The organism is Microbacterium oxydans, from assembly GCF_006540085.1.
Lineage (GTDB): Bacteria > Actinomycetota > Actinomycetes > Actinomycetales > Microbacteriaceae > Microbacterium > Microbacterium oxydans.
Map to the genome: position 1 here is coordinate 57,168 of NZ_BJOG01000008.1, position 55,679 is coordinate 112,846.

Sequence of the window (55,679 nt, forward strand, 5' to 3'; positions counted from 1 at the left end):
GGCTGGTTCATCACGCTGCTTCTCGGCGTCGTCGGCGCGCTGCTCGGCGGCTGGCTCGGCAGCCTGATCCTCAACCGTCCGCTGACCGAGTTCTGGGACCTGGGCACGTGGCTCCTCGCCATCGGCGGCTCGATCATCGTCCTGCTGATCTACGGCCTGATCGCCGGCCGTGGCCAGAAGGTCAACGACTGACGATCCCCCGCATCCAGACGCCCGCCCCCTTCGGCAGCATCACGCTACCGAAGGGGGCGAGTCATTTCTGTGCGCCCTGCGCCTTGCGCTCCAGCAGTGCGCGCTCCCGATCGTTGCCGGCGAGCGCCGCCGCGGTGGCGAACTCGCTGCGGGCCTCCTCCTCGCGACCGAGTCGACGCAGCAGCTCTCCCCGAGTGGCCGGCAGCAGATGGTAGCCGCGCAGCGCCCCGGAACTCGCCAGCTCGTCGATGATGCGCAGCGCGGACGCAGGGCCGGTTGCCATCGCGACGGCCGCCGCTCGATTGAGCTCCACCACCGGTGACGGGGAGATGCGGCCCAGCGCCTCGTACAGCAGGACGATCCGGTCCCAGTCCGTCTCGTCGACCGACGCCGCCACGGCATGACACTCCGCGATCGCCGCCTGCAGGCAATACGTCCCCCGGCCGCGGCCGAGCGCATCGGCGGTGGCGAGAGAAGCCCGACCCCGCGCGATACGACCCCGGTCCCAGCGCCTGCGATCCTGATCGGCCAGCAGCACGGGGTCTCCATGTCTGTCCACCCGCGCGGCGAACCGGGCCGCCGTGAGCTCCATCAGGGACAGCAGACCGTGCGCCTCGGGTTCCTGCGGCATGAGAGCGGCGAGCACCCGGCCGAGGCGGATGGCCTCGTCGCTCAGCTCAGGACGCATCCATTCAGGCCCACTGCTCGCGGCGTGCGCCTCGTTGAAGATCAGATACAGCACCCCGAGGATCGCACCGATGCGCTGAGCCCGCTCCTCACGGGGCGGCACTTCGAACGGAGCGTTCGCGGCGGCGAGCGTCTTCTTCGCGCGGACGATGCGCTGCTGCACGGTCGCCGTCGGTACCAGGAACGCACGGGCGATCTCCTCACTCGACAGCCCGCCGACGACACGGAGCGTCAGAGCGACCTGAGCCTCCTTGGCGAGCACCGGGTGGCAGGAAATGAAGATCAGTCGCAGCACGTCGTCATCCACGGCATCCGGATCCCACAGCAGGTCGCCGCCCTCCGCCTGTTCCCGCTCCAGGTCATGCGCGAGCAGGGCCACCCTGTCGTCGAGTCGTTCCTGGCGGCGCCACCGGTCGATGGCCTTGCGCTTCGCGACCGCCGTCAGCCACGCCCCGGCGTTACGCGGAACACCCTCGACCGGCCACTGCTGCAACGCATCGATCAACGCTTCCTGGGCCAGGTCCTCCGCGAGCCCGAAGTCACCCACCATCCGGGTGAGCGCGCCGACGATACGCGCCGACTCGATGCGCCACACCGCGGCGACGGCGCGCTCCGCCGACCCGGGATCGGGTGCCGAGCGCGCCGTCTCGCTGTGCACGGGAGGCGTCATCGCTGCTCGTCCGTCACTGCTGCGCGCGCTGCTCTGCGTCCTCGCGCCAGCCCGCTTCCTTCTGGATCCACTCGTTGTCGGCGGGGAAGTCCTCGACGCCGGTCACGCGACGCACCTCGAGGTACGACCCTCGTCCGAGAGGAGCACGGCTCGCCCACTCCGCTGCCTCTTCGCGCGTGGGGACCTCGATGATCCAGAAGCCGTTGAAGAGCTCTTTGGTCTCGCCGTAGGGGCCGTCGGTGATCAGCGGCTTCTCGGCGCTGAAGTCGACGACGAAGCCCTCGGCTGCGTCGGTCAGTCCCTCACCGGCCACGAGCACACCGGCCTTGATCATGGATTCGTTGTACGTGCCCATGGCCTCGATGACCTGGTCGAAGGGCATCTCCTTGTACGCCTCCACAGCCTCGTCGGTCGCGCGCATGATGAGCATGAACTTCATGGTGTTCTCCTTGTTCGATGGGCCGTCTCTCGACCCTCTCATCTAGGACGTCGAACGGGAACGCCGCGGATCGACATCGTTCCGGAATTCTCTCCGAGAAATTCTGTCCGAGCGACGGAGAAGCTCTGGTCTCGGGAAGTCAGGCGCGACGGGACGGGCGCGCGGCGGCTTCGGCGATCACTGCCGTGAGGGCGTCGAGCGAGCGCTGCGGGCTCCACGCGGCCGCGACCGACGGGGCTTCGGCGCTCAGAGCCGCAAGTCGATCGGGGTCTGTGAGCAGTGCGCGGATCGCCCGTCCCAGCGCCTCGACGTCACCGCTCGGGACCAGAACGCCACCGCCCTGTTCCAGGACATCGCGGATACCGTACCGGGCGTCGTAGGACACCACCGGGGCACCGTGCAGGAGCGCCTCGACGATCGACAGCGGCTGTCCCTCGAAGGCGGTCGCGGTGACGATCATCGCGGCTCGATCGAGAACGGTTCCCGGTGAATCCGTGTAGCCGGCGAGGAGGACACGATCTCCCGCATCGAGCTCCGCGATCAACGCGCGCAGCCGTTCCTCCTCCGGGCCGCCGCCCCAGATCTCCATGCGGGTGCCAGGCACGTCGGCCGCGAGGAAGGCGCGGATCGCCTGATCGACGCGCTTTCCGGGGGCGAGGCGCCCCAGCACGACCACGAGGCCCTCCTCGCGCAGGTCGTCGCTACGGTCGACCGGAGCGATGGGGTTCGGCACCAGGACGTGCCGTGCCGATGCACCGAAGCGCGACACGACGTCATCGCGCTGCGTGGCGGTCGGCCAGATCACGGCGTCGAACCGGTCGGCCAGCCGGAACCACCGTGTCCAGAGCGTGTTCATCGGGGCATCAGGCGTGTACGGCGCCTCCACGTGCATGGTGTGGATCGTGTGCAGGATGCGCACGCGCGGGTCGGACCAGTCCGCGATGAGCTCGCCGAGCTGCCTGGACTCGCAGATCACGATGATCCGACGGTCGCCGAAGGCCGCGGTCACGTGGTCGAGCCAGGCTCGATAGAGGCCGCGGAAGCCGTGCAGCGCTCCCGTCACCTGGCCCGCGGCGTCGTAGACGAGCACGGGCTCCTCGCTCAGATGCCAGTCCGGGTTGCCCGGGATCACCGGCAGCGCCGCGAACGGTCGCCCCTCGGCATCCGTGAGCACCCGGTACTCCACATCGGGATCGGCGCTCACCGCGGGATCGGCGGCTGTCCGCAGCCAATCGGCCGCTCCCCCGCCGGAAGCCGTGGCCTCGTCGAACAGGTTGCGCATCCGCGAGGAGTCGACGAGCGCACCCTGCTCCACGAACGTGTGCCGGTGCGCGGCATGGTCGGCCGCGGTTCCCGGGTCGAACGTGAGCAGCTGCGGGCCCGATCCGTCGGCCACACCGGCGCTCGCGAGCTGGCGGGCACGGGCCAGCGTCGCGATCGTGTATCCGCCGTCCATGCCGGGGATGAGCCGACTGGACAGCACCAGATACTCGGCGTCGGGAAGTGCCGGCGCCGCGTCGGGGAGCATCGTGCTCCCTACTCCCACTCGATCGTCCCCGGCGGCTTCGACGTGACGTCGAGAACGACGCGGTTGACGTCGCGGACGCCGTTCGTGATGCGGTTGGAGATCTTCGACAGCACGTCGTACGGCAGGCGCGTCCAGTCGGCCGTCATGGCGTCTTCACTCGACACCGGGCGCAGCACGATCGGGTGACCGTAGGTGCGACCGTCACCCTGCACGCCCACCGAGCGCACGTCGGCCAGGAGCACGACCGGGCACTGCCAGATCTCTTGGTCGAGGCCGGCCTTGGTCAGCTCCTCGCGGGCGATGGCGTCGGCCTCACGCAGAATCTCGAGACGGTCAGCGGTGACCTCACCGATGATCCGGATGCCGAGACCGGGCCCCGGAAACGGCTGGCGTCCGACGATCGCCTCGGGGATGCCCAGCTCGCGGCCGATCGCACGCACCTCGTCCTTGAACAGGGCGCGCAGCGGCTCGATGAGCTCGAAGTCGAGGTCGTCCGGGAGACCGCCCACGTTGTGGTGCGACTTGATGTTCGCGGTGCCAGCGCCGCCGCCCGACTCGACGACGTCGGGGTAGAGCGTGCCCTGCACGAGGAACTTCACCGGAGCGCCACCCGAGGCCTTGGCTTCGGCCACCAGGTCGAGCTGCACCTTCTCGAACGCGCGGATGAACTCGCGGCCGATGATCTTGCGCTTCTCCTCGGGGTCGGTCACACCCTGGAGGTGACCGAGGAACGTGTCGGCTGCATCGACCGTGATGAGGCGCACACCGGTGGATTCGACGTAGTCCTTCTCGACCTGCTCGCGCTCGCCCTTGCGGAGAAGCCCGTGGTCGACGAAGACGGCCGTGAGCTGGTCGCCGATGGCCTTGTGCACGAGAGCGGTCGAGACCGCGGAATCGACGCCACCGGAGAGCGCGGAGATGACGCGGGCGTCACCCACCTGCTCCCGGATGCGCTCGATCTGCTCGGCGATCACGTTGCCGCTGTTCCAGTCCGAGGCGAGTCCGGCACCCTTGTGGAGGAAGTTCTCCAGCACACGCTGGCCATGGTCGGAGTGCTTGACCTCGGGGTGCCACTGCACACCGTAGAAACCGCGCTCGGGGTTCGCGAATGCGGCGACCTTGGTCGCTTCCGTCGTCGCGAGCACCTCGAAGCCGTCGGGGGCCTTGGCCACCTGGTCGCCGTGGCTCATCCAGACGTTCTGCTGCACCGGCTGGCCGCCGAGCAGCGTGCCGCCGTCGCCCGTGATGACGGCGTCCGTCGCGCCGTACTCGCGCAGACCGGTGTTCGCGACCTCGCCGCCCAGTGTCTGGGCCATGTACTGGAAGCCGTAGCAGATGCCGAGAGTCGGGACACCGAGATCGAAGACCGCGGGGTCGAGCTTGGGGGCTCCCTCCTCGTACACCGACGACGGTCCGCCGGAGAGGATGATCGCGACCGGGTTTTTCGCGGCGATCTCCTCTGCCGTGGCGGTGTGCGGCACGATCTCGCTGTACACACCCGCCTCACGGACGCGACGGGCGATCAGCTGCGCGTACTGCGCGCCGAAGTCGACGACGAGCGCAGGACGCTGCTGGGTCTCGGACTGTTCGGTCAACGGACACCTTCCGGGGCGGGGGCGGAGGCCTCGGCGGCCTCCCTGGTGGCGAGATAGGTCTTGACTTCACGGGCGACGACCGCCTCCATGAAGAACGACAGCAGCGGCACGACGCCGCCGAGCGCGAGGAGGATGAAGCGCGGGAAGCGCCAGCGCATCAGGCTCCACATGCGGAAGCACGCGAAGAGGTACACGACATAGAACCAGCCGTGCGCCACGAGGATGAACAGCGACAGGTTGAAGCCGTCGCCCAGAGACGTCATCTCGCAGGAGTTCGTCATGGGGGCGAACAGCGACCACCACTGGCAGTCGGGACCGGCGAGCACGCCGGCGAACCAGAGGGGACCTCCGGAGCCGCCCATGAAGAGCTCGAGGTGGATCGGCGTGTACTTCAGCACCATCTCGGTCAACAGCAGGAGCAGCATGACACCTGTGATGATCGACGCGATCTGGTAGAACTTCAGCGCACCGCGGATCGCCGGAAAGCTGGCGACTTTCGGTTCGGGCATGCGCCCAGTCTAGCCGCCGGGAAATCGTGACGAATCCGGCAGCGGCGTCCGGGAGAGGGCGATGCATCGGTCAGGAATCGAGAAGCGGCCGGAAGGTCACGGTCGTAGCGTCGTCGACATGAACACGACCATCGATTCCCTCACCCTCGATGTCCCGGATGTGGACGCCGCCCGCTCCTTCTACTCGCAGGCGTTCGACCTCGACGACCGCCTGCGGTTCCGCGCCGCGGATGCCCCCTCCTCCGGCTTCCGCGGCTACACGCTGTCGCTCGTCGTCTCGCAGCCCGCGAACGTGCACGTGCTCGTCGATGCGGCCGTCGCCGCGGGGGCCACCGTGATCAAGCTCGTATCGAAGTCGCTCTGGGGCCTCGGCGGCACGATTCAGGCACCCGATGGTGCCATCTGGAAGGTCGCCACCTCGGCGAAGAAGGACACCGCTCACCCGAGTCGCACGGTGGACGAGATCGTGCTGCTGCTCGGCGCGAAGGACGTGGTGGCCTCGAAGACCTTCTACGCAGATCGCGGCATCCCGGTCGGCAAGAGCTTCGGGCGCAGCTACGTGCAGTTCGACACCGGCGGGAGTCCCATCGGACTCGGTCTGTACCGGCACGCGTCACTCGCCAAGGATGCGGGCGTTCCGGCAGAAGGCACCGGCTCGCACCGACTCACGGTCAACGGCGTGCTCGGCGCGGCCGTCGACCCCGACGGCTTCGTGTGGGCACCCGTCGCGGTGAGCGCCTAGGCGACGCGTTCACCACCCGTGATGGCGAGCGCGCTCCTCGACGGCCTCTACGAGCCGATCGGCGTAGTCCAGTCCGTCGTCGTCCGCTAGGAGGTCGGCGCGCGCGGCCACGAAGGCGGCGGAGACCCCGCCGCGGATTCGCTCGACGGCATCCCGTGCCGCCTGCGCCTCGACTCCGAGCGTTTTGGCCGCTTTCAACCAGTGCGTCATCCCAATGCGTGCCATCACGCGCTCGCCTCCGATGGACACCGCAGAGGGCATCGGCTGATCCCCTCGGTAGAGCGCGTTGCTTCCGAGGTCGTAGAGAGGCGCCAACCTCATCTGCGTCCCCGAATGGATGACGGAGTAATTCTTGGCATGTGCATCGGTGTTCGCCGCGGCGCAGGTGAAGACGAGCGCTTCGAACAGCTCGTTCGCCGCGCGCCGCTGCTCGGACGGGGCGAACGCCCGCACCACCCGAGCGAACTTCTCCAGCCCGGGGCCACCGTCGGATTGGTACTTGAGCGCGGGGTCGACGCTGAGTGCCTGCGCGAAATCCTCCTGATGGAGCCGGTGGAGCCGATCACCGGCTTGGACACGGTCATAGCGCTTCGCGACGAAGACGAAGTCGCCGCGGTCCGTGACCATGAGCCCGTGGTCGGCGACCCGCAACCCCAGACGACGCCCAGCTCTCATGGTCAGAAACTCGTTGACGTCGTGACGGCCACCACGCGCTGCGGGCTTCAGGATGTGGGTGGTCGGCGTCGAATCCCGCGGAACACCCCATTGGCCGTCGTCTGAACGGTACAGCGCAAGCTTCGGCTGCGCACCGGCGAGGCTCCAACGGAACTCGTCGTACCTCTCGGACCAATTCCCTGCGGAATCGACCACGGAGGCGACGAGTTCGCCGAGGTCGTCGATGTAATGCACGTCACCCGTGCGCGCCGCAGCGTCGTCGGACGCTTCGCCCGGAGGCAACAGCTGGAGCGCACCGGCCGTATCACGTCCGACATGGCGGAGGAGACCCATCGGGTTCCGGGGACTCGTGTGATGCGCAGCAGCGATGGCCTCCAGAGTTGCGGGGTTGTCGCTCAGCAACCCCTGCAGGAACGGTCGTGCCACCCGGTTGCCGTACTCCGCACCGGCCACGAGTGGCATCGAGATCGAGAGTGGCGTCGCCACGGGCGACAGATCGTCGTCATACGCGAAGCTGATCGCGCCATGCGCATTCTGAGTGAACAGGCCGGTGCGCTGACCATCGACGAACGCGACCAGATCGCCCTGCGCAGAGGATGCGGCGTTCATCTCCCGCCCTCCTCCTCGCTCCACAAGGCACTGAGATCGAACGAGGAATCGCCTTTTGCGTGCTCCTGGACGTTCAGCTGCAGTCCGAGAGACTCCACCACATGCAGAACCCGGCGAAGCGTCGGGTTGTCGAGGCGCCCAGTCTCCAGCTTCACCAACCAAGGCCTATCGACGTCCGCCCGCTCAGCAAGCTCCGTCTGACTCCAGCCTCGACGCAGACGCGCGCTTCTCAGAACGGCCCCGAGCTGTCGCGCTGAGTGGAATGGTTGACTCTCCATGACACCTCCATGCTGTGTGTTTAAAAACACTATCGCCTATGTGTCGTAAAAGTAACACTTGGCTTAGTGCGTTTGAACACACTTCTCGGCCTGTGGTCTGGAACACACAATCGGGCGAGGAGACGACGAAGGCCGCCGGGATCACTCCCGACGGCCTTCGCCTGTGTCATCCGGTCAGAACCACCGGGTCAGCAGCTCCCAGAGCCAGTCGAGGATCGCACCGATGATCCCGCCTGCCCGGTTGACGGTGACCGTCGCGGTCGCCGCGTCCCCGTCCGCCTGCGATGCGGCGACGGTGTACTTGCCGGACGGAGCGCTCTTCGGCACGGTGACCGACGTGCTGAAGGTGCCGTCTGCGCCGACCTGGACGGTGCCGACCTGCACCGGCTTGCCCTTCTTCGGACGCAGTTCGATGCTCACGGTCTCGCCGGGCACGTAGCCCTCACCGGTGACCTTGAGGTTCTTGCCCGCGGTCACCTTGGACGAGCCGAGGGCGATCGTGCCGGCGAACGCCTCTTCGCCCGCGATCGTGAACGGCACCTGCACCGTGGTTCCGGTACCGGCGACGGCCACCGTGAGCACCTGCTCACCGAAGACACCGGACGGGACCGTGAAGATCAGGCTGGCGCGCCCACCCTCGTCGGTGGTGTCGACGACCGCGGGGTCGACCGCACCGGCTGCGAGCTGCGTGCCACCGAGCGACAGCGTCACCTCGCCCGGAGCCGGCTCACCGGCGCTGAACGCCAGCGAGGAGAGCGACACGGTCACCTGGTCGCCGGCGCTGTAGCCGTCGGCATCCGCCGGGCTGACCGCCACGCCGACCGCGCGCTGGGCGTAGTCGGGGCTCGCGGTCTTGTTCGCGTCGAACCAGTCGACCATGGACTGCAGGTCGACCTTGCCGGTGTCGCGCTTACCCGTGCCCTCCTTGAAGGTGAAGAAGTTGTCTCCACCCGCCGCGAGGAACGAGTTGGCTGCGACCGTGTAGTTCGCAGCCGGGTCGAGCGCCGCACCGTTGAGCGTGATCGAGGTGATCCGCGAACCCTGCGCCGCGGCGGGGTCGTAGGTGTAGACCAGCCCCTTCGAGACGCCGAGCTTCAGGAACGGACGAGCCGAACCGGCCGGCTGCCACTGCTCCTCGAGAACACCCTTCAGCTGCGCACCCGTGAGCGTCAGCGTCACCAGCGTGTTGGCGAACGGCTGGACCGTCGCCGCCTCGCGGTAGGTGACGTTGCCCGCCGGATCGTTCGCGCCCGCCGAGGCGTACGTGAGGTTGGCACGGATGCCACCCGGGTTCATGATTGCCACATCGGCGCCCGTGGACCACTTCTGCACGTCGGCGACGAAGTTGCCGATGGTGGACTCGCCACCGCGGTTCTCCGACCCGTTCGTCTGACGTGCGCGGTTGAAGTCGGCGGTGATGTCTCCGACCTTGATCGCACCCAGCACATCGGCCTCGGCCTTCGCCTGGTCGACGATCGCCTGCACCTCGGGCACGGCCGGGTACAGCGGCTTACCCGCAGCGGTGAGGGGCTTGATCTCGTTGGTGATCGAGATCAGGTCCTTCGTCTTCGGGTCGACCTTGATGTTCATCAGGCCCAGGTTCTCGCCGTACTGCCCCGCGGAGACGACCGGACGGCCGTCGATCACGTGGTTGTAGGCCAGGTGGGTGTGCGCCGACACGATCGCGTCCACATCGTCATCGACCCCGTAGACGATCTCGCCGAGAGGCGAGTCCGGGGTGATGCTGGACACGGCGGTGCTGGATGCGCCCTCGTGCACGAGCAGGATGACGACATCCGCCTCACCGTTGGACTCGTCGCCGTCGCGCAGGTCGTCGGCCACCGCGTTCACGGAGTCGACGATGCTGCGCACCTCGAGGTCCTTGATCCCCTCGGGCGAGACGAGCGAATCGAGGTCTTCGGTGACCGCTCCGACGAAACCGACCCGCACCCCGTCGAGCTCCTTCACCCATGCCGGTGCGAGCGCGGGCTCGCCGGTCTCGGTGACGAACACGTTCGAGGAGATGTACTCCCAGTCCGCGCGGTCCTGCACGCGGTCGCGGAGGTCCGCCCAACCCTGATCGAACTCGTGGTTGCCCGCCGCGCTGACGTCGAGGCCGGCTGCGTTGAGCGCGTCGATCGTGGGGTTGTCGTCGTTGATGAACGAGGTGAACGTGGATGCGCCGATCAGGTCGCCGGCACCGGCGAAGATCGTGTTCGGATTCGCCTCACGGAACTGCTTGACCGCACCGGCCAGCACCGCTGCACCCGCTGCGGCACCGTCGGCCTCGATGCGACCGTGGAAGTCGTTCACCGTGACGACGTCGATGCTCACCGGCGGGATCTCCGAGGAGACGCCGACGATGATCGGGTCGTGGTCGCTGGAACGGTAGGGCGTGCCCTGCTCGGTCGCGCCGAAGGCATAGCCACGGTCGCTCCACTCGGGCGAGTTGATGCCCCACACGCCGGCGCCGGTGATCGACGAGGCGAGCGACGGAGACGCGATCACGTGGTCGAGCGATCCGAGCTCGCCGTCGAACGAATACGTGTACTGACCAGATGCCTTGTCGGCGACGAGGTCGCTCCACCCGTTCGAGGTGAACACGTCGATCGGGTCTTCCTTGCCGTAGGCGTTGAAGTCGCCGATCAGCAGCATGTCGCCGCTGCCTGTCGTCTCTTCCAGCTGTGCGGTGAAGGCGAGGATCGCGTTCGCCTGCTTCACCCGGTCGGCGTTGAAGAAGCCCTGACCGTCGGCCGGCTCCGCACCTGCCCCCTCGGGCGGCGACTTCGACTTCAGGTGGTTCGCCACCACCGTGACCACGCGTCCGTCGATGTCGAACGCCTGAGCGATCGGTTCGCGGGCGTTGCCCCACACGGACTCATCGGTGACGGTGACGCTGTCGCCGACCCGCTTGACGGCGTCCTTCTTGTAGATGATCGCGTTGGTGATGAAGTCGGTCGTCGCCGCATCGTTCAGGGCCGCGGGCGTGGGCACGTAGCCCCACACGTCACTCCCGGCGTCGGCGTTGAGTCCGGCGACCAGATCCTTCAGGGCCGTGTCGATCGGCTTGCCCAGCTTCACCGAGTTCTCGATCTCCATCAGCGACACGATGTCCGCGTCCAGTCCGTTGATCGCCGCGACGATCTTGGACTTCTGGATCGCGAACTGCGCCGCGTTCGCGGCCCCGCGGGCGCTGGAGTTCTCGCTCTTCAGCGTCGTGAAGTAGTTGTAGACGTTGAACGACGCGACCTGCACGTCGCCGCCGACCTCCGGAGCCTGTGCGGGGCGCGGGTTCGTCGCCGTGAATCCGACCTTGAGGTCGGCGGACGAGGAGTCGTCGATCGGGACGACCGGCTGCAGGCGCCAGTCGTTGAAGCCCCACTGCAGCACGTAGCCGTTGTCGCCGAAGTCGACGGTGTCGCCGTTGCGGACCACCGTGTCCTTCGTGAAGTACGGCTGCTGTCCCGGGTGACCGCTGTTGGTGACCTGGATCGACCAGCCGTCATCCAGCAGGATGCGGTTCGCGCGGTTCGCTGCGGCGATCGCGGCGGCCTGATCACCGGGTCGCGTGGTCTCGGTGCTCTTCACCGCGAGCGCGTCGCCGGCGTTGAGCCAGAGCGCTCCAAAGTTGAACAGCTGGTGGCTCGAAGCCAGGCGATAGGTGCCTTCCGGGGCCACGTACATGTTCTCGTACTGCTCACGGTCGGTGCCCTGCACCGTGGCGGGCAGCGGGGTGACGGCGGGAACTCCGACGCCGGCGGTGACGACCGAGACGTCGGCGGCTGCCGCCGGGTTGATCTGCGTCTGGCCGAAGTACTCGCTCACCGAACCCGTCACCGAGACGAGGTCGCCGATCGCGAGGGTCGGGGTCAGCGCGTTCAAGAAGACGAACACACCGTCGGACGCACCGGGAGTCGCATCGGTCGTGCCGCCGGACCCCTGTGTCTGGATCACGATGCCCTTGTACCCGCCGGTGCGGTAGTCGGCCGTGACGACGCCCTCGACCTGCACGGTCTGGCCGTTCAGCGGCGAGACGTCGGTGGTGCCCTGAACCTCGGCGATCGTCGCCTTCGTCGGATCGGTGCCGGGGCCGGGGCCGGGGTCGACGCCGCCCGAGTTCGTCGGCGTGATGGCGGCGGAGAGCGTGAAGTCGGCACTGTTGACGTCGGTGTCGACACCGCCGGTGCGGTTGAGCGACTTGACGTCGGTGTTGCCGGCGGGTGCGGTCGCCGCCGCACCCTCGAACGTGTTGGACGTGCCGTAGCCGAGCAGGTCGACGACGCCGTCGACGCCCACGACCGAGCCGGGAGTGAGACTCACCGCCGCCGTACCCTCGACGAGCGCGAGCGTGCCGTTGGTGCCGCTCGGGGTCAGAGCGCTGACGGCATCAGGGGTCGGAAGCTCCGCACCGTTCGCGCCGTTGCTGTTGCCCTGCACCAGGTAGTAACCGCCGGCGGGGATCACACCGGTGAGCGGAGCGACGCCGTTGAAGGCGGCCGACCCGGTGGCGGACCGGTACTGCAGCGACATCCCGTCGAGCGTGACCGGAGCCGAGGTGGGGTTGTAGAGCTCGACGAACTTGTTCTTGAAGGCCGCGCCCGCGCTGCCGCCGGAGAGGTAGGCCTCGTTGATCACCACCCCCGTGCCCGTGGTGTCGGCTGTGGCGGGAACCGCAGCCAGCGAGCCGAGGCTCAATGCGGCGACGCAGGTCACGGCGAGAGCGCCGATGCGCCCCCGACTTCTACGGTGCGAGACGGGAGCCACGCGGTTCTCGTCATCTGGAGCGGACATCATCGGTGCTGTCTCCTCGGTCGGGTTCGACACTTCTCAGGGCTGTCACGGCACACAGGGGAAACTCCCAGCGTGCTCACATGGTGCGAGCATACGGAGCGGTCCGGACATCCTCAACGGAGTTTTCCGATTCGTCATCGAGCGCTCACCGGATGGCCGGAAGCACCCCTGACGAAGGTCACTACCGACGCACGCGAGCACGCAATTGCGCACCGCTGGGCGCGCGGATGCGCGTCCGATCAGACGACTGCGCCTTCTCCGGCCCGGTCTTCGAACTCCTCGACCTCGCGCTCCCAGGCATCCTTCGCCAGTCGGTACCAGAGGTAGAACGCGAAACCGGCGAAGATGGCCCACTCGACGGCATAGAACACGTTGAGCCAGTTGACGGGAGAAAGCTCATCGGGCGCGGGGGACGAGATGTCGACCAGCCCGGCCGTCGCGGTCGTCGAGGCGAGGTACGGACGGTAGACGTCGAGCTCCTCGATGTCGTGCCAGCGGCTGAGGAGCGCGGCGGGTGACATGCGGTCCAGTCGCTGCGGGTCGGCGTGCGGAGGCACCCTGGGGCCCTCGTCCGAGATGATGCGCCCGGTGATCTCGACCTCGGAGCCGTCAGCGGCAGCCTCGAGCTCTTCGACAGCCGCCTCGGCCGACTCCGGATCCGGTGCCCAGCCGACCGCGACGGCGATCGAGGTCCGGTCGGCCACCCGCAGCTGGCCGGTGACCCAATACCCCTCGACATCGTCGTTGAAACGGCTCGCCACGACGATGAAGTCGCCGGGAACCCAGGTGCCCGCGGTCTCGACCCGCTGGCCCACGAGCGGTTCCGGCAGATACTCCCCCGGCTGGAGCACATCCTCGAGCTGCTGCACCTGCTCGGTGGCGCCAGGGGCCGGCGGATCGGTCTCGATCGCACGTTCCAGCTGCCACTGACCGAGCCAGGCGAACACCCCGGCCACCAGGAGGCAGAGCAGGAGCATGCCGATCCAGCGTCCCCTGAGCATGACCTCGCGGAGAGTCGGGGGGAAGAGTGCAGGAGTGGTCACGGTGACGCGCAGGACCCTCAGGCCTCGTAGGGCGCCAGCACGACCTCGACCCGCTGGAACTCCTTGAGGTCGGAGTACCCGGTGGTCGCCATCGACTTGCGCAGCGCGCCGATGAGGTTGGCGGTGCCGTCGGCGACGGGCGCCGGTCCGTACAGGATCTCCTCGAGCGTGCCGATGCCACCCACCTCGACGCGGTGCCCGCGCGGGAGCTTCGGGTGATGCGCTTCAGGTCCCCAGTGGAACCCGCGTCCCGGCGCATCGGTCGCACGAGCGAGCGCGACGCCGAGCATGACGGCGTCTGCGCCCATCGCGAGAGCCTTGACGATGTCGCCGGACGTGCCGACGCCACCGTCGGCGATGACGTGCACGTAGCGCCCACCGGACTCGTCGAGGTAGTCGCGGCGCGCAGCGGCGACGTCGGAGACCGCTGTCGCCATCGGGGCGTGGATGCCGAGGGTGGCCCGCGTCGTCGAGGCCGCTCCCCCGCCGAAGCCGACGAGCACGCCCGCAGCCCCCGTGCGCATCAGGTGGAGGGCTGCCGTGTAGGTCGCAGCTCCTCCCACGATGACCGGCACATCGAGGTCGTAGATGAACTTCTTGAGGTTCAGGGGCTCGGCAACGCTCGACACGTGCTCGGCAGAGACCGTGGTCCCCCGGATCACGAACAGGTCGACACCTGCGGCGGCGACGGTGTCGTAGAACTCCTGCGTGCGCTGCGGCGTGAGGGAGCCGGCCACGGTGACGCCCGCCTCGCGGACCTCGGCGAGGCGACGGGTGATGAGCTCGGGCTTGATCGGCTCCGAGTAGAGCTCCTGCATGCGGACCGTCGCCTTGGTGTCGTCGAGACCTGCGATCTCCGCCAGCAGCGGCTCGGGGTTCTCGTAGCGTGTCCAGAGCCCCTCGAGGTCGAGCACTCCGAGGCCGCCGAGCTGGCCGAGCATGATCGCCGTCTGAGGGCTCACGACCGAGTCCATCGGCGCGCCCAGCACCGGGATCTCGAACCCGAAGGCGTCGATCGTCCAGGCGGTCGACACGTCCTCCGGGTTGCGCGTGCGCCGCGAGGGCACCACCGCGATGTCATCGAACGTGTACGCGCGACGTGCACGCTTTCCTCGGCCGAGCTCGATCTCCATGGTCACCCCTCCAGCCTACCCGGCAGGCGGAGCCGCCCGTGCTGGGAGACTGGAGGCGAGACCGGGAGGCACCATGAGGATCGAGCATGTCGACGTGGTCGTGGTGGGCGGCGGGGTCATGGGGTTGGCGACGGCCTGGGCCCTCGTACGTCGAGGACTCAGACCGGTCGTGCTGGAGAGATTCGCCCGCGGTCACCGTGAGGGCGCATCGCACGGTGCGACCCGCAACTTCAACAACGCCTACGACGAGGAGCATTACCTCGACCTGCTCGTGCGCGCCCGTCAAGGGTGGGACGCCCTCGGGTCCGTCGGCGGCGAGTCTCTCCTTCGTCTGCACGGCCTCGTGACCCACGGCGACATCGACATCGCCGCCGTGCGGTCGGGCCTGGAGGGCCGCGGCATCCCGAGTGCCGTCCTCTCGCCCGCCGAGGCGGGTGCCCGGTGGCCGGGAATGCGCTTCGGCGGCGACGTGCTGTGGTCGTCCGACGCCGGGGTCGTGCGCGCCGCCGAGGCACTGCGGGAGCTGGAGCGTCGCGTCGTCATCGGCGGCGGAGAAGTGCGCTGGAGCACCCCGGTCGAGCGCATCGAGGAGGACTCGGACGGCGTGGGGGTCAGCGTCGCCGAGGACATCCACCTGCGTGCCGAGACCGTCGTGGTGACGGCGGGAGCCTGGACGCGGACTCTGCTTCCGCACTTCGGCCTGCCGCGCCTCACCGTGACCGAGGAGACGCCGGCACACTTCCGGCCGCTCACGGACGCGCCGTGGCCCTCGTTCAACCACTACGTGCAGCCGGGGACCTACCCCGCGACCGTGTACGGCATGCCGACGCCAGGAGAGGGCGTGAAAGTCGGGTTCCACCGTGTCGGCGACGAGGTCGATCCCGATGCCCGCCCGCACCTGCCGACGCATCAGCGTGCGCTCTCGGACTACGTGCGGGAGTGGATGCCCGGCCTCGACCCGGCGGCGCCGGAACCGATCAGCTGCACGTACACCTCGACCGGCGACGGCGCCTTCGTGCTCGATCGCCTCGGCCGGATCGTGGTGGGCGCCGGGTTCTCCGGCCACGGCTTCAAGTTCGCTCCCGGCGTCGGCGGGGTCCTCGCCGACCTCGCGATCGACCCCGCCGCGCGCGCTGCCGCACCCTTCCGACTGCCCTGAGCGACCCGACTGTCCTGAGCGACACGGGAGCACGGCCCGTGTCCGCGAACGAACGTCAGCGCGAGCGCGCCACCCGCTTCTCGTCCCACACGGGCTCGTCGGACTCGTAGACCTCGCCGTCCGACCCGAACACCAGGAACCGATCGAACGAACGGGCGAACCAGCGGTCGTGCGTGACCGCCAGTACCGTTCCCTCGAAGCGCGCGAGGGCCTGCTCCAGCGCCTCGGCCGATTCCAGGTCGAGGTTGTCGGTCGGCTCGTCGAGCAGCAGCAGCGTCGCCCCGGAGAGCTCCAGAAGGAGCACCTGGAACCGCGCCTGCTGTCCTCCCGACAGCGAGTCGAAGCTCTGCTGCGCCTGACGCACGAGACCGTAGCGGTCGAGTGCCGAACTCGCGGCGTCGCGTGGCATACCCGCTCGGCGATCGTCCCCCCGATGCAGGATCTCTAGCAGCGTGCGGCCGACGAACTCGGGGTGCGCGTGCGTCTGCGCGAACAGGCCCGGCACCACCCTCGCTCCGAGCACGGCCGAGCCGGTGTGTTCGACAGCACTGAGCTGCTCACCCGTCGACGTCACGTGACCGAGCGTGGCGTCGGGGTCGGATCCACCGCGAGCGAGCAGGCGCAGGAAGTGCGACTTGCCCGACCCGTTCGACCCGAGCACGGCCACCCGGTCGCCGTACCAGACCTCCGCGTCGAAGGGCCGCATGAGACCCGTCAGCTCCAGGCGCTGCGCGACCACCGCCCGTTTGCCCGTGCGCGCGCCGCGCAGGCGCATGTCGAAGTCCTGGGCCGGCGGACGCTCCTCCGGGGGACCCGCTTCCTCGAACTTGCGCAGGCGTGTCTGCGCCGCCTGGTAGCGCGAGGCGAAGCCGTCGTTCGCCGAGGCCTTGACCTTGAGGTTGGCCACCAGGGTCCGCAGCTTCTCGTGCTGCTCGTCCCACCGTCTGCGCAGCTCGTCGAGCCGGTCCATCCGGTCGGTGCGAGCCTGATGGTAGGTGCCGAAGCCGCCGCCGTGCACCCAGGCCGTGGCCCCGGCGCCTCCGGGTTCGAGCGTGATGAGGCGGTCGGCCGCTCGAGCGAGCAGCTCACGGTCGTGCGACACGAGCAGCACGGTCTTGGGCGTCTGGCGCAGCTGATCCTCGAGCCAGCGCTTCGTCGGCACGTCGAGATAGTTGTCCGGCTCGTCGAGCAGCAGCACCTCGTCGGGTCCGCGCAACAGGGCCTCGAGCGCCAGGCGCTTCTGCTCGCCGCCGGAGAGCGTGGTGAGCTCGCGGTATCTTGCGCGCTCGAACGGGACGCCGAGCGCGGCGACCGTGCACTGGTCCCAGATCGTCTCGTGCTCGTATCCGCCGGCATCCGCGTACTCGGCGATCGCGGATGCATAGGCCATCTGCGTATCGTGCTCGTCGCGTTCGATCAGCGCGTTCTCCGCGGTCTCGAGCGCCTCCGCAGCGACGCGGATACGTGTGGGAGCGACACGCACCAACAGCTGGTGCACGGTCTCGCCCGCTTCGCCGTGGCCGACGAACTGGTCCATGACGCCGAGTCCGCCGTCGATCGTCACGACGCCGTCATCAGCCGTCTGATCGCCGCGGATGATGCGCAGCATCGTCGTCTTGCCGGCGCCGTTCGGGCCGATCAGAGCGCTCGTCGAGCCTGCGCCGACCCGGAAGCTCGCCTCGTCGAGAAGCGGTCTGCCGTCTGGAAGCGTCAGGGAGACGCTGGATACATCGATGAAGCCCACGGTGCGTGGCCGTCCTTCCGCCCCGCACATGCCGAGCCGACCAGGATATCAGCAGGAGCGGTCACGGACGGAACGGGCCAGGTCGCAGACGACACCGGGCCGAAGACGCTGCGGACCGCTCAGACGAGAGCGCTCGACGTCGGTACGGGAGCGGCGAAGAGGTCGAGCACCGGACAATGCGCATCGACGACGGCGCGCAGGTTCTCATACTCCTCCACGCTGTTCGGACCGGTGATGTCGACAGCCACGCGCACATCGTGGAATCCGGCGCGCCCCGACTCGTCGATGCCGAAGAGCTTGCGCACGTCGAGGTCGCCCTCGGCCGTGATCTCGATCGCGTCGATCGTGAGGCCGAGGGCCTGGGCGTAGAGCCGGTACACGACCACCTGGCACGAGACGAGCGCACCCAGTGCGTACTCGACCGGACTGGCCGCGACGTCGTCCCCGGCGAGCGCACCCGGCTCGTCGACGAGGAAGCGGTGCGCGCCGGCCCGGATCTCGGTCGCGACCGAGCCGATTCCGCGTCCGCTGACGCGGTACGTCAATCGCGCGTTCGCTTCGTCCGCGGCGATCCGCTCGTTCCACGCCGATCCCGCGTCTGTGAGTCGCTGCGCGCGCTCGGCCGGGGTGACATCCGCGACACCGGCGAGCTGGTCCTGGAGAAGAGTCATGGCCCGACGGTAGCGATCGTCCGGTTCCCCGCGCCCGCCGCCCGTCATCGGGCTTCACACCGCGAAACGCAGCGTCACGACGCCGAGACCACGCCGGTGGTGTCAGCGCCGCAGCTGCTCGATGCGCTCGGACTCTCCCCACGCCCGGTTCGCCGTGAGAACAGGAAGATCGAGCCGTCGCGCAAGTGCGAGACACAGGCGGTCCCCCAGCGACAGCCCGCTTCCGCGCCTCCACGATTCCGCGGCGGCTTCCGCGTCGCGCTGGGACACCGGCTCGACCTTCAGCCGGTAGCTGAGCAACAAGCCGGAGGCGATGCCCCAGTCCGCTCCGGACGCGCGCACCTTCTGCGCGACCTCCGACCAGTTCGCGGCTCCGATCACGGAGTCGTCGAGGATCTCCTCGACGCGATCGGCGCCAGGCTCGCCCTGCAGGAAAGCGAGGAGAGCTGACGCGTCGACCACCATCACGCCGCTGCATCCTCGGAGTCCGCGGACCTCCGGCGCTCCGCGAGCAGCGACTCGAGAGCGCGCTTCCCCTCCAGCTGCGACCTGACGAGGGCCTTGGCCTGCTCCCTGGTGAGCAGGATCACGCCTCCCGACGTCTCGATCATGAGCAGCGGCACGCCCTGGTCCCAATGCTGACGGTCGCGGAGTTCGGCAGGGACCACGAGGCGACCACGATCACCCATCGGTGCAACGAATGTGGTATCCATCCTTCGACGATACCACCGCCCCTCACGGCGGGGGCTTCACTCGGCGCGACTCAGACTCGTCAGCACCTCGGTGCGCGGAGCGGCAGGCAGGAAGAAGCGGAACTCCGTGCCGACACCCTCCTTGCTCGTCACGTCCATCGTCCCTCCGTGCGCGAGGACGATGGCACGGGTGATCGTGAGACCGAGACCCACGCCGGGTACCGCGTTGCGCGTCGCGGTCGACGCACGGAAGAAGCGGGTGAACAGCATCCCCTGTTCGTCCTCCGGTATCCCGACCCCGGTATCGGCGATCGAGAACTCCACGCCGCCGTCGACCGCGCGCACTCGCGCGGTGACCTTCCCGCCGCGAGAGGTGAACTTGATGGCATTGGAGAGCAGGTTGTCGATGGCCTGCCCCACTCTTCCGGCATCGACGAAGACGGGCATCGCCGCAGGACCGACCTCCGCAACGAGTTCGATCCCTTCCCGCTGCGCATGCGGACCGGCCGACACCACCGCGGATCGCACCAGCGCGGCCGCATCGGCCTCATCTCGCTCGAGGGGGAATCGCCCGGACTCGACCTGGGCGGTGAACAACAGGTCGCCGACGAGATTGAGCAGACGCTGCGCGTTGCGCTCGATGATGCCGACGAACTCCTGCTGGTCCTCCGTGAGCGGCTGCCCTGGATCGTTCTGCAGCAGGTCCAGGAAGCCGATGATGGCGCTGAGGGGTGTCCGGAGCTCATGGGAGATCATCCCGACGAACTCGTCCTTCATCCTCGCGACCTCGACGGCCCTGGTCTCGTCTGTCAGCACGAACAGATATCCCTGCTGCGCGCCCGCACCGTCCTTATGGGGAGTGACCGTCACACGTGCGGGAACCGTCGTCCCGCCTGCGGTCACGACCTCGATGTCCCCGTCGACGGGGACACCGGCGTCCGCCTGTCCGAACAGAGCCTTGATCCCCGGGTCGAGTTCGGCGTAGCCGGCGGGCATGTCGCCGGACGGCGCGGAGTGCTCCGCCGTGTCAGCCGCCAGCATCGAGAGCACGGCGGTCGAGAAGAAGCGATCGATGCGCACGTCGTCGAGAGCCTCGTCGACGGGAAGTCCGAGCAGGCGCACCGCTCCCGGGTTCCAGGCCGTCACGATACCGCTGCAGTCCGTGGCCACCACGGCCTGCGCCGTTATCGACGACCACAGGCTCTCGAACGAGTCCAGCAGCTCGCGGTACTGGTGCTCCTTCTCGCGCAGCTGCACGATCATGGCCACGTTCTCGGACAGCGCTCTGGTTCGTTCGGCGACGAGCTCCTCCGCCTGTTCCACGCGCATCCGCTGCTGCCGCGCGAGCTGGTTGATCACGGCCGCCACCGCCGAGAACACGAGCGGGCCCACCACGCCCCGCAGCCACTCGACCGAGGTCGCGGGTGGCGCGGTGACGTACGGCATCAGCAACGCGATCGACGTGAGCCCGCCGACCACGAACACCCAGCGGATGCCCGGGGCGGCGGCCAGCCAGACCACCGGGAGGAGCACGAGTGATGAGAAGAGCGATGTCGCTCCCCCGGTACCCGTGCGGAAGAGTCCGAGGCCGATGATGTCGACGATGGGGATGAGCAGGAGCGCCCATCCCTCGTGCACCCCGCGGGCCGTCAGCACCGCGGCGAAGGCCGTGGCCGCGAGCACCAGGATGATCCCCGCCACGGCCGGTGCGACGTGCGTCATGGGAAGGTCGGGAACCCACCAGGTGAGGAGCGCCGCGATCACCGTCGCGGTGACCGTCGGCGCCTGCTTGAGCAGCGGGCTCGGGTTGTCGAAGACCTGATACCAGCGGTTCTCCGCGCGATCGAGCGGCGTGGCCCTCATCGCCGCACGCCCTCGACGATCGCGTGCAGCTCGGAACCCGTGATCGGCTTGGGGAGCGCGGCGTCCGCCGGCGGATAGTCGGTGGCATCGAGCACCGAGCTGATCACCAGGAAGCAGTCGGGGAAACGGGCCCGGACCAGCCGCGCGCACTCCTGTCCCGAGATACCGGGCAGCAGCAGGTCGAGCACGGCCACCACGGGATCGATCTCGGAGAACGCGGCGATCGCCGACTCGGCGTCACGGGCCACGAACACGTCGAACCCCTCGCGATCGAGATAGCGGCGCAGCAGCGCGGCCTGATCGGGCGCGTCCTCGACGACGAGGGCCAACGGCCTCCCGCTCATCGGAGCAGCAGCTCTCTCACCACGACGATGACGACCACCACGGCGAGGGCGAGCAGAGCCTGAGGGATCAGACGTCGCTCACGTCGGGCATCCGCGGCGATCTCCTCCACCTCGGCATCGTTCGACGGGGTTGCGGTCATGAGTCGACACGTCCGATCTTCTCGGTCTTGATCCAGGAGGCATCGGCGCGACGCCACTCCTTGATGTAGGAATCCACGGTGATGGCGCACAGCAGTGAGCCGTACCCGCAGACGTAGAGCAGCAGCCCCGCGAAGAAGCGTCCGCCAGGGAGCGGCTCCACCGCCCGGGCGAGCCAGATCCCCAGCATCGAGATCGGTCCCCACAGGTAGAAGATCACCGCCCACATGATGCGGGCCTCGTGCGTCACGGGCAGCCCGAGCGCGAGCAACGCGGACTCGAACAGCTGCGGGAAGATCGCGATGGCCATCAGGATCAGGGCACCGAGCCCTGGGAACATGATCGCCTCGCGCCAGGACTGTCTGCCGATGCGGGGATCCAGCTGCACCGAGTAGAGCATCGAGTAGATGTAGATGCAGGCCGCCGCGATCCACATGAAGCGGAACACGAACTCCGCGATGTCGCTGTGCAGCAGGAGGAGCGCGAGCAGGCCGGCCGCCGCGAGCAGCATGAACGCAGGGAGCAGGAGGATCGTGAACCAGGCGAGCCCGAAGCCGAAACTGCCCAGGTTGTGGTCCCGGCTCGGGCGGAACCACAGCTTTCGGTAGATCGAGGTGAGCTGCACGTTGCCGCGCGCCCAGCGCAGACGCTGCTTCCACAGGCTGTCGATCGTCCGCGGCTCCTCGGCCAGCACCACGGCATGCGGCTCGAACACCATCCGGCGTCCCTTGAGCTGGCCCTCGAACGTCGTCATGGTGTCCTCGGCGAGGGTTCCCGTGGGGATGCGTCCGCCGATGGCTTCGAGGTTCGCTCGCGAGTGCAGCTGGGCGCCGCCCGCGAGGCAGGCGATGGCGCCGCCGACGTTCTGCACCCGACGTGCGGACAGCTGACCGATCACGTACTCGATGGCGATGAAACGCGTGAGGTAGTTGCGGTCGCGGCTGCCCTCGGCGATGTAGGCCGTCACGGCACCGACCTTCTCGTCGGCCAGGTGACGGGTGAGCTTGCGCAGCGAATCACGGGCGAAGATCACATCCGCATCCATGATGAGCACGGCCTCGGCCCACGTGTCGGCGAGGATCACGTCGAGACCGTGGTTGAGCGTGTGCGCCTTGCCCTCTCCCCCCTTCTCGCGCCGCAGGTGCACGACGCGGCCGGGGTGGGCCGCTGACGTGGCGGCGACGACCTCGGGGGTGTCGTCGGTCGATGCGTCGTCGACGACGAAGACCCGCAGGCGTTCAGCCGGATACTCCAGGTGCAGCAGCCGTTCGATCGCGGGGCCGATCACCGCACCCTCGTTCCAGGCGGGGATGACGACGGCGACGTTCGGGTGGTACGGCGCCGCCTTGCCGTAATGGTTGCGGAACGCATGCAGCGGAAGGATGAGGAACTGCAGGCCGGTGTTGACCACCGGCAGCGTGCCGACGAGGATGCAGAGCAGCAGGAGGATGACCACCACGGTCTCCAGCCAGGTGAGATCGGCCATCAGGAGACCGCCACCGCGTCGAGCAGCGGGAGGATCCTCGAGTACCGGCCCACCTCGGCGGCGTCGTGGCTGTCGGTCGAGGCGACCACCGTGCCGCCGGCGCGGCGCAGCGCGGCCAGCGCATCGACCCCAGGGCAGCCCCACTTCTCGTTCACTTCGACGAGGGTGTCGGTGTCGGCGGCGGTGCGTGCCCAGGCATCCGCGCGCTGCGCACCCAGGTCGGCCTCGGACAGACCGATCTTCGGCAGGATCGAGAAGCAGTGCGCGAGCTGGTTCCCCGGGTAGCGCCGCATCGTGGCGATGAGCGCCTCGACGAACTGATCGAGAACGTCGTCAGCGGCCCATCCCGCGGCCATCCGCTCCCGCACCGCGGTGGGTCCGAGCGGACCGTCCACCCCCGGGAACTGGTGGTCGGCGATGAGGATCCGATCGATGCCGTCGGGGAGGGTCGGGATGTCGAGAGTTCCCCCGACGTCGAGGATCTTCGCCTCGACACCGGTGAGCACCGTGAGCCCGTCCGGCACCCGGAGCACCCGCACCGCAGCGAGGTACTCCGGCACCCAGGTCGTGCTCTGACGCACGTGGTCGACGAGGCGCACCGTGGTCAGTCCCGCTGCGGCCGCAGCCTCGACGTTCTGTGCGAGTGTCGAGACCGCATCGTCCGAGAAGGTGGAGTGGACGTGGTGGTCGCCGCGGAGCAGCGCGTGGCTCACAGTTCCTCCTGATGCCCCGCATGGTCGGAGACCAGCACATCGTCGATCTCCACGATCACATCCTCGAGGAAGCGCACGGAGGCGACCTCGCGGAACGGGATCTGCACGGGAAGCTCTCGCCCCAGGAAGAGGTCGGCCACGAGCGACGGGATGTCGACGCCGGCCGCGATCGTCAAAGGCAAGGCGCCGGGGAAGCGAGGGTTGACCTCGAGCAGCACCGCACGACCCGTGCGATCGCGCCGCAGCTGCACGTTCGCGACGCCGACCAGTCCGATCGCGCGGGCGATCGATGCCGCCGTCTCCTCGAGTTCCGCATCGCGGACCGTGCGTCCGGCGATGGCGACGCCGGAGTCGACCCTGGCTCGCGTGCGGGGTACCGCGGCCACGACGGCCCCGGTGGCATCCGCGATGACGTCGACGGAGTACTCCTCCCCTGGAAGGAAGTCCTGGACGATGAGTCCCTCGTCCGTCGGCAGGGCCTCGAGAGCAGCACGGTCGGGCACGAGCCGCACGCCACGGCTCCCTGCACCCTGACGCGGCTTGGCGAAGACCGGGAACTCCCACTCGACGGCCTCGGCATCACGCCCGGCGAGGACGGTGCGCGGGACGCGACCGGTCGACGCGCAGCGTTCCGCGAGGGCGAGCTTGTCGAGCGCGGTGTTCAGCGTGTCCTCGGACGGCGCAGCCAGCACGGCGGGTGCCAGCTCATCGCGCCGTCCCGCGAGGGCGATGAGCTCGACGTCGACGGTCGAGATCACCAGATCGAGGCCGTCGTCCGCCACCATGCGCGCGATCGCCGGCACGAAGTCGTCGTCACGTCCCGGTGGCACGAGGCGTCGCTGCTCCGGGGGCACCAGGTAGATGCCGCTCGCCCAGCCGTCCATGTCCGCGGCGAACACGGTCAGGTCCGAGCGGCGGAGCAGCGACCGGATCACGGCCACTCCCGCCGGACCACCGGCACCGGTCACCAGCACGCGCTTCGTCATCAGCTCTCCCGTCGTGTGAGCTCGTGGGCGCCGATGAACTCGGCGGTCTCCCGCACGACCTCGAGCGGTTCGACGGCCGTTCCCCCACCGAATCTCGACCAGTACCGCGCTGTCGCCGTGACGAACTCGGGCGCGAGGTAGTCGCGGCTCGCCGTCTGCGAGCCGAAGCGTTCGAGGAGCCGCAGCTTCTCGTCGAGGTACTGGTCGATGCGCACGAACCTCGTGGGCCGGAAGTCGATCGTCGCCGACGGACTCTGATAGCACGCGACGGTACCGACCCGACGCGTGGCCACGACGGTCGCCTCGCTCACGGCACGGTGATCCTGGTGCCGGTCGTGCGGCGAATGCGTGTAGACGATCGTCGGCTGGATCTCCTGCACGACCTCTTCGATGATGCGCACCGTGGATCCCCCTCCGGAGATCTCGGTGTCGATGAGGTCCTTCAGGAAGAGGCGGGCGCCCAGCATCTCCGCCGCTGCGAGGGATTCGTTCTGCCTGCTGTCGGCGTCCCCACCCCTGGCACCGCGGGAGAGCGTGAGGATCGTGATCTCGTCCTGAGCCCTGGCGTGCGCGGCGAGCAGTCCACCGACACCGATCTCGACATCGTCCGGATGTGCGCCGATCGCGAGCACCCGCTCCGGTGTGCGCGCTTCCGCTCGGCGGCGGTGCCCCTCCTCGATCAGACGGGTGACGGCCTCCACGAGCTTGCCGTTGTCGAGCGGTTTGGTCAGGAACTCGTCCGCCTGCGCCCGCAGGGCCGAGACCGCGTACTCCACGGAGACGTGGGCGGTCATCACCACGACAGGCACCGACGGAACGATGCGTCGCAGCTCGGCGAGCAGCTCGAGGCCGCTCAGTCCCGGCATCTCGATGTCGGTCACCACGACGTCCGGCCGCACCTCCGCGACCCGATCGATCGCGACCTGTCCGTCCTCGGCGACGTCGACGATGCACGCGGCACGTCGCTCGAGCACGGTCTTGACGAGCAGGGCGACGTCCGGATCGTCGTCGACGACGAGAACGCGAGGAGAGTCCTCAGGCATGTGTACGGCTCTCCTTGGGGAGGTTCCCTGACCGATGGGGATCGGCGGCGCGATCTCGGGGCCTTCAACACCGGGACCGCAGGGAAAGTCGAGCGGGGTATGACGATTCTGGCATACGCCGCCGCCATTGCGACGGTATGCGCCTACGCTCCTGCGCGGGCGGCGCGCTTCTCCTCCTGGAACACCCGGATCGCCTCGTACCGCTCGGCCGAGCGCGCCCGTCGCTTCGCCGCCTCGTCCTCACGATTCTTCGGAGGTGCGGTGGTGACGAGCTCACCCAGGAGACGGTCGACGACAGCCGCGATCTCGTCGACCGCGCTCTCGAAGACGGCCTGGTTCGCCCGCGACGGCGCCGTGGTCCCGGCGATCTTGCGCACGAACTGCAACGCCGCATCGTGGCATTCCTGCGCGGTCGCAGCGGGCTCGAGGTTGTTCAGCGGGATGATGTTGCGGCACATACCCGCACGCTACGCCGCACGGCGGGTCGACGGAAGAGTCGCGGCGTCTCCCCGCCCACCGGGGTCGGACCGACGACAGGGGATGGTGCCGCCGAGGGCCGCTCGCTACGCTCGGGGCTATCCGGGCCGCCAGTGCGATCCCCACCCCCGTCGACAGGACAGACCATGACGAACCCGCCGTTCCCCGAACCGCCCGCTGCCGACTCCTCGACCCCGACGACACCGCCCGCTGCCCCTCCCGCTCCGCCGACCGCAGCCCCGGCCTATCCGGCGCCCACGGCACCGGCGTACCCGCAGCCGGAGCCCACGCCTCCCGGTCGCGTCCTGTCGATCGTCGGTCTGGTCCTCGCCTTCCTGGCGGCGCCGATCGGACTCATCCTGAGCATCGTCGCCGCGGTGAAACTCGGCAAGACCGGGCAGCCGAAGGGGCTGGCCATCGCGGGCATCATCATCGGCGCGATCCTGACGATCCTCGGCATCATCGGGATCATCCTGTCCGTCACCGTCTTCGCCGCGATCTTCGGCACGTGCGCCGAGCTGGGCGCCGGCGTCTGGGAAGTCAACGGCGTCACCTACACCTGCGGGTGACCGCAGCGGCGTGACACGAAGAGGGGCCGGATGCAATGCGCATCCGGCCCCTCTTCGTGTCACGCCTACTTCTTGTAGTTCGGCGCCTCGACCACGATCTGCACGTCGTGCGGGTGCGACTCCTTGAGCCCTGCCGAGGTGATGCGCACGAACTTGCCGCGCGTCTTGAGCTCCTCGATCGTGCGCGCTCCGACGTAGAACATCGACTGACGCAGCCCGCCCACCAGCTGATAGGCGACCGCGGCGAGCGGTCCGCGGTACGGGACCTGGCCCTCGATGCCCTCGGGGATCAGCTTGTCGTCGCTCGGGACATCGGCCTGGAAGTAGCGGTCCTTCGAGTACGAGGTCTGCTTGCCGCGCGTCTGCATCGCGCCGAGCGAGCCCATGCCGCGGTACTGCTTGAACTGCTTGCCCGACTGGAAGACGATCTCGCCCGGCGACTCGTCGGTTCCGGCGAGGAGCGAGCCGAGCATCACGGCGTCGGCACCGGCGACGAGCGCCTTGGCGATGTCGCCCGAGTACTGCAGACCACCGTCGGCGATGACCGGAACGTCTGCGGGACGAGCGGCGAGCGAAGCCTCGTAGACCGCGGTCACCTGCGGCACGCCCACGCCGGCGACGACGCGGGTGGTGCAGATGGACCCGGGGCCGACGCCGACCTTGACCGCGTCGACTCCGGCATCGATGAGAGCCTGAGCGCCTTCACGGGTGGCGACGTTGCCGCCGATGACGTCGATGTGTGCGAAGGACTCGTCGGCCTTGAGCCGGCGGACGAGGTCGATGACACCCTGCGACTGCCCGTTGGCCGTGTCGACCACGAGGACGTCGACCCCGGCATCGCGCAGCGCCTCGGCACGCTCCCACGCGTCGCCGAAGAAGCCGATCGCCGCGCCGACGCGCAGACGCCCCTGGTCGTCCTTGGTGGCGAGCGGGTACTTCTCGCTCTTGTCGAAGTCCTTGATGGTGATGAGACCGGCGAGCTTGCCGTCGTCGTCGATGAGCGGCAGCTTCTCGACACGGTGCTTCGCGAACAGGGCGATGACCTCGCCTGCGGCCACGCCCACCGGAGCGGTGACGAGGTTCTCCCGCGTCATGACGTCCTTGACGAAGGTGGTCTGCCGCTCGAAGCCGGAGACGAAGCGCATGTCGCGGTTGGTGATGATGCCGACGAGCCTGCCCTCGTCGTCGACGACGGGGAGGCCGGAGATGCGGTACTTCGCGCAGAGGTTGTCGACCTCTTCGACCGTCGCATCCTGCGTCGTGGTGATGGGGTCGGTGATCATGCCGGACTCGCTGCGCTTGACGCGGTCGACGTGCGCTGCCTGGTCGGCGATGGAGAGGTTGCGGTGCAGGATGCCGATGCCGCCTTCACGCGCCATCGCGATCGCCATCCGCGACTCGGTGACCGTGTCCATGGCGCTCGAGAGGAGCGGCGTCGCGACCGAGATGCGCCGGGTGATGCGCGACGAGGTGTCGGCCTCGCTGGGGATGACATCGGTGTGCCCGGGGAGCAACAGCACGTCATCGTACGTCAGTCCGACGAAGCCGAAGGGATCGTGCTGTTCCATGGATTCTCCTTCTGCGCGAGTCGCGCATGTCCGAGTGCGAGGGGGTGGTCGACGTCGGCCGGTGCGGGGCCGCGGCCCGTATGAAGATTCTAAGCGAGACACGCCCGAGAACATTCCCAGAGCCGCGTCGTTACCGGACCGTTGGCCCCGACCGTAGGTGAATCGGCGATGGCGCATTACGCTCAAGTGCGTCGTCCATCTCTGCGGACAAACCCGAGATCGCAGAGACACAGCACTCAAAGTGGAGGTTGCGTGGGACCCACAACACTCGCCGTGCAGCGAAAGCGACCCTGGGTGGTCGCCTTCCTCAGTATCCTCATGGCGCTCACAGCGTTCCTGTTCCTGCCCCCGTCAGCGGCCTCGGCCGAGACGACGGACGACGGGCAGGAGGTCACCGACTTCTACTTCGCCGGCGTCGTGACCTTCGACGACCAGCCGGTCGAAGGCGTGGTCATGACCATCGAGGGCAAGGGCTTCGACGGCGAGACAGAGACCGATGCCGACGGCAAATGGCGCCTGTACGTGCCCGAGAAGGAGAAGTACACCCTCACGGTCGATGAATCGACGCTGCCGGACGGCGTGATCGTCGATGCGACCCAGCTCCCGGAGGGCACCCAGCCGATCGCCGGGACCACGGCCTCCTTCGAAGTCGAGTTCGGCCTCACCGGGACGAAGATCATGAACCTCTTCCTCGGCGAGGGGCAACGGGTCACCGTCTCCTTCGTCGACCAGCTGCTCTCACGCCTCGTCGGCGGACTGAACTTCGGACTCCTGCTGGCTCTCGCCTCGATGGGCGCTGCCCTCATCTACGGCACCACGCGCCTCTCCAACTTCGCGCACGCCGAGATGGTCACGTGGGGCGGCCTCGTCGCCCTCGTCACGACCACGTTCTGGCACCTTCCTCTCTGGCTCGGCATCGTCGCAGCCGTCATCGGCGGCGGCCTGTTCGGCTGGGCGCTGGATGCCGGGATCTGGCGTCCACTCCGCCGGCGCGGTCTCGGTGTCGTCCAGCTGATGATCGTCAGCATCGGGCTCTCGCTCGCGCTGCGATACGCGTTCCAGTTCATCATCGGCGGAGGCACATATCAGCTCCCCGGTGCCAGTCCCACCCCGATCCAGTTCGGGCCGATCTCCCTGTCCTACATCGACATGATCGCGATGGGTGTGAGCATCGTCGTGATCCTGGCCGTGGCCTTCTTCCTGACGCGCACCCGCATCGGCAAGGCCACCCGCGCGATCTCCGACAACCCGCAGCTCGCTGCCGCGTCCGGGATCGACGTCGACCGTGTGATCCGTTACGTCTGGATCCTCGCGGGAACGCTCGCCGCCATCTCCGGCATCCTGTGGGCGTACTTCCGCCCCGGCGTGAAGTGGGACATGGGGATGCAGATGCTCCTGCTGATCTTCGCCGCGATCACCCTCGGCGGCCTCGGCACGGCGTTCGGCGCTCTGGTCGGATCGCTCATCGTCGGCATGGCTGTCGAGGTGTCGACGCTGTGGATCCCGTCCGACCTCAAGTATGCGAGTGCTCTCGTGATCCTCATCCTCATCCTCCTCGTGAGACCTCAAGGGCTGCTCGGACGCAGGGAAAGGTTGGGCTGATCGCCATGGACTTCGGAAGCATCTTCTCGAACACGGCCGTCTACCTGTTCAGCCCGGTCACCATCGCCTACGCGCTCGCGGCGACCGGCCTCGCCGTGCACTTCGGATACGCCGGACTGCTCAACTTCGGCATGGCCGCGTTCATGGCGATCGGCGGCTACGGCTACGCCATCTCGGTGCTCAGCTTCGGCCTGCCGTGGTGGATCGGCATGCTGATCGGCCTGGTCGGCGGCGCCCTCTTCGCCGTGCTCCTGGGCATACCTACGCTGCGGCTCCGCGCCGACTATCTCGCGATCGCCACGATCGCCGCGGGCGAGATCGTCCGTCTCCTCTTCACCACGCAGGTGTTCGACGAATGGACCAACAGCGCCGACGGCCTCGCCCAGTACAACGGCGGATTCCGCGACGCGAACCCCATCCCGCCGGGGACCTACGGGTTCGGACCCTGGACGTACAGCGCGAACGACCTCTGGAACCGCGTGTTCGGCGTGATCGTCCTGGTCATCGCCATCCTGCTGGTGTGGGCGCTGATGCGCAGCCCGTGGGGCCGCGTGCTCAAGGGCATCCGCGAAGACGAGGACGCCGTGCGCTCGCTGGGCAAGAACGTCTTCGCCTACAAGATGCAGGCGCTCGTCGTGGGTGGTGTGATCGGTGCCGCGGGTGGGATCGTCTTCGTCCTCCCCTCCGCGGTCGTCCCCGGCAGCTACTCGACGTCGCTGACGTTCTTCCTGTGGACGATCCTCCTCCTGGGAGGCGCGGCCACGGTGTTCGGACCCACGCTCGGTGCGGTGCTCTTCTGGGTGGTGTTCGCCTTCATGGCCAACCTGCTCCCGTCGATGGCGAAGGCCGGGCTGCTGCCGATGACCGACAGCCAGGCGTCGACCCTCGTCTTCGTCTTCGTCGGCATCGCCCTGATGCTGCTCGTGATCTTCCGCCCGCAGGGCATCCTCGGAGACAAGAGGGAGATGACCTTTGTCAAATGAACTGACCCCGGAACAGGTCCCCGGCTCGGCGGACGCCGCGGTGACCGCGGCTCCCTCCACGGGGAGCATCCGACGTCCGAAGACCACCGGCCTGACCACGGGTGAGGTGAAGCCCGGAGTCGCGAAGGTCGATCCGATCCTCGTCGTCGACGCCGTCCAGCGTCGCTTCGGAGGCCTGACCGCCGTCGACGTCGATCACCTCGAAGTCCCACGAGGAGCCATCACCGCGCTGATCGGCCCGAACGGAGCAGGCAAGACGACGCTCTTCAACCTGCTCTGCGGATTCGACAAGCCCAACAGCGGCACGTGGTCGTTCGACGGCACGAGCCTCTCCGGGGTGCCGTCGTTCAAGGTGGCCAGGATGGGCCAGGTACGCACGTTCCAGCTCACCAAGTCGCTCTCGCTGCTCACGGTGCTCGAGAACATGAAGCTGGGCGCTCCGCATCAGCGCGGTGAGGGATTCTGGTCCAGCCTGTTCCCTGTCCTGTGGAGGGCACAGGACAACGAGATCGAGGCCAAGGCGCGCGAACTGCTGACGCGCTTCAAGCTCGACGCGAAGGAGAAGGACTTCGCCGCGGCCCTCTCGGGCGGCCAGCGCAAGCTCCTCGAGATGGCCAGGGCGCTGATGAGCGACCCGACGCTGGTGATGCTCGACGAGCCCATGGCCGGCGTCAACCCCGCGCTCACGCAGTCGCTCCTCGACCACATCCTCGACCTGAAGGAGGAGGGCATGACCGTGCTCTTCGTCGAGCACGACATGCACATGGTGCGTCACATCGCCGACTGGGTAATCGTGATGGCCGAGGGGCGGGTCGTCGCGGAGGGCCCTCCCGACGAGGTCATGGAGAACCCGGCTGTCGTTGACGCGTACCTCGGTGCACACCAGGACGTGGACCTCGGCGCCGTCACCGGACGTATCCCGGTGCTCCCCGATGCCGCCGCCAGCAGGCTCCGCGAGGAGATCGAAGCGGAGGCGGAGGCCGAGCTCGAGGCGACCGATCCGGTTCCCGGCACCGCTACCGATACCGATACCGATACCGATACCGATACCGAGGGAAAGGGCACCGCATGAGCGGGGAAACGCCGACCGATGCAGCGACGAGCGCGGCTCAGGACGATGTCGTCGTGAAGCTGACCGACGTCCATGCCGGCTATCTTCCCGGTGTGAACATCCTCAACGGTGCCAACCTCGTGGCGCGGCAGGGAGAGCTGATCGGGATCATCGGTCCGAACGGGGCGGGGAAGTCCACTCTCCTGAAGGCCATCTTCGGGCTCGTGAACGTGCGAAGCGGCGACATCACGGTGAAGGGTGAGAGCATCGTGGGTCTGAAGGCCGACAAGCTCGTCCGGCGCGGAGTGGCCTTCGTGCCGCAGACCAACAACGTCTTCCCCTCGCTGTCGATCGAGGAGAACCTGCAGATGGGGCTGTACCAGAACCCCAAGATCTACGACGAGCGACTCGAGTTCGTCACCGGCATCTTCGCTGAGCTGGGCAAGCGCCTCAAGCAGCGCGCCGGTTCGCTCTCCGGTGGTGAGCGGCAGATGGTCGCCATGTCCCGTGCCCTCATGATGGACCCGTCGGTGCTGCTGCTCGACGAGCCGTCGGCCGGCCTCTCCCCCGTGCGACAGGACGACGCGTTCATCCGGGTCTCCGACATCAACAAGGCCGGTGTCACGACGATCATGGTGGAGCAGAATGCTCGACGCTGCCTGCAGATCTGCGACCGAGGGTACGTCCTCGATCAGGGCAAGGACGCGCACGAGGGAAGTGGCAGGGACCTGCTGAACGACCCCAAGGTCATCGGTCTCTATCTCGGCACGCTCGGCACCGACGCCGCCTGAGCGGCGAGCGAGAAGCCGCGAGCGAGAAAGCCGCCGACACCACGACGAAGGCCCCGGATCGGATCCGGGGCCTTCGTCGTGTGATCGTCTGATCAGTTGGTGCGGGTGATCATGTTGTCGGCACCGTACTTGTAGATGCCGATCGACGCACCCTGCGGGTCGCCGGCCTCATCGAACGTGACGTCACCGGAGTAGCCGTCGTAGTCGGCCGTGCCGCCGTCGTTGATGATCTTGGCGCAGTCGGCGAAGCTGGTGCACTTCTTGCCGTCACCGGAGCCGCCCGACACCTCCTGCATCTTGGCCGCGATGTCCGCGCCGTCCGTCGAGCCGGCGGCCAGGGAGGCCAGCGCCACGAGGATGACGGCGTCGTATGCCTCAGCCGCGTAGGTGAAGTCCTTGACCTCGGCGTTGCCCTCACCCGTCCAGAAGTCCTGCAGACGCGAGGTGAAGTCGTCGGCGAGTGCGGGGCCGGCCTTGGTTCCCTGCGCGCCCTCGAGCGAGACCGGGATCTCCGAGCCGTAGTCGGACAGGTTGCCGTCGACCATGTAGAACTTGTCGGCCGAGATGCCGGCGTTCACCAGCAGAGGCGCGATGGTCTTGAACTGGTCGAACGACACGATCGCGACCGCGTCGGGGTTCTGCGCCTTGATCGTCTCGACCTGGGCGTCGAACTGCGCGTCGCCGACGTTGAACGACGCCTCGGCGACGACCTCGCCGCCGGTGCCCTCGAAGGTCTCCTTGATCGCCGCGTCGAGGCCCGTGCCGTACGCGTCGTTCTGGTAGATGATGCCGAGCGTCTTCGCGCCGTCCTCGGCGATGAGGTTGCCGAGCACCTCGCCCTGCAGCAGGTCGCTGGGGGCGGTGCGGAAGTACAGACCGTTGTCATCCCACGTGGTGAAGTCGGGCGAGGTGTTCGACGCGGAGATCTGGAGGATCCCGGCGCTGACGTTGCCGTCGAGGATGAGCTTGGAGACACCGGATGCGGCAGCTCCGACGATGGCGGAGACGCCGGCGCCCTGCAGCTTGGTGATCGAGGTCTCGTAGGCCTTGGTGTCGGTGTCGCCCTCGTCTTCGGCCGTCAGGTCGATCGTGATGCCGGCGGCCGCGTCGTTGACCTCCTGGACGGCCAGCCCGACGCCCGACTCCATGGGCGGGCCGAGGAACGCCAGCGAGCCGGTCTGCGGAAGCAGCGAGCCGAGCTTGAGCGTCAGATCGGCTGCGGGCTTGTCGCTGCCGCCGCTCTCCCCGCTCGGAGTGCTGCTGCAACCAGCGATGACGATGGCGGATGCACTGACCAGTGCGATCCCGGCGAAGACCTTCGCTGTGCGCGAGCCCTTCAATGCGTTCATGATGCTCCCTTGCGTAACTGAACGTGGATTGTGACCACAATCGGGTGCTCTAACACTAGGGCGTGAGTATCGCGCACAGGGGGTGCAAGTGTCTCGGTGCGTTAACGATCCGGGACCGGGTTCCCTGACCCGTGGTCCTCGGGATCAGGCGGCCTCGACCCGTGGAATCCTGCGCCCTCGTCGCGCGGCGAGCAGGAGGTCGACCACGAAGACGCCGATCGCGATCCACACGATGATGAAGCCGGCCCAGCGCTCGGCCGGCATCGGCTCGTGCAGCACCAGGACCCCGATGAGGAACTGCATGACGGGGGTGATGAACTGGATCATGCCGATCACCGTGAGGTTGATGCGTCGGGTTCCCGCGGCGAAGAGCAGCAGCGGAACGGCCGTGGCGACACCGGCGAAGGCCAGCAGCAACGCGTGCGCCCACCCGTTCGCGCCCATCGTGATGCCCGACGTGAGCGCGACGATGATCAGCTGCGCCACCGCGATGGGGATCAGCCAGAACGACTCCAGAGTCAGGCCGCTGATCGCATCGACCGCAGGGCCGATCTTCTTCTTGATGAGCCCGTACACGCCGAAGGACGCGGTCAGCGACAGCGCGATCCACGGGAACTGCCGGTAGGCGACGACGATCACGATGACGGCGATCGCCGCGATGGCGATGGCTGCCCACTGCAGTCGGCGGATGCGCTCCTTCAGCACGAAGACACCCAGCAGCACGGTCGTGATCGGGTTGATGAAGTACCCCAGGCTCGTCTCGACGACGTTGCCGCTGAGCGTTCCGATCAGGAACACCTGCCAGTTCACATAGATCAGCAGACCCGCCAGCGCGGTCAACCCCAGCAGCTTCGGCTGGCGGATGATGACGCCGAAGGCCACCCAACCGCGCGTGACGGTGAGCAGCAGGACGCAGAAGACGAAGGAGAGCAGCACCCGCCAGGCCACGACCTCCCACGGACCCGTCGGAACGAGGAGGAGGAAGTAGAGGGGAAGCACGCCCCAGAGGAGGTACGCCCCTCCGGCGTAGGCGACTCCGGCGGTCTGCGTGGCGCGGGTCGTCTCTGGGGTCACCGCACAACCCTATGCCCGCGGCGAGGATGCGGACCGCGACGGCTGAGCCTCCCGGCGGAGTTTGGCAGGAAAGGGATGCACGCTGGCGGACGCAGAAGGGGGCCCGGATGCGAGACGCATCCGGGCCCCCTTCGAGGACCTCACCCTGCCCCTCATGAGAGGCGGGGAACAGGTTCAGCAGATCAGCGGACGACGACCGCCAGGACGTCGCGAGCCGACAGGACGAGGAACTCGTCTGCGCCGAACTTCACCTCGGTGCCGCCGTACTTGCTGTAGAGCACGCGGTCGCCGACGGCGACGTCGAGCGGAACACGGTTGCCGTTGTCGTCGATGCGGCCGGGGCCGACCGCCACGACCTCGCCCTCCTGGGGCTTCTCCTTGGCGGTGTCGGGGATGACCAGGCCACTCGCGGTGGTCTGCTCGGCCTCGACCTGCTTGATGACGATGCGGTCCTCGAGCGGCTTGATGGAAACCGACACGGTCTACCTCTTCTTTCTTGACGCTGACACGAAAGACTTGTTCGCACTCTCAACCCGAGAGTGCTAATCCAGTCTAGGCGCTCGGCTGGCACTCACGCAATGCGAGTGCCAGTGAGCGACGCGGTTCGGCTCGAGGCGCGGCCGATTAGGCTGAGACCGTGGAGATGTCCGAGCTGCGCGCCCTGCTCACCCCCGAAGGTCTCGAGCTTCTCGACACGACCGGTCCCATCGAGTCGACCACCGAGGTCGCGCGAGCGGTGTCGCGGCTGCGTGCGGCCGGCCACTCCCCCGACCTCGTGTCCGCCGTCGTCGGGCAGGCGCACCTGCGGTCGAGGGCAGCGACGAAGTTCGGCCCCTTCGCCGCCCGCATGCTCTTCACCAGGGCCGGCCTCGAGCAGGCGACGCGGCTCGGTGTCGCGGCACGGCACGCCCAGCGCATCCGTCAGTCGGGCTTCACCCGTGTAGCCGACCTCGGCTGCGGTATCGGCGGCGATGCGCTCGCCTTCGCCGGAGCCGGACTCCAAGTGCACGCCGTCGACGCCGACGAGGTCACCTCCGCCATCGCGGCATACAACCTGGCGCCGTTCGGCGACGACGCCGCGGTGCGGCACGAGACGGCGGAGGAAGCCCTCTCCAGACTGGACGACGGGGACGCGGTCTGGATGGACCCGGCCAGACGCACCTCCGGGCACAGCGAGACCAGGCGTGTCTCCGCCGACGACTACTCCCCCTCCCTGGACTGGGCGTTCGATGTGGCCGCACGTCGCCCGACCGGCATCAAGCTCGGACCGGCCCACGACCGCGACGCACTGCCCGCCGATGCCGAGGCGCAGTGGGTGAGCGCCGACGGCAGCGTGGTCGAACTCGTCGTGTGGAGCGGATCCCTCGCCCGAGAAGGAGTGCGCCGCGCGGCACTGGTGATCCGCGGCGAGCGCTCGCACGAACTCACGGCTGCGGCCGACACCGCCGATGAGCCCGTGCGCGAGCTCGGCGCCTTCCTGCACGAGCCGGACGGGGCCGTGATCCGCGCGCGGCTGATCGGAGAGGTCGCCCGCAGTCTCGACGCCGGCATGCTCGACGAACACATCGCCTATCTGACATCCGACGCAGCCCTGACCAGTCCGTTCGTGCAGTCCTTCCGCGTCAGGGAGACGCTTCCGGCGAGCCCCAAGGCGATCAACGCCGCGCTCAAGGCGAACGATGTCGGACGCCTGGAGATCAAGAAACGCGGAGTGGATGTCGATCCCGCCGCCTTCCGGAAGAAGCTCACGCTGCGCGGAGACCAGGAGGCGACGCTGATCCTCGTCCGCATCGGCGACCAGCGCCGCGCGATCCTCGCCGACCGGGTGCCCGCGGCGAGCTGACGTCCGCTCAGCCGTCCGGATCGCGGCCCGGCGGTTCGACCACGATGGGGTCACCGGGTGGGGCCTCTACCCGGACGATCTCGCCCGGGCCTCCCCTCCCCGGCGATGCCTCGGTGATGACGAGGTAGGGCGTCTGCCACCTCGTGAACCTCGCCGCGAGAGTCGAGGTGCCGATGAGCGCACCGTCTCCGCCGTCGATGCGGTCGATCCGCGTTTCGAGTCCGGACTCGACGGCGGCGGTGGAGGCGGCGCACGTCATCGCATCGACCGCATCGACGATGAGGCACTTCTCGACGGTGCCTAGATCCGACACGCGGTCCCCGGTCCACACCGGCAAGGTGCGGAAGGAACCGACGATCTCGAGGGACGAGACGAACCCCTCGCCGGCCAGCTCCTCCGCGCGTGACCGCTCCGCACCCGCGAACTGCGACGGTGAAGAAGACGTCATCGGCCAGCGTTCCAGGGTGACGATCGGCTCCCCCGTCGTCGAGAGGAGCATCGAGGCGCTCACCGCCTCCACTCCGCGAGGGGTGTCACCGCTGTCCTCCATGGGGACCGGGATCGTCGCGCTCAGGCCGCGCCCGATGCTGTCGACCGGGAGGCAGGTCGACTGCGACTGCGCGCCGACGTCGAGGATCAGGCACCGGATGCCGGCCTCCTCACGGGTCGCGTACCAGGCCAGCGCATCCCCCTCTCGCGCGAGGGGCACGACCGAGCCGGGATCGAAGTCGGCTGCGGCGAGCGCGTCACGGCGGTCCTGCTGCACCGCCGTCAGCGTGACCTCCGGCGATGGCGGCGCGAACACCGCCCAGCCGATGCCCACTCCGGCCGCCAGCAGCAGGACGGAGACGACGGGCACCAGCACGGGGAGCCGACGCAGCGTCCGGGCGAGGATCTCCCGCCGGCGCGGCACGTCGCTATCGGGGGGCGGCTCGGTCCCTTCACCGACGACCGGCGCTGCCGCTGAGGCGACGTCGGCCGCGGGTTCGGGCGGCGCTGGCCGGGAATCGTCATCCGGTGCGGGAACCGAGGGGGCGGGTGACGAGGGGGCGGGTGACGCTCGCCGTGCATCCTCGAGCTCACGCAACCGCCGCAGCTCCCCCTCGGTCGCGGCGCCGTCGCGGCCGTACGCGCGGCGCTGGAGCTGTCGCAGTTCGTCGGCGTCATTCTCCGGCAGCACCGTCAGCACCTCCTTCGCGCGTGATCATCAGAGAGGAGTGCCCGTTGCTGGCGGTCGGAAGCTCCAGGCGGACGACCTCACCGCTGGGCTCGTCCACCACGTTCAGCACGAGGGTGGCGCTCTGCTCCTGCATCGTGAGCGCATCGGCGCACACCCGGGGGAACGCCGCGTCCGAGCCGTCGTAGATCAAGCAGGTCTGGAAGCCGTCGAGCTCCATTCCGGTCCACACCGGCACATCGCCGTCATAGCCGACCACCCACAGCGAGTTGATCTGGAACCCCTGATCCGCGATGCGCTTGGCCTTCTCCGCCTCGTCGGCATTCGCCCACGTCATCCCATTGGTGGTGCCCGGTCCGAACTCCGCCACGTTCGCGGCGACGGCAGGCTCGCCGGAGGCCGTGAACACCATCTGCACGTTGAGCTCGCGGCGGGTGTCCGCCTTCGACTCGAGCGTGACCGCGCCGAACAGTCCCGTCCTGCCCACCGTCTCGGTGCGCTCGCAGCTGGGCAGTGCAGACGGCGAGGTCGCCACGAGCAGGCAGGTGATCGCGGCGGCATTCTTCGTCGCCACCCAGATGACCGCACCTTCCTCGACGGCGAGGGCGCGCAGCGAGCCCCGGTCGTAGTTCCCGCTGGCGAGCAGGGAGCTCTGCCACTCCTGCTGCTCCGGACTCAGGGCGACGGTGGCGGGCCCGGACCCGCCGGACAGCGCCCATCCGAGCCCGACGCCGACCAGCACCAGCGTCGCGACGGCAGCGGCGAGCGGAAGCCAGCGCGTACGCAGCCATGATCTCTGCGGTGGCCGACCGGAGCCGCCCGAGTCTCCCGGGTCCATGCCGGTCGTCGTCACATCGCCGTCGGTCGCACCCGGCAGGTCCTCTGTCTGAGGCTCCTCGTTCCCTGTCTCCGGCGTCGAGGCTGCGACAGGAGCTCCGACGGGCGGATCCGCGACGTCGGGCGTCGGCTCGGCACGGCGCCGCTCCAGTTCGCGCAGTCTGAGCGCTTCGGCCGCCGTGAGCGATGCATCGCGACCGTACGCCCGCGCCTGCAGTGAGCGCAGCTCGGCGAGCTCGGCCGCGTCCGACATCGGTTCAGCCGAGCCGCTCGAACTGCATGCCGGCCCAGACCAGCCAGCCCAGGCTGTAGACGGTCGCGCAGAGCCCGAGCACGAGCGCCCAGCGCGCGATCGCACGGTTCTCGACCGGGCGACGCAATGACATGATCGCCGCGATGACCGCCACCACTGCGACCGGAATCCCCCACCCCACGAAGAACGACGCTCCGAGCGCCACGATCGCGGCCACCAGCGCCCACGGCGCCAGTCGGGTGTCGTCGATCGACACGGTCCCGGTGGACGGCTCCCACTCCGTCTCCTCGGGGGCGTCGATGTCCGGTCCCGTCACGACGACCGGTTCGATGCCCACCGGGCCCGTGGGCAGGCGGGTGTAGCCGTCGCGCCGCGCGCCGGGAAGGCGGGCGGTTCCCGCGGGGTGCTCCACCTCGTCGCTGGGGCGCTCGATGCGAGCCGCCGGCGTCGGGGGCGGGGCCGGCTCCGCGTCGGGAGCGTCGGGGGCGGCGCTCATGCGGGCACCGCCTCCGCGACCTGGATCTCCGTCACGGGAAGCGTCGAATCCGCCCCGAAGGCGAGCGTCGACGGCGGACGCCCGGAAGAGATGAGCTCGGCGGCGAGTGCGGCGATCATCGCCCCGTTGTCGGTGCAGAGCGAGAGCGGGGGGATGCGCACGGTGACGCCAGCGGCGTCGGCGCGCTCGAGCGCGACATCGCGGAGCCGTCGGTTCGCGACGACCCCTCCCCCGAGCAGCAGGCGGGGGACGCCGAGATCGGAGCACGCGGCGAGGGCCTTCGTGACCAGCACGTCGACGACGGCCTCGCGGAAGCTCGCGGCTACATCGGCGACGGGCACGTCGATCCCCTCGGCCTCGCAGCGCTCGACCCAGCGGGCGACCGCCGTCTTGAGCCCAGAGAACGAGAAGTCGTACCGGTGCTTCGCCAGGTCGGAGGCCCGCGACAGTCCGCGGGGGAACCGGATCGCGTGCGGGTCGCCGGTCGCCGCCGCCCGATCGATCTCCGGCCCTCCGGGGTACGGGAGCGACAGCAGCCGGGCGACCTTGTCGAAGGCCTCGCCCGCGGCGTCGTCCATCGTCTCCCCGAGCAGCTCGACGTCTGTGGTGAGGTCTCGCACGTGCAGCAGTGAGGTGTGCCCGCCCGAGACGAGCAGGGCGATCGTCGGGTATTCGAGCGGCGCGGAGTCGGCCGTGAGGATGTCGGCCGCGATGTGCCCGACCAGGTGGTTCACCGCGTACAGGGGCTTGTCGATCGAGACGGCGAGGCCCTTCGCGGCGCCGACACCGACCATCAGCGCGCCGGCGAGCCCTGGCCCGCTGGTGACCGCGACGGCATCGAGGTCGGCGAGTCCCACCCCCGCTTCGGCGAGCGCGGCGTCGATCGAGGGCTGCAGCGCCTCGAGGTGCGCCCGCGCGGCGACCTCGGGAACGACGCCGCCGTAGCGCGCGTGCTCGTCCATGCTCGAGGCGATGGTGTTCGACAGCAGGGTGCGCCCACGCACGATGCCGATGCCCGTCTCGTCGCAGCTCGTCTCGATGCCCAGAACCAGCGGTTCGCTCATGCCTTCGCCTCCTCGTCCGCCGCGGAGGGCGCCGCATGGTGCCGCAGGTGCATTCGCATCACGATCGCGTCGACGCCATCCGGCTGATAGTAGTGCGGGCGGCGGGCGATCTCCTCGAAGCCCTCGGCACGGTACAGCCCCTCCGCGGAGGGGTTGTCGGCCCTGACCTCCAGGAAGACCTCTCGCGCACCACGCTCCGCCGCCGCGGCGAGCAGAGCGCGCAACAGGGCGCGTCCTCTCCCGTGTCCCCGATGTTCGGCGAGCAGTGCGATGGTCTGGATGTCGGCGTCGGCGCTGCCGAGCAGTGCCCGTACCCCGCCGTAGCCGATGACCTCGCCGTCGTGCTCGTCGACCAGATACCGGCCGTGCGGGCTGACGAGTTCGGCGACCATGGTCTCCGAGCTCCAGGCATCGGTCGGGAAGGACCCGTTCTCGATCGCCATGATCGCGTCGAGGTCATCTGCTGTGGCGTCTCGAAGGGTCATGTGCCCACCTTCTTCGGGGCACCGGGGAGCGTCACATCAGGGTGCCGCATGTACAGGGGCTCCTCCCCGGCGAGCGTGCGGCCGGCCGCGAGAGCCCGCGCGCCGACCCGTGCGAGGTCCGTCGCGGACAGCGTCGACACATCGATGCGGCGGATGCCGTCGAGGTGGGCATCCGCGTCTGCCGCTCGGACGAGCACGGTGTCGGCGACCACAGCGGGGATGCCGTCGTCGTCGAGACCATCGAACACGGTGATGGCGACCTCGCGTCGGCGCGCGTCGGTCACGATCGCGAAGGGTGCGGTCTCGGTGTCGAGAGCGGTGAGGGCTGCCGCGACGTGGCTGGGGACGGGGACGACGGGGAGGTCGCGGCCGAGGGCGAAGGCGCGCGCGGCGGCGATGCCGATGCGCAGGCCGGTGAACGGCCCCGGCCCCATGCCGGTGACCACGTGCGTGATCTCCGTGTCGCCCGCCCCGCCGGAAGCATCGCCCGCCTCGCTGAGAACTTGCACGAGCAGGTCTCCGATGACCTCGGCATGGCCGAGCGGGTCGACGGCAGCCGCTTCGGCACGTCGTTCCCCGTCGGCATCGATGAGGGCGACGGCAGTGCCCAGGGAGGTATCGACGGCAAGGATCACGACTCCAGATTAGCCGCCGTCCCCTGGGGAGGGCTGCCGACCCGAGCCGCGCACCCCGGGTCAGCCGAGCGGCGCGCGCAGGGGGTAGTCCTGGTCTTCCAGGATCACCTGCGCGGCGGCTCCTGTGGTCTGGTTCACGATCACGGGGGCGAGGAGGTTCACGCTCACGCCCTCGGACGAGGGGTGGGCGACCACCAGCACCAGCGCGTCGTCGGGAGAGCCGAGAGCGAGGCCGTCCGCCTGCTCATCGCTGAGGGTCGGCGCGTAGTCGCTCAGCACCGTCCGAGGATCGACCAGGAACAGGCGCAGTTCCGCATCCTCGACCGCCCGCAGGGAGAACAACCCGTCTGACCCGTCGACGGGGGCGAGTGCGAAGTCCACATGGGGAGCCAGTCCCGGAGGCGGGGCGATGAACGTCAGTACGGCGCTCATCGCAGGAAGTCCATGAGCGACGGCTGCAGCACACGCGCGTTGACGGCGAGCGCCGAACGGTACACGAGCTCCTGCGCCTGCAGACGCACGAGCACCTCGATCGAATCGACGTCCTCCACCGCCGTCCTGCGGGACTCGAGGGACACGGAATTCTGCACTGCCGCCTCCTTGGCGCGTTCGATCTGGGACTGCCTGGTTCCCACCGAGCCCTGCACCCCGAGCATGGCGGTGCGTCGACTGTCGATCTCGCCGAGCCGGGGCCCGACGTTCGTGCCGGAGCGGAGGTCCGCCACGATCTTGTCCACGAGCGCGAAGACGGAGTCGTCTCCCGTGCCGAAGACCGCGGCGCCGTCGGTGTCGACGCGCACAGAGGCGGCGTCGGAGACCCGACGGGTGACTTCCGCTCCCGGCACCCCGCTGTGACTGTAGTCGGCGGCGAAGGCGGCCGTGTCGGACGTGCCCGCGAACACGGAACGGCCGAGCAGCCGCGTGTTCGCCTGGGACAGCATCTCCTTGCGGATGCCTTCGAGCTCGACCGCCAACGCCTCCTTGGCCGTCGCGTCCAGCGCCCCGTCGTTCGCGCCCTGGGCCGTCAGATCACGCACGCGCGCGAGCAGGGCGGTGCTCGCCGTGATGGCCGTGTCGGCAGCGGTGACCCAGGCGAGGCCGTCGTCGATGTTGCGCGCATACTGCTCGGTGCGACGCTGCTCGGCGTGAAGCGCCAGTGCCGTGGCCGCTGCCGCCGGGTCGTCGGACGGTGCGGCGAAGGCACGCTGGGATGTCGCCTGCTCCTGCAGACGCGCCAGCTCGGAGAGGTTGGACTGCAGCTGGCGCATGGCCGTCTGCGTCATGGCGGATGACGTCACTCGAGAGATCACGGTGCTCCTTCGCTCAGCGTCCGACGAGGCCGGTGCGGTTGATCAGGACGTCGAGCGCCTCATCCACCGCTGTCATCACACGGGCGGCGGCCTGATAGGCGGTCTGGTAGGTGAGCAGGCTGATGGTCTCCTCGTCGCCGTCGACAGCGGCGACCGACTGCTGGGCTCCGACGGCGGCGACAGCTGCGGAGTCGGAGAGCTTCGCGCGCTGCACGTCGGCCGCGGTCGCGACCCCGAACCGGGTGACCTGATCGGACCAGACGGCGTCAGGGGAGCCAGCGCTCCGACCGATCTGCGAGATCAGGTCGGCGTTGGTCGCGTCCAGGGCACCGGCACCGGGCGCCGCGAGCGCGAGCTCGGAGGCCGAGCCGACGGCGACGGTCAGGCCCAGTGCGGCGGAGCCCGTCGTCGGCACGGTGAAGAAGTCTCCCCCGGCCTGGCCGGTGGAGGTCACCCCTGCCCTGTGCTGGGCGTTCATGGCGTCGGCCAGCGTCGTTGCGACCTTGTCGTACGTCGCCGCGAGCCCGGCGAGCATGCCGCCTTCGGAGGCCGGGGCCAGCACCGACAGCGAGGCACCGAGCTCACCGCCGTCGATCGACACGGGCAGATCGGGCGCAGACGCCCACGAGAGGCTGAACCGCTGCCCCGAATCGATCGAGGCGGGCCCGGTCAGCACCAGGTGGCGTGAATCGGAACCCGATACCAGCGCGTTGCCGCCCAGCCGCACGGTCATCGTGCCGTCGCTCTCGATGGTCGCCGCCGCGCCGGACATCCTGGCCACGTTCTGCGCGAGGACGCTGCGCTGATCCATGAGCTCGTTCGCCGAGCGGCCGGAAGCGAGTGCATCGCGGATCTCTCCGTTGAGGACCGCGATCTGGGCGGCGGTGGCGTTCACCTGGGAGACCGTGCGGTCGGCGGAGTCGCGCGCATTGCTCCACTGGGTGGCGACGTTCCGGTACCCGCCGGCGATGTGCGAGGCGAGCTCCTTCGCCGATTCCAGGATGCTCGAGGCCGCTGCCCCCGAGTCCGGCGTGTTCGCGAGGTCCTGCCAGCCGGACCAGAACTTGGACAGCCGGGCGGCGAGCCCGTTCGCCGTGGGCTCGGCCAGCGATGCCTCGACCGTGGTCGCGGCCACCGCCCTGGTCGACCAGTACCCCGAAGCGCCGAGGGCGTCGCGCACCCTGGCGTCGAGAAGGGCGTCACCCAGGCGTGCGACGCCGTCGATCGAGACGCCGTGCCCCGGGAGGGCGCCCACGCTGAATCGTCCGGTCTGCGCGATGGCCGCGACGGCCGAGGTGGTCACACGCTGCCGCGTGTACCCCTCCGTCTTCTGATTGGCGATGTTCTGCCCGACCACGTCCATGCCGCGTCGGGCAGCCGCCAGTCCGCTGGCCGCCGTGTTCAATCCGCTGAAGGTCGACATGATCCCCTCTCGGTCACATCTCGGTGTCGATGATCCGCGCGGCATCGTCGCGCGCGCGGTCACCCTTGGTCGTGTACTCGCCCGTGTCGTGCCCGAGCGCGGCGATCGTCTCCTGCGTCGCGCGGAGCACTCCGCTGAGCTGCTCGGCGTTGGCGTCGCGCAGCTGCTCGACCTCGGCGGCGAGCTTCGACAGCGCTCGCAGATGGTCGGCGAACACCTCCTGCCATGCCCCTTCCGGCGCGTGCTCGATCAGCTCGCGGATCGTCGACGCCTCGGGAGCTCCCCACTCCTCGGCGACGGTGGCGACCTCGACGGTGCGGGCGAGGCCTGCGCCGCGCAGTCGATCGAGCACCTGATCGATCTCCCGTGCGGCAAACTGGATCCACTGGGATCGCCCGGCGGCGAGAAGCAGCTGCTGCTCATCGAGCTTGAACAGCAGCATCTCGAGCAGCTCGCGCTCTCGCCACAGCTGTATCGATAGTTCGTTGGCTCCCATGATCCCCTTTTCCCCAGTGATCGCCCCGCCTGACAACGCGGCCAAAGGTCACTATCGGCCAGCGTCTGCCTAACGTTACTATGTGGAACGGCGATGGATAGTTCTCCCCATGTACAAATCATAAAACGTGTGATATGTGCATCTGTTCATCTCCTCGGATCTTTCGGAGTGCATCCAGAGAGGTGGATCATCCCCCATGTCGTCGCGCGCTGAGCGCAATCTGCTCATAGAGAGCAACCTCCCCCTGGTCGGATACCTCGCCGCCGAGACCCATGCCCGCGCCACCCACATCCCCCGCGACGAGCTCGCGGCCGTCGGAGCACTCGCGCTCGTGACAGCGGCCGAAGCATTCGATCCGGAGCTCGGCGTACCCTTCGGGGCCTACGCCCGCCGACGCATCCTCGGCGCTTTCGCCGACGAGATGCGCTCGATGGACTGGGCCTCCCGCGGCATACGCAAACGCATCAAGGAGACCGTCGCCGTCCGCGAGGCGCTGACCGCCGGGCTCGGCCGCACCGCGACGGTCGCCGAGGTCGCCACCGCGATGGGCGTCGCGAAGGACGTCGTGATCGAAGCACTCGGCGACGCCGCCAGGATGCTGACCACTCTCGACGACCCCGCCGCCCGTGACGTCACCGCCGACATCCCCCTCCCCGAGGAATCGGCACTGGTGGGAGAACGGCGCGAGGTGCTCGAGCAGGCGGTCATCGCCCTGCCGGAGCGCATGCGGCGGATCGTGCAGGCGGTCTACTTCGACGAACGCCCCGTCAAGGAGATCGCCGAGGAGCTCGGGGTGACGCACTCCGCGGTGTCGCAGCAGCGCTCGGAAGCGATCCGGCTTCTGCGCGACGCCCTGGACCGCTACTACGCAGAGGGGTCGACGCCGGCAGCGACGACGCGGGTCTCCCCCGCGGCCCGCGATGCCTACTTCACCAGGATCGCGGACGCCGCCGGCTCCCGGATCGCCGGGGTCTTCCGCGAATCGGCGACTGCCTGAGCCGATTCCCCGCCGGCCCGACTAACGCGCCGGGAACCTCCGCCGATAGGTGTGACCGGGAGACCACGGATGGTCTCCCGCACAACACCATTCACGGAGGAGAACCCTTATGGGTATGCAGATCAGCACGAACGTGTCGGCACTCAACGCCTACCGCAACCTGTCCAACACGCAGAACGACCTGTCGAAGTCGCTCGAGAAGCTGTCCAGCGGCTTCCGCATCAACCGCGCGGCCGACGACGCTGCAGGCCTCGCGATCTCCGAGGGCCTGCGTTCGCAGGTCAACGGCCTGAACGTCGCGGCACGCAACGCCCAGGACGGCATCTCGGTCATCCAGACCGCTGAAGGCGCCCTGACCGAGGTCCACTCGATCCTGCAGCGCGTTCGCGACCTGACCGCTCAGGGTGCGAACGACTCGAACAACACGAAGTCGCGCGACGCGATCCAGAAGGAGATCAACACCCTCGGTGATGAGCTCACCCGGATCGCCGGCAGCACGAACTTCAACGGCATCAAGCTGCTCTCGGGCGGCAACACGCTGACGTTCCAGGTCGGTGCGGGCTCCGTCGCCGCCGAGGACCAGATCTCGGTCGCCCTGACCGACTTCGCCACCCTCGGTGCCGACATCAAGACGCTCGCGGGGACCATGACGGACGCCGCGACGTACGGTGCCGCGCTGGCGGGTATCGACACGCAGATCCAGGCGGTCTCGACCGCACGCGCCGGCTACGGTGCGCTGCAGAACCGCTTCGAGTCGACCATCAACAGCCTCAACGTGTCGGCGGAGAACCTCTCCGCCGCCGAGAGCCGGATCCGCGACACCGACATGGCGTCCGAGATGGTCAAGTTCACGTCGAAGAACATCCTGTCCCAGGCAGGTACGGCGATGCTGGCACAGGCCAACCAGGCCAACCAGGGCGTGCTCCAGCTCCTGCGCTGAACCACGTCATAGGGTCCGGACGCCCACCGGCGTCCGGACCCTGTCCGCTCCTCAACAGGAAAGGCGACCATGTCCCTCTCGCTCGACGGCCTCGTCTCCGGCCTGAAGACCACCGAGGTCATCAAGGCGCTGATGGATGTCGCCTCCATCCCCCGTTCACTGCTCAAGGCGAAGATGGATGACAAGAACGGCATCGTCACCCAGCTGCGCACCCTGAACACGGCGGTGCAGAACCTCGCCACGGCAGCCGAGAAGGCCGCGACCCGCGACGGACTCGCCCGCTTCACCACCTCGTCCTCCTCGCCGACGGTCACCGTCGCCACCCGCGATGGTGCCGCGCCGCTCTCGGCCGACATCGTCGTCGACAAGGTCGCCAAGAACCACACGATCGTCTCCGCAGCCTCCGCCGGGTGGCCCGTCGACCCACCGGTGATCACCCTCGAGAACGCCAAGGGCGAACGCGTGCAGGTCACCGCAGACTCCACGTCGATGCAGGATGTCGCCCGCGCGGTGAACGAAGCAGGCTTCGGCATCGTCGCCGCGGCCGTCCCCGCCGGACGTGACGCCGACGGCAACCCGATGCACCGCCTGCAGTTGCGGGCCGCCGACTCGGGAGAGGCCGGCCAGTTCCGCGCCTACCGCGGAGACACCGCTGCGGTAGCGGCCGGCACCGCCTCCGACATCTCCACCGAAGCAGGAGCGGCCGTCATCGACGTCGGTGCCGACGCCCAGGTGCGCCTGTGGGCCGGCACCAGCGCGGAGCAGGTGCTGACCTCGTCGAGCAACACCTTCACCGACCTGTTCGACGGGGTAGACGTGACCGTCTCCGCGGCCTCGGCGGCACCCGTGACCATCGGCGTCGCCGTCGACACCGCTGCTCGCACCAAGGCCTCCGCAGAGTTCATCGCCGCCGTCAAGGACATCCTGACCCGCATCGACAACGGCTCGAAGGCGACCATCGCCGCCAAGCAGGGAGACAAGACCACTCTGGGCGTCTTCACCGGCGACAGCGCGGTCCGGGGACTGCGCACGGCCCTCGCCGATGCGGTGCAGCACCCCGTGAACGGCGTCTCTCCTTCGTCGATCGGCATCTCGAGCGACATGTACGGCGTGATGAGCTTCGACGAGGAGAAGTTCGCCGAAGCCCTCGCGAAGGACCCGGATGCCGTCGCAGGACTGTTCTCCGACATCGCCTCGCGGGTGCAGGACACCGCGAAGGTGTACTCGGACAAGTACGAGGGGCTCCTCACCACGCGGATCACGGGCCAGGAGAGCGAGGTCAAGGGACTCGGCGAGCAGATGGAGCGCTGGGATGTCCGCCTCGCGCAGCGCAAGACCACTCTCGAGCGCACCTACGCACGCCTCGAGGTGATGCTCTCGCAACTGCAGTCACAGTCCTCGTACCTGACCTCGCAGATCGCCGCCCTTCCGGGCTCGAGCTCCAACTCGGGGAAGTGAGCATGAACGCCGCGCTCCGCGCCCAGCAGCGCTACCGTGACGACGCCGTGCTGTCGGCGCCGCCCGAGCGTCTGGTGACCATGCTCTACGACCGTCTCCTGCTCGACATCGAGCGCGGGGAGATCGCTCAGCGCGCAGAGGACTGGACCGAGGCGAACGCCCAGCTGCAGCACGCCCAGGCGATCGTCTCCGAGCTGTCGTCCTCGCTGACCGACGACTGGAACGGCAGCGCCGGCCTGCGCTCGCTGTACGTCTTCCTGTCGCAGACGCTCATCGGCGCCAACATCGGCCGCGACCCGGAGCGCACGCACGCGTGCCACGAGATCGTCGCGCCGCTGCGTGACGCCTGGCACGAGGCCGCTCGCACCGTCGCCGAGGCGCGGGCGTGAGCGGGGAAGAGTGGACCGCGCTGCTCGACCGGCTCGAACAGGAGGCCGAGCAGATCCTCGATGCCGCCCCCGGTGCCGCTGCCGACGCCGACCTCGCCCCGTGGACGCCGCCGAGCACGCCGCTTCCCGCCGAGCTCGCTGACCGCGCCCGGCGGGTGATCGACCTCCAGCGCTCAGCGATGGACCGTGCCCGCTCCGACCTCGACGGCATGCGCCGGCATCTCGGCGCCGTGAGCCGCATCCCCAGCACCCGTCGGCCGGAGGAGCCTGCCTACCTCGACGTCGATGGGTGAGCTCGCTCCCTAACGTCGCGCTGAACCCTGCCGATAGAGCAGGGAGAGCACGGATGGCTCGCAATTTTCGGCCATGGATCGGCCATACCACCCACACACGGGGAGCCGGTTTCGTGTTCGATTCTGTGACCATGAACGCGCTGACGAGCGCGCTCGACGGCCTCGCGCAGCGCCAGCGCGCGATCTCCGACAACATCGCCAACATCAACACCCCGAACTATCACGCCAAGCGCGTGCAGTTCGAGCAGGCTCTCGCCCGGTCGATCGATGCGGGTGATGGACGGGTCGGGGCGACGGTCGGCACCTCGCTCGAGCCCACGCGCCTCAACGGCAACAACGTCAACCTCGATACCGAGACCCTTTCCAGCATCGACACGATGCTGCGCTACCAGTTCGCCACGCAGGCCGTGAACGGCTCGTTCACATCGATGCGCACCGCGATGAGGACCTCATGACCTTCGACGCGATCGGCATCGCCGGCACCGGCCTGACCGTGCACCGCAAGTGGCTCGACGCCATCAGCGACAACATCGCCAACATCAACACCGCCGCTCCCAGCAACGGTGCGGCATTCCGCGCACGGTACATCCTCGCCCAGACGAGCGACCAGTCCCCCGGCGTGTACGTCGCCGGCACCGCCCAGGGCAGTGCACAGGGACGTCTGGTGCACCAGCCCGACCACCCGCTCGCCGACGCAGACGGCTACGTGCGCTATCCGGACATCGACCTCGGCGACCAGATGAGCCAGCTGATCCTCGCGCAGCGCGGCTACCAGGCGAGCGCCGCCATCGTCGACCGCGCCCGCAACTCCTACGAATCCGCCCTGCAGATCGGACGCAGCTGATGGCCGCACTCCCCGGCATCGAAGCCATCTCCTCGAGTTTCACGCTCGCCCCTCCCGCCGTCGCCCCCGCGAAGGCCACCGACGACACGGCGTTCGCGAACAGTGTCACCGGCGCCATCGACGAGCTGCGCACGCTGCAGTCGGAGTCGGACAAGCTCAAGGTCGCCGCGGTGACCGGAGACCTCGATGACATCCACTCGGCGATGATCGCGTCGTCGAGGGCCGCCGTCACCCTCGAGCTCGTAGCCGCCGTGCGCAACAAGGGCGTCGACGCGTTCAACGAGATCATGCGGATGCAAGCCTGATGCCCCAGGCCGTCACCAACGTGTTCCAGCGGATCGGGCGCGTGATCGCGGGCTTCTCGCTCGCGCAGCGCACGATCGCGATCATCGGCGTCGCCGTGCTCGCCCTCGGGATCGTCGCGCTCTCCAGCTGGCTCACCCGCCCGACCTACACCCCGCTGTTCTCCGGCATGAGCGCCTCCGACGCGAACGCCGTGGTCGAGCAGCTGCGCTCGTCGTCGGTGCCGTACGAACTGGCGGACGGCGGAGCGACGGTGCTCGTGCCCGAGAAGGACGTGTACGACCAGCGCCTGGCCGCAGCGTCCGCCGGTCTTCCCGGCGCGAGCTCCGGCGGGTACTCGCTGTTGGACAAGATGGGCGTCACGACGAGCGAGTTCCAGCAGTCGGTGACCTTCAAGCGCGCGATCGAGGGCGAGCTCGCCGCCACCATCTCCTCGATCAAGGGCGTGACGGCCGCGTCGGTGCAGCTCGCCATCCCCGAGGAGAGCGTGTTCGTCTCCGAGACCGTCGACCCCACGGCTTCCGTGTTCGTGGAGACCTCGGGCAACTCGACGCTCTCCCCGAAGCAGGTCGAGGCGATCGTGCATCTGACCTCGGCCGCGGTCAGCGGCATGAAGCCGGAGAACGTGGCCGTGGTGGATCAGAGCGGCCAGACCCTCTCGGCCGCCGGCGTCGGCACGACCGGCGGCATCGACCAGCAGGCCAGCGACTACGAAGCACGGGTGACCGCGAACGTGCAGCAGATGCTCGACACGGTCGTCGGCCCCGGCAACGCCAAGGTGACCGTGGTCGCCGAGATCGACCACTCCGTCAACGAGCGCGTCGAGGAGACCTACACGCCCGCCGAGGGCGCGCCCCCGTTGACAGAGCAGACCAGGACCGACACGCAGAACGGCTCGAGCTCGAACGCCGGCGTGCTGGGCCCCGACAACATCGCGGTCCCCTCGGCCGGGGGCGACGGCACCTCCGAGTCGACGGAGACCTCGAAGACCAACGCGGTCAACAAGAGCACGCAGAGCACCTCGACACCCGCCGGCTCGCTGCTGCGGCAGTCGGTGTCCGTGGCCGTCGACGCCGGTGCGGGCGGCGACCTGAGCACCGCGCAGCTGAGCGACCTCGTCGAGACCGCCGCGGGGATCGACACCGACCGCGGCGACTCGATCGCCGTCGAGCTCGTCGCCTTCAACCAGACCAGTTCCGAGGCGGCGCAGGCGGCGCTCCAGGCGGCGAAGGACGCCGAGGGCGCCGAGCGCCAGGCCGCGCTGCTGAACACCGTCATCATCGCAGCCGCCATCGCCATCCCGCTGCTCGCCGGTCTCGCCGCACTCATCATGCGTGCGCGCCGACGCCGCGGGGCCGACACCGAGTTCGAGGAGCTCTTCGGCGCCCGTCCGCCCGCGCTCTCCGCCCTCGACGCGGGCGCGACCGCCGCGATCGATCAGGCGCCGACCACGCCGCTGGCGTTCCTCGAGACGACGCCGGACCCCGAGCCGGAGCCCGACCCCGAGCCCGCGCAGGTGAGCCTCGAGCGCCGGCGCGCGGAGATCGACTCCCTCACGCGGCAGGACCCGAAGCGCACAGCCGACCTGCTGCGGACCCTCATCGACGACAGGCAGCAGGTATGACCGGACTGACCGATCGGCAGACAGCGGCCGTCGTCCTGATGAACCTCGATCGCGCCCAGGCGATCGAGGTGATGAAGCATCTGTCCGAAGCGGAGGCCGAGGCCGTCGCAGCCGAGATCATCGACCTGCAGAACCTGGACGCGGCGACCACCGCTCAGGCGCTCGGCCAGTTCCACCGCATCGCGTCGGGCCACCTGCCACCCGCCCGCGGAGGGCGCGACATCGCAGCGGGACTCCTGGAGGCGACGTTCGGCGCCGAACGCGCGGCCGCCGTGCTGGGCAGAGTCGGATCGTCGTCGATGAACTCGTCCTTCGAGTTCCTCGGGTCTGCAGACCCGGCTCAACTCGCGACGCTGCTCGACGGCGAACTTCCTCAGACCGTCGCCCTGGTGCTCGCCCATCTGCCCACGGACCGTGCTGCCGCCGTGCTCTCCACGCTCCCCGACCCCACACGCACGGACGTCGCCCACGCGATCGCGACGATGGGCACCGCATCTCAGGAGGCGATCGCGATCGTGGCGGACGCCCTCAAGGCGCGGACCGGCACCTTCGCGGCGCGCGACACTCCTGAGGTGCTCGGCGGCGTCGAGCCCCTCGTCGAGATCATCGCCCGTTCCGGCGCCACGGTGGAGAAGGCGCTGCTGGCGAGCATCGAGGACAGGGACAGCGCGTTGGCCGAGGACATCCGCTCGCGCATGTTCACGTTCGCCGACATCGTCAAGCTGGACGACCGCGACACCCAGCGCGTGCTGCGGGGCATGGACATCCGCTCGCTCGCCCTGGCTCTCAAGGGCGCGCACCAGCCCATCGCCGACCTCATCCGTCGCAACGTCTCCGAGCGCAACAGGGAGAACCTCGACGAGGAGGCCCGCACGCTCGGCCCCGTGCGCGTCTCGCAGGTCGAGGAGGCCAGAGCGGAGATCGTGCGCACGATCCGCGCGCTCGAGGCCGCCGGCGACATCACCGTGCAACGCGCCGACGAGGACGAATATGTCTACTGAGGCCTTCGCACCGGTGCTGTTCCCGCGTCTCGACGGCCGCGAGGACGGCGAGCAATACGCGATCGCCCGCACGCGCGGCTACGCCGACGGGCATGCGGAGGGGTTCCGCGCCGGCCGCGCGGAGGCCGAGTCGGAGCAGCGCGCTGCGGACGAGGCGCGGGCAGCGAGCCAGGCGGCCGAGGCGCAGCGGATCGAGACCGCGGTCGCCGCGCTCCACGCCGCAGCGCGATCCCTGGGAGACCGGGAACGGGAGCTCACCGCCGCCGGTGAGGACCAGGTGCTGCGCTGCGCGATCGAGATCGCGGAACTGATCCTGGTCTCGGAGCTCTCCGAGCCAGGGGCGGCCGCGGCCGCCGCCCTCCGACGCGCGTTGACCGGCGCGGGCCCCGAAGCGATCCGCGAGGTGCGCCTGAACCCGGATGACCTCGCGACCCTGCAGACGTCCGCCGCGGAGCCGAGCGACATCGCCCTCGTCGCCGACGACGCGCTCCACCGGGGAGATGCCGTCGCCACCCTGGCTCACGGCCACATCGACGCCAGGATCGGAAGCGCGCTCGAGCGCGCCCGTCGCGCCCTCACGGAGCACGCCCCGTGAGCGTCTGGGGCGCGGTGCGCGAGGCGGTTCGACCCGAGCGCATCGGCGAGGTCTCCCAGGTACGCGGCCTCAGCGTGCAGGTGCGTGGCCTCGACGGGGCCGTCGGCGACGTCGTGACGCTGGACGGTGTCGATGCCGAGGTCGTCGCGATCAGCGAGGGCGGACTGCGCTGCATGCCACTCGCCCCTGTCGCCGGCCTCACGGTGGGAGCCCCTGTGCGCGCTCGCGGAGGAGCACTGCGGGTGCCGACAGGAGCAGCGCTCCTCGGACGCGTCCTCGACGGTCTGGGCCGCCCGATCGACGGGAAGGGTCCGCTGACCGGTGCTGTGCCGGTGAGCCTCGACCATGCTCCGCCCTCCATCATGGGCCGCGACCGGATCGACTCGCCCCTTCCGCTCGGCGTACGGACGCTCGACACACTCGTCAGCGTCGGACGCGGTCAGCGCGTCGGACTCTTCGCGGGTTCCGGTGTGGGGAAGTCGTCGCTGCTGTCGATGATCGCGCGGGGCACCGAAGCAGAGGTCACCGTGATCGCGCTGGTCGGCGAGCGCGGACGCGAGGTGCGCGAGTTCATCGAAGACGACCTCGGGCCCGAAGGACTCGCCCGCTCCGTCGTGGTGGTCTCGACCTCGGACCAACCTGCCATGGCCCGCATCCGCGCCGCGTACACCGCCACCAGGATCGCCGAGGCCTTCCGCGACGACGGCGCACACGCCATCCTCATGATGGACTCGCTCACGCGCGTCGCCATGGCGCAGCGCGAGATCGGGCTCTCGGCCGGGGAGCCTCCGGCCACCCGCGGATACCCGCCCTCCACGTTCTCCCTCCTCGCCGGTCTGCTCGAGCGGGCAGGCACGGACACGCGCGGTTCCATCACCGGCATCTACACGGTGCTCGTCGACGGCGACGACCACAACGAGCCGATCGCCGACACGGTGCGGTCGATCCTCGACGGCCATGTCGTGCTCGACCGGGCGCTCGCACTGTCAGGGCACCACCCCGCGATCGACGTGCTCGGATCGGTGTCGCGTGTCGCCGGCAAGGTCACGACCCCCGAGCGCCGGGCGCACGCCGCGACGCTCCGCGCCGTGCTGGCCGCCCGCCGACGCGCCAACGACCTCATCGACATCGGTGCATATCAAGCCGGAGCGGATGCCCGCATCGACGCCGCGATCGCCCATGAGAAGGAGATCAGCGCGTTCCTCACGCAGCCCCTCGACGAGACCTGTGAGATCGAGGATTCCTGGCGTCGCCTGGACGACCTCGTGGCATCGTTCGGAGGAGTGTCATGAAGCGGTCGTTCTCGCTCGCCGGTCTGCTGCGGGTCAGGGAGATCCAGGAACGCGCAGCGGCCCAGCGCCTCTCGCGCGCCGTGATCGACGCGCAGCACACGGAGGCGCGCGATCGATCCCTCCGCGCGCACCTGTCCGGGGTCGGAAGCGAAGCCGTCGACGTCCGCTCCCTCGCCGCGCTCGCGGCAGCTCGCGTCGCCGGCCGGACCCTGCTGGTCGACCTGACGACCCTGTCCGAACTGCAGAAGCGGACGGTGGACGAGGCGAGGACAGAGCACGCCGAAGCGCGGAGGGCGATGCGCGGACTCGACCGGCTCGCCGAAGCGCACGCCCTCCGGATGCGGACCGCGGAGCTGCACGCCGAGCAGACGGAACTCGACGAGATCGGTTCGCGCACGAGCAGCACGACCACGGAGGACCACGCATGACGTCTCTCGGCATCGTCGACATGCTCACCCCGCGGATGAACCGTGCTGCGGGATCGCCCGCCGACGCCCGTCAGCCCACCCCCGGAGCCGCGGCCTTCGCCGATGTCATCATCGATGCCTCGCGTGCCACCGACGATCGGGCGGCTGACACGTCGGCGAGCGCACCCGCCGACGACTCTTCCCCCGATCTCGCGACAGTTCACCCCGCGCCGTCCGACCCCACGGCCTCACCCGTGCCATCCGGTCCGGTTCCGCCCAGCGTCGCCCTGCCCACCCCCGTGCCGACCAGCCCGGCTCCGCCC

At 69.0% G+C, this 55,679-nt stretch carries 59 protein-coding genes (2 of these 59 cut by a window edge); 23 read left to right on the top strand and 36 right to left on the bottom strand.

Translation table 11 applies throughout. The features are described 5' to 3' along the window. Positions 1-192, top strand: partial view of a GlsB/YeaQ/YmgE family stress response membrane protein gene (locus MOX01_RS14565; protein ID WP_045263759.1) — the 3' portion only. It extends 81 nt beyond the left edge of the window; 192 of the gene's 273 nt are visible here — the last part of the coding sequence; the start codon falls outside the window, past its left edge; the stop codon is at positions 190-192. Positions 193-253: 61 nt separating this feature from the next. On the opposite strand, the gene MOX01_RS14570 is transcribed toward MOX01_RS14565, so the two are convergent. The 5 genes from MOX01_RS14570 to MOX01_RS14590 form a co-directional block, all read right to left on the bottom strand. Continuing rightward, the gene (locus MOX01_RS14570; protein WP_061018580.1) at positions 254-1,549 is read right to left on the bottom strand and encodes an RNA polymerase sigma factor; all 1,296 of its coding nucleotides are present in this window, start codon (positions 1,547-1,549) and stop codon (positions 254-256) included. A gap of 13 nt (positions 1,550-1,562) precedes the next feature. Next, positions 1,563-1,988, bottom strand: coding sequence for a YciI family protein (locus tag MOX01_RS14575; RefSeq protein WP_141370326.1), 426 nt, complete (start codon positions 1,986-1,988; stop codon positions 1,563-1,565). Positions 1,989-2,127: 139 nt separating this feature from the next. Then, complete coding sequence (locus MOX01_RS14580) at positions 2,128-3,516, bottom strand: glycosyltransferase (protein WP_141370328.1); 1,389 nt, start codon at positions 3,514-3,516, stop codon at positions 2,128-2,130. Positions 3,517-3,524: 8 nt separating this feature from the next. Beyond that, positions 3,525-5,111, bottom strand: a complete 1,587-nt coding sequence (guaA, locus tag MOX01_RS14585; RefSeq protein WP_058632651.1) for a glutamine-hydrolyzing GMP synthase — start codon at positions 5,109-5,111, stop codon at positions 3,525-3,527. Further along, complete coding sequence (locus MOX01_RS14590) at positions 5,108-5,620, bottom strand: DUF3817 domain-containing protein (protein ID WP_021198891.1); 513 nt, start codon at positions 5,618-5,620, stop codon at positions 5,108-5,110. Before MOX01_RS14590 ends, guaA begins: the two co-directional genes overlap by 4 nt. A 118-nt stretch (positions 5,621-5,738) precedes the next feature. Here MOX01_RS14590 and MOX01_RS14595 point away from each other — a divergent pair, with 118 nt between their 5' ends. Then, a complete protein-coding gene (locus tag MOX01_RS14595; protein ID WP_141370330.1) occupies positions 5,739-6,362 on the top strand; it encodes a VOC family protein in 624 nt (207 codons plus the stop codon). A 9-nt stretch (positions 6,363-6,371) separates the two neighbouring features. Here MOX01_RS14595 and MOX01_RS14600 read toward each other — a convergent pair whose 3' ends face one another. The 5 genes from MOX01_RS14600 to MOX01_RS14620 all read right to left on the bottom strand — a co-directional run bounded on the left by MOX01_RS14600 (position 6,372) and on the right by MOX01_RS14620 (position 14,891). Continuing rightward, positions 6,372-7,646, bottom strand: a complete 1,275-nt coding sequence (locus MOX01_RS14600; RefSeq protein WP_058632650.1) for a HipA domain-containing protein — start codon at positions 7,644-7,646, stop codon at positions 6,372-6,374. Next, positions 7,643-7,924: a helix-turn-helix domain-containing protein gene (locus MOX01_RS19580; RefSeq protein ID WP_058632649.1), complete on the bottom strand. Its 282-nt coding sequence runs from the start codon at positions 7,922-7,924 to the stop codon at positions 7,643-7,645. Before MOX01_RS19580 ends, MOX01_RS14600 begins: the two co-directional genes overlap by 4 nt. A 174-nt stretch (positions 7,925-8,098) precedes the next feature. Continuing rightward, entirely contained in the window at positions 8,099-12,718 is a 4,620-nt protein-coding gene (locus tag MOX01_RS14610) for an ExeM/NucH family extracellular endonuclease (RefSeq protein WP_141370332.1), read from the bottom strand. A 236-nt stretch (positions 12,719-12,954) separates the two neighbouring features. Continuing rightward, the gene (locus MOX01_RS14615) at positions 12,955-13,716 is read right to left on the bottom strand and encodes an SURF1 family protein (RefSeq protein ID WP_141370601.1); all 762 of its coding nucleotides are present in this window, start codon (positions 13,714-13,716) and stop codon (positions 12,955-12,957) included. Positions 13,717-13,775: 59 nt separating this feature from the next. Then, positions 13,776-14,891, bottom strand: a complete 1,116-nt coding sequence (locus MOX01_RS14620) for a GuaB3 family IMP dehydrogenase-related protein (RefSeq protein WP_046748792.1) — start codon at positions 14,889-14,891, stop codon at positions 13,776-13,778. A gap of 73 nt (positions 14,892-14,964) precedes the next feature. Between MOX01_RS14620 and MOX01_RS14625 the strand changes: the two genes are divergently transcribed. Next, positions 14,965-16,050 (top strand): FAD-dependent oxidoreductase, encoded by a 1,086-nt coding sequence (locus MOX01_RS14625; protein ID WP_141370334.1) that lies wholly within the window; start codon positions 14,965-14,967, stop codon positions 16,048-16,050. A gap of 55 nt (positions 16,051-16,105) precedes the next feature. On the opposite strand, the gene MOX01_RS14630 is transcribed toward MOX01_RS14625, so the two are convergent. The 12 genes from MOX01_RS14630 to MOX01_RS14680 form a co-directional block, all read right to left on the bottom strand. Next, complete coding sequence (locus MOX01_RS14630) at positions 16,106-17,794, bottom strand: ABC-F family ATP-binding cassette domain-containing protein (RefSeq protein ID WP_082738594.1); 1,689 nt, start codon at positions 17,792-17,794, stop codon at positions 16,106-16,108. A 119-nt stretch (positions 17,795-17,913) separates the two neighbouring features. Then, positions 17,914-18,465, bottom strand: a complete 552-nt coding sequence (locus tag MOX01_RS14635) for an OsmC family protein (protein ID WP_061018590.1) — start codon at positions 18,463-18,465, stop codon at positions 17,914-17,916. 102 nt (positions 18,466-18,567) lie between these two features. Next, positions 18,568-18,930, bottom strand: a complete 363-nt coding sequence (locus tag MOX01_RS14640; RefSeq protein WP_197429284.1) for a type II toxin-antitoxin system VapC family toxin — start codon at positions 18,928-18,930, stop codon at positions 18,568-18,570. Then, the gene (locus MOX01_RS14645; protein ID WP_058633239.1) at positions 18,930-19,178 is read right to left on the bottom strand and encodes an AbrB/MazE/SpoVT family DNA-binding domain-containing protein; all 249 of its coding nucleotides are present in this window, start codon (positions 19,176-19,178) and stop codon (positions 18,930-18,932) included. The genes MOX01_RS14640 and MOX01_RS14645 overlap by 1 nt, the downstream gene beginning before the upstream one ends. Before the next feature lie 36 nt (positions 19,179-19,214). Continuing rightward, positions 19,215-21,020: a sensor histidine kinase gene (locus MOX01_RS14650; protein WP_046748787.1), complete on the bottom strand. Its 1,806-nt coding sequence runs from the start codon at positions 21,018-21,020 to the stop codon at positions 19,215-19,217. After that, positions 21,017-21,364 (bottom strand): response regulator transcription factor, encoded by a 348-nt coding sequence (locus MOX01_RS14655; RefSeq protein ID WP_046748786.1) that lies wholly within the window; start codon positions 21,362-21,364, stop codon positions 21,017-21,019. The genes MOX01_RS14650 and MOX01_RS14655 overlap by 4 nt, the downstream gene beginning before the upstream one ends. Next, positions 21,361-21,504 carry a hypothetical protein gene (locus tag MOX01_RS19220; protein WP_170224283.1) on the bottom strand — a complete coding sequence of 48 codons (144 nt, stop codon included), beginning with the start codon at positions 21,502-21,504 and terminating at the stop codon, positions 21,361-21,363. Before MOX01_RS19220 ends, MOX01_RS14655 begins: the two co-directional genes overlap by 4 nt. Then, positions 21,501-22,988, bottom strand: coding sequence for a glycosyltransferase family 2 protein (locus tag MOX01_RS14660; RefSeq protein WP_141370336.1), 1,488 nt, complete (start codon positions 22,986-22,988; stop codon positions 21,501-21,503). Before MOX01_RS14660 ends, MOX01_RS19220 begins: the two co-directional genes overlap by 4 nt. Further along, positions 22,988-23,701 carry a PHP domain-containing protein gene (locus MOX01_RS14665; RefSeq protein ID WP_141370338.1) on the bottom strand — a complete coding sequence of 238 codons (714 nt, stop codon included), beginning with the start codon at positions 23,699-23,701 and terminating at the stop codon, positions 22,988-22,990. Before MOX01_RS14665 ends, MOX01_RS14660 begins: the two co-directional genes overlap by 1 nt. Next, on the bottom strand, positions 23,698-24,687 hold the full coding sequence (locus MOX01_RS14670; RefSeq protein ID WP_061018599.1) for an ATP-grasp domain-containing protein: 990 nt from the start codon (positions 24,685-24,687) through the stop codon (positions 23,698-23,700). Before MOX01_RS14670 ends, MOX01_RS14665 begins: the two co-directional genes overlap by 4 nt. Then, positions 24,687-25,730: a response regulator gene (locus MOX01_RS14675; RefSeq protein WP_141370340.1), complete on the bottom strand. Its 1,044-nt coding sequence runs from the start codon at positions 25,728-25,730 to the stop codon at positions 24,687-24,689. Before MOX01_RS14675 ends, MOX01_RS14670 begins: the two co-directional genes overlap by 1 nt. 143 nt (positions 25,731-25,873) lie before the next feature. Next, positions 25,874-26,188 (bottom strand): DUF2277 domain-containing protein, encoded by a 315-nt coding sequence (locus tag MOX01_RS14680; RefSeq protein WP_061018604.1) that lies wholly within the window; start codon positions 26,186-26,188, stop codon positions 25,874-25,876. Between the two features lie 165 nt (positions 26,189-26,353). On the opposite strand from MOX01_RS14680, the gene MOX01_RS19260 reads away from it, so the two are divergent. Then, complete coding sequence (locus MOX01_RS19260; protein WP_141370342.1) at positions 26,354-26,776, top strand: DUF4190 domain-containing protein; 423 nt, start codon at positions 26,354-26,356, stop codon at positions 26,774-26,776. Positions 26,777-26,841: 65 nt separating this feature from the next. On the opposite strand, the gene guaB is transcribed toward MOX01_RS19260, so the two are convergent. Continuing rightward, positions 26,842-28,344, bottom strand: coding sequence for an IMP dehydrogenase (gene guaB, locus MOX01_RS14690; protein ID WP_058631856.1), 1,503 nt, complete (start codon positions 28,342-28,344; stop codon positions 26,842-26,844). Between the two features lie 252 nt (positions 28,345-28,596). Here guaB and MOX01_RS14695 point away from each other — a divergent pair, with 252 nt between their 5' ends. Genes MOX01_RS14695 through MOX01_RS14710 form a run of 4 tightly spaced genes read left to right on the top strand, consistent with a single transcriptional unit; the run spans position 28,597 to position 32,771 of the window. Beyond that, positions 28,597-29,946 (top strand): branched-chain amino acid ABC transporter permease, encoded by a 1,350-nt coding sequence (locus tag MOX01_RS14695; RefSeq protein WP_371861869.1) that lies wholly within the window; start codon positions 28,597-28,599, stop codon positions 29,944-29,946. Positions 29,947-29,951: 5 nt separating this feature from the next. Beyond that, complete coding sequence (locus tag MOX01_RS14700; protein WP_058631857.1) at positions 29,952-30,929, top strand: branched-chain amino acid ABC transporter permease; 978 nt, start codon at positions 29,952-29,954, stop codon at positions 30,927-30,929. Positions 30,930-30,969: 40 nt separating this feature from the next. Then, complete coding sequence (locus MOX01_RS14705; protein WP_371861870.1) at positions 30,970-32,001, top strand: ABC transporter ATP-binding protein; 1,032 nt, start codon at positions 30,970-30,972, stop codon at positions 31,999-32,001. Beyond that, positions 31,998-32,771: an ABC transporter ATP-binding protein gene (locus MOX01_RS14710; RefSeq protein ID WP_046747417.1), complete on the top strand. Its 774-nt coding sequence runs from the start codon at positions 31,998-32,000 to the stop codon at positions 32,769-32,771. The genes MOX01_RS14705 and MOX01_RS14710 overlap by 4 nt, the downstream gene beginning before the upstream one ends. Before the next feature lie 92 nt (positions 32,772-32,863). On the opposite strand, the gene MOX01_RS14715 is transcribed toward MOX01_RS14710, so the two are convergent. The 3 genes from MOX01_RS14715 to groES all read right to left on the bottom strand — a co-directional run bounded on the left by MOX01_RS14715 (position 32,864) and on the right by groES (position 35,673). Next, entirely contained in the window at positions 32,864-34,120 is a 1,257-nt protein-coding gene (locus MOX01_RS14715; protein WP_046747416.1) for an ABC transporter substrate-binding protein, read from the bottom strand. A 144-nt stretch (positions 34,121-34,264) separates the two neighbouring features. Continuing rightward, on the bottom strand, positions 34,265-35,194 hold the full coding sequence (gene rarD, locus MOX01_RS14720) for an EamA family transporter RarD (protein ID WP_058631858.1): 930 nt from the start codon (positions 35,192-35,194) through the stop codon (positions 34,265-34,267). 182 nt (positions 35,195-35,376) lie between these two features. Then, a complete protein-coding gene (gene groES / locus MOX01_RS14725; protein ID WP_017203655.1) occupies positions 35,377-35,673 on the bottom strand; it encodes a co-chaperone GroES in 297 nt (98 codons plus the stop codon). Positions 35,674-35,831: 158 nt separating this feature from the next. Here groES and MOX01_RS14730 point away from each other — a divergent pair, with 158 nt between their 5' ends. Beyond that, positions 35,832-37,037, top strand: a complete 1,206-nt coding sequence (locus tag MOX01_RS14730; RefSeq protein ID WP_141370344.1) for a THUMP-like domain-containing protein — start codon at positions 35,832-35,834, stop codon at positions 37,035-37,037. 7 nt (positions 37,038-37,044) lie between these two features. On the opposite strand, the gene MOX01_RS14735 is transcribed toward MOX01_RS14730, so the two are convergent. Genes MOX01_RS14735 through flgN form a run of 10 tightly spaced genes read right to left on the bottom strand, consistent with a single transcriptional unit; the run spans position 37,045 to position 45,213 of the window. Continuing rightward, entirely contained in the window at positions 37,045-38,217 is a 1,173-nt protein-coding gene (locus MOX01_RS14735) for a hypothetical protein (RefSeq protein WP_141370346.1), read from the bottom strand. Further along, positions 38,201-39,304 (bottom strand): hypothetical protein, encoded by a 1,104-nt coding sequence (locus MOX01_RS14740; protein WP_141370349.1) that lies wholly within the window; start codon positions 39,302-39,304, stop codon positions 38,201-38,203. The genes MOX01_RS14735 and MOX01_RS14740 overlap by 17 nt, the downstream gene beginning before the upstream one ends. Positions 39,305-39,308: 4 nt before the next feature. Beyond that, on the bottom strand, positions 39,309-39,800 hold the full coding sequence (locus tag MOX01_RS14745; protein WP_058632723.1) for a hypothetical protein: 492 nt from the start codon (positions 39,798-39,800) through the stop codon (positions 39,309-39,311). Then, positions 39,797-40,864, bottom strand: coding sequence for a tRNA (adenosine(37)-N6)-threonylcarbamoyltransferase complex transferase subunit TsaD (gene tsaD, locus MOX01_RS14750; RefSeq protein WP_046747410.1), 1,068 nt, complete (start codon positions 40,862-40,864; stop codon positions 39,797-39,799). The genes MOX01_RS14745 and tsaD overlap by 4 nt, the downstream gene beginning before the upstream one ends. Further along, positions 40,861-41,349, bottom strand: a complete 489-nt coding sequence (gene rimI / locus MOX01_RS14755) for a ribosomal protein S18-alanine N-acetyltransferase (RefSeq protein WP_141370351.1) — start codon at positions 41,347-41,349, stop codon at positions 40,861-40,863. The genes tsaD and rimI overlap by 4 nt, the downstream gene beginning before the upstream one ends. After that, positions 41,346-41,984, bottom strand: a complete 639-nt coding sequence (gene tsaB, locus MOX01_RS14760) for a tRNA (adenosine(37)-N6)-threonylcarbamoyltransferase complex dimerization subunit type 1 TsaB (RefSeq protein ID WP_046747408.1) — start codon at positions 41,982-41,984, stop codon at positions 41,346-41,348. Before tsaB ends, rimI begins: the two co-directional genes overlap by 4 nt. A gap of 60 nt (positions 41,985-42,044) precedes the next feature. Then, positions 42,045-42,416, bottom strand: a complete 372-nt coding sequence (locus MOX01_RS14765) for a flagellar assembly protein FliW (RefSeq protein WP_113680842.1) — start codon at positions 42,414-42,416, stop codon at positions 42,045-42,047. Next, entirely contained in the window at positions 42,413-43,294 is an 882-nt protein-coding gene (gene flgL, locus MOX01_RS14770; RefSeq protein ID WP_058632719.1) for a flagellar hook-associated protein FlgL, read from the bottom strand. Before flgL ends, MOX01_RS14765 begins: the two co-directional genes overlap by 4 nt. A 13-nt stretch (positions 43,295-43,307) precedes the next feature. Then, complete coding sequence (flgK, locus tag MOX01_RS14775) at positions 43,308-44,717, bottom strand: flagellar hook-associated protein FlgK (RefSeq protein WP_141370353.1); 1,410 nt, start codon at positions 44,715-44,717, stop codon at positions 43,308-43,310. Between the two features lie 13 nt (positions 44,718-44,730). Next, entirely contained in the window at positions 44,731-45,213 is a 483-nt protein-coding gene (gene flgN / locus MOX01_RS14780) for a flagellar export chaperone FlgN (RefSeq protein ID WP_046747404.1), read from the bottom strand. Positions 45,214-45,409: 196 nt separating this feature from the next. On the opposite strand from flgN, the gene MOX01_RS14785 reads away from it, so the two are divergent. The 14 genes from MOX01_RS14785 to MOX01_RS14850 form a co-directional block, all read left to right on the top strand. Then, positions 45,410-46,210, top strand: a complete 801-nt coding sequence (locus MOX01_RS14785) for a sigma-70 family RNA polymerase sigma factor (RefSeq protein WP_046747403.1) — start codon at positions 45,410-45,412, stop codon at positions 46,208-46,210. A 109-nt stretch (positions 46,211-46,319) separates the two neighbouring features. After that, the gene (locus MOX01_RS14790; protein ID WP_045263723.1) at positions 46,320-47,150 is read left to right on the top strand and encodes a flagellin N-terminal helical domain-containing protein; all 831 of its coding nucleotides are present in this window, start codon (positions 46,320-46,322) and stop codon (positions 47,148-47,150) included. Positions 47,151-47,219: 69 nt separating this feature from the next. Next, on the top strand, positions 47,220-48,608 hold the full coding sequence (gene fliD, locus MOX01_RS14795; protein WP_046747401.1) for a flagellar filament capping protein FliD: 1,389 nt from the start codon (positions 47,220-47,222) through the stop codon (positions 48,606-48,608). Between the two features lie 2 nt (positions 48,609-48,610). Next, on the top strand, positions 48,611-48,997 hold the full coding sequence (gene fliS / locus MOX01_RS14800; RefSeq protein WP_046747400.1) for a flagellar export chaperone FliS: 387 nt from the start codon (positions 48,611-48,613) through the stop codon (positions 48,995-48,997). Beyond that, complete coding sequence (locus MOX01_RS14805; protein WP_061015743.1) at positions 48,994-49,290, top strand: hypothetical protein; 297 nt, start codon at positions 48,994-48,996, stop codon at positions 49,288-49,290. The genes fliS and MOX01_RS14805 overlap by 4 nt, the downstream gene beginning before the upstream one ends. Before the next feature lie 113 nt (positions 49,291-49,403). Next, entirely contained in the window at positions 49,404-49,745 is a 342-nt protein-coding gene (locus MOX01_RS14810) for a flagellar basal body rod protein FlgB (RefSeq protein ID WP_046747398.1), read from the top strand. Continuing rightward, entirely contained in the window at positions 49,742-50,134 is a 393-nt protein-coding gene (locus MOX01_RS14815; protein WP_021198933.1) for a flagellar basal body rod protein FlgC, read from the top strand. Before MOX01_RS14810 ends, MOX01_RS14815 begins: the two co-directional genes overlap by 4 nt. Beyond that, positions 50,134-50,439, top strand: coding sequence for a flagellar hook-basal body complex protein FliE (gene fliE / locus MOX01_RS14820; protein WP_046747397.1), 306 nt, complete (start codon positions 50,134-50,136; stop codon positions 50,437-50,439). Before MOX01_RS14815 ends, fliE begins: the two co-directional genes overlap by 1 nt. Further along, positions 50,439-52,061, top strand: a complete 1,623-nt coding sequence (gene fliF, locus MOX01_RS14825; protein ID WP_058632716.1) for a flagellar basal-body MS-ring/collar protein FliF — start codon at positions 50,439-50,441, stop codon at positions 52,059-52,061. Before fliE ends, fliF begins: the two co-directional genes overlap by 1 nt. Beyond that, complete coding sequence (fliG, locus tag MOX01_RS14830) at positions 52,058-53,062, top strand: flagellar motor switch protein FliG (protein WP_046747395.1); 1,005 nt, start codon at positions 52,058-52,060, stop codon at positions 53,060-53,062. The genes fliF and fliG overlap by 4 nt, the downstream gene beginning before the upstream one ends. Next, positions 53,052-53,657 (top strand): FliH/SctL family protein, encoded by a 606-nt coding sequence (locus MOX01_RS14835; protein WP_141370355.1) that lies wholly within the window; start codon positions 53,052-53,054, stop codon positions 53,655-53,657. Before fliG ends, MOX01_RS14835 begins: the two co-directional genes overlap by 11 nt. Continuing rightward, positions 53,654-54,949 (top strand): FliI/YscN family ATPase, encoded by a 1,296-nt coding sequence (locus tag MOX01_RS14840; protein ID WP_046747393.1) that lies wholly within the window; start codon positions 53,654-53,656, stop codon positions 54,947-54,949. Before MOX01_RS14835 ends, MOX01_RS14840 begins: the two co-directional genes overlap by 4 nt. Then, the gene (locus tag MOX01_RS14845) at positions 54,946-55,377 is read left to right on the top strand and encodes a flagellar FliJ family protein (protein ID WP_061015735.1); all 432 of its coding nucleotides are present in this window, start codon (positions 54,946-54,948) and stop codon (positions 55,375-55,377) included. The genes MOX01_RS14840 and MOX01_RS14845 overlap by 4 nt, the downstream gene beginning before the upstream one ends. Beyond that, on the top strand, positions 55,374-55,679 hold the 5' portion of the coding sequence (locus MOX01_RS14850; RefSeq protein ID WP_141370357.1) for a flagellar hook-length control protein FliK. The gene runs 1,134 nt beyond the window's last position; the window shows 306 of its 1,440 coding nt (coding positions 1-306); its start codon is at positions 55,374-55,376; its stop codon lies off the right edge, out of view. Before MOX01_RS14845 ends, MOX01_RS14850 begins: the two co-directional genes overlap by 4 nt.

Coding starts and splice junctions, on each gene's coding strand:
- fliS (WP_046747400.1), top strand. CDS start 48,611: ATGAACGCCGCGCTCCGCGCCCAGCAGCGCTACCGTGACGACGCCGTG.
- MOX01_RS14620 (WP_046748792.1), bottom strand. CDS start 14,891: ATGGAGATCGAGCTCGGCCGAGGAAAGCGTGCACGTCGCGCGTACACG.
- MOX01_RS14600 (WP_058632650.1), bottom strand. CDS start 7,646: ATGAACGCCGCATCCTCTGCGCAGGGCGATCTGGTCGCGTTCGTCGAT.
- MOX01_RS14660 (WP_141370336.1), bottom strand. CDS start 22,988: ATGGCCGATCTCACCTGGCTGGAGACCGTGGTGGTCATCCTCCTGCTG.
- flgK (WP_141370353.1), bottom strand. CDS start 44,717: ATGTCGACCTTCAGCGGATTGAACACGGCGGCCAGCGGACTGGCGGCT.
- MOX01_RS14815 (WP_021198933.1), top strand. CDS start 49,742: ATGACCTTCGACGCGATCGGCATCGCCGGCACCGGCCTGACCGTGCAC.
- MOX01_RS14580 (WP_141370328.1), bottom strand. CDS start 3,516: ATGCTCCCCGACGCGGCGCCGGCACTTCCCGACGCCGAGTATCTGGTG.
- MOX01_RS14610 (WP_141370332.1), bottom strand. CDS start 12,718: ATGATGTCCGCTCCAGATGACGAGAACCGCGTGGCTCCCGTCTCGCAC.
- MOX01_RS14625 (WP_141370334.1), top strand. CDS start 14,965: ATGAGGATCGAGCATGTCGACGTGGTCGTGGTGGGCGGCGGGGTCATG.
- MOX01_RS14655 (WP_046748786.1), bottom strand. CDS start 21,364: ATGAGCGGGAGGCCGTTGGCCCTCGTCGTCGAGGACGCGCCCGATCAG.
- flgN (WP_046747404.1), bottom strand. CDS start 45,213: ATGGGAGCCAACGAACTATCGATACAGCTGTGGCGAGAGCGCGAGCTG.
- MOX01_RS14785 (WP_046747403.1), top strand. CDS start 45,410: ATGTCGTCGCGCGCTGAGCGCAATCTGCTCATAGAGAGCAACCTCCCC.
- MOX01_RS19220 (WP_170224283.1), bottom strand. CDS start 21,504: ATGACCGCAACCCCGTCGAACGATGCCGAGGTGGAGGAGATCGCCGCG.
- MOX01_RS14640 (WP_197429284.1), bottom strand. CDS start 18,930: ATGGTGGTCGACGCGTCAGCTCTCCTCGCTTTCCTGCAGGGCGAGCCT.
- MOX01_RS14700 (WP_058631857.1), top strand. CDS start 29,952: ATGGACTTCGGAAGCATCTTCTCGAACACGGCCGTCTACCTGTTCAGC.
- MOX01_RS14590 (WP_021198891.1), bottom strand. CDS start 5,620: ATGCCCGAACCGAAAGTCGCCAGCTTTCCGGCGATCCGCGGTGCGCTG.
- MOX01_RS14745 (WP_058632723.1), bottom strand. CDS start 39,800: ATGAGCGCCGCCCCCGACGCTCCCGACGCGGAGCCGGCCCCGCCCCCG.
- MOX01_RS14615 (WP_141370601.1), bottom strand. CDS start 13,716: ATGCTCAGGGGACGCTGGATCGGCATGCTCCTGCTCTGCCTCCTGGTG.
- fliG (WP_046747395.1), top strand. CDS start 52,058: ATGACCGGACTGACCGATCGGCAGACAGCGGCCGTCGTCCTGATGAAC.
- MOX01_RS14675 (WP_141370340.1), bottom strand. CDS start 25,730: ATGCCTGAGGACTCTCCTCGCGTTCTCGTCGTCGACGACGATCCGGAC.
- MOX01_RS14575 (WP_141370326.1), bottom strand. CDS start 1,988: ATGAAGTTCATGCTCATCATGCGCGCGACCGACGAGGCTGTGGAGGCG.
- MOX01_RS14710 (WP_046747417.1), top strand. CDS start 31,998: ATGAGCGGGGAAACGCCGACCGATGCAGCGACGAGCGCGGCTCAGGAC.
- MOX01_RS14670 (WP_061018599.1), bottom strand. CDS start 24,687: ATGACGAAGCGCGTGCTGGTGACCGGTGCCGGTGGTCCGGCGGGAGTG.
- fliE (WP_046747397.1), top strand. CDS start 50,134: ATGGCCGCACTCCCCGGCATCGAAGCCATCTCCTCGAGTTTCACGCTC.
- MOX01_RS14680 (WP_061018604.1), bottom strand. CDS start 26,188: ATGTGCCGCAACATCATCCCGCTGAACAACCTCGAGCCCGCTGCGACC.
- MOX01_RS14740 (WP_141370349.1), bottom strand. CDS start 39,304: ATGTCGGACGCGGCCGAGCTCGCCGAGCTGCGCTCACTGCAGGCGCGG.
- MOX01_RS14570 (WP_061018580.1), bottom strand. CDS start 1,549: ATGACGCCTCCCGTGCACAGCGAGACGGCGCGCTCGGCACCCGATCCC.
- rimI (WP_141370351.1), bottom strand. CDS start 41,349: ATGACCCTTCGAGACGCCACAGCAGATGACCTCGACGCGATCATGGCG.
- fliD (WP_046747401.1), top strand. CDS start 47,220: ATGTCCCTCTCGCTCGACGGCCTCGTCTCCGGCCTGAAGACCACCGAG.
- MOX01_RS19580 (WP_058632649.1), bottom strand. CDS start 7,924: ATGGAGAGTCAACCATTCCACTCAGCGCGACAGCTCGGGGCCGTTCTG.
- MOX01_RS14835 (WP_141370355.1), top strand. CDS start 53,052: ATGTCTACTGAGGCCTTCGCACCGGTGCTGTTCCCGCGTCTCGACGGC.
- MOX01_RS14845 (WP_061015735.1), top strand. CDS start 54,946: ATGAAGCGGTCGTTCTCGCTCGCCGGTCTGCTGCGGGTCAGGGAGATC.
- tsaD (WP_046747410.1), bottom strand. CDS start 40,864: ATGAGCGAACCGCTGGTTCTGGGCATCGAGACGAGCTGCGACGAGACG.
- fliF (WP_058632716.1), top strand. CDS start 50,439: ATGCCCCAGGCCGTCACCAACGTGTTCCAGCGGATCGGGCGCGTGATC.
- MOX01_RS14715 (WP_046747416.1), bottom strand. CDS start 34,120: ATGAACGCATTGAAGGGCTCGCGCACAGCGAAGGTCTTCGCCGGGATC.
- MOX01_RS14635 (WP_061018590.1), bottom strand. CDS start 18,465: ATGACTCTTCTCCAGGACCAGCTCGCCGGTGTCGCGGATGTCACCCCG.
- MOX01_RS14650 (WP_046748787.1), bottom strand. CDS start 21,020: ATGAGGGCCACGCCGCTCGATCGCGCGGAGAACCGCTGGTATCAGGTC.
- MOX01_RS14595 (WP_141370330.1), top strand. CDS start 5,739: ATGAACACGACCATCGATTCCCTCACCCTCGATGTCCCGGATGTGGAC.
- guaB (WP_058631856.1), bottom strand. CDS start 28,344: ATGGAACAGCACGATCCCTTCGGCTTCGTCGGACTGACGTACGATGAC.
- MOX01_RS19260 (WP_141370342.1), top strand. CDS start 26,354: ATGACGAACCCGCCGTTCCCCGAACCGCCCGCTGCCGACTCCTCGACC.
- MOX01_RS14645 (WP_058633239.1), bottom strand. CDS start 19,178: ATGGATACCACATTCGTTGCACCGATGGGTGATCGTGGTCGCCTCGTG.
- MOX01_RS14765 (WP_113680842.1), bottom strand. CDS start 42,416: ATGAGCGCCGTACTGACGTTCATCGCCCCGCCTCCGGGACTGGCTCCC.
- MOX01_RS14790 (WP_045263723.1), top strand. CDS start 46,320: ATGGGTATGCAGATCAGCACGAACGTGTCGGCACTCAACGCCTACCGC.